The 56507-nt window shown below is 71.9% G+C and carries 52 protein-coding genes (2 of these 52 cut by a window edge); 17 read left to right on the plus strand and 35 right to left on the minus strand.

Annotated elements, in window-relative coordinates; genetic code table 11:
- From IE096_RS11815 to IE096_RS11825, 3 genes are all read left to right on the plus strand, one after another.
- Positions 1–619, plus strand: the 3' portion of a protein-coding gene (locus tag IE096_RS11815) for an AIM24 family protein (protein ID WP_189451383.1). The gene continues 32 nt to the left of window position 1, outside the view; 619 of the gene's 651 nt are visible here — the last part of the coding sequence; the start codon falls outside the window, past its left edge; its stop codon occupies positions 617–619.
- Entirely contained in the window at positions 616–1383 is a 768-nt protein-coding gene (locus IE096_RS11820; RefSeq protein ID WP_126916114.1) for an AIM24 family protein, read from the plus strand. Before IE096_RS11815 ends, IE096_RS11820 begins: the two co-directional genes overlap by 4 nt.
- A gap of 107 nt (positions 1384–1490) precedes the next feature.
- A complete protein-coding gene (locus tag IE096_RS11825; RefSeq protein WP_126916113.1) occupies positions 1491–1964 on the plus strand; it encodes a MarR family winged helix-turn-helix transcriptional regulator in 474 nt (157 codons plus the stop codon).
- A 103-nt stretch (positions 1965–2067) separates the two neighbouring features.
- Here IE096_RS11825 and meaB read toward each other — a convergent pair whose 3' ends face one another.
- Positions 2068–3030, minus strand: a complete 963-nt coding sequence (gene meaB, locus IE096_RS11830) for a methylmalonyl Co-A mutase-associated GTPase MeaB (protein ID WP_189451384.1) — start codon at positions 3028–3030, stop codon at positions 2068–2070.
- A gap of 38 nt (positions 3031–3068) precedes the next feature.
- Entirely contained in the window at positions 3069–4286 is a 1218-nt protein-coding gene (locus IE096_RS11835; RefSeq protein WP_189451385.1) for an acetyl-CoA C-acetyltransferase, read from the minus strand.
- A gap of 140 nt (positions 4287–4426) precedes the next feature.
- Between IE096_RS11835 and mce the strand changes: the two genes are divergently transcribed.
- From mce to IE096_RS11875, 8 genes are all read left to right on the plus strand, one after another.
- A complete protein-coding gene (mce, locus tag IE096_RS11840) occupies positions 4427–4867 on the plus strand; it encodes a methylmalonyl-CoA epimerase (RefSeq protein ID WP_189451386.1) in 441 nt (146 codons plus the stop codon).
- Positions 4868–5052: 185 nt separating this feature from the next.
- On the plus strand, positions 5053–10113 hold the full coding sequence (scy, locus tag IE096_RS11845) for a polarized growth protein Scy (RefSeq protein WP_189451763.1): 5061 nt from the start codon (positions 5053–5055) through the stop codon (positions 10111–10113).
- Positions 10114–10237: 124 nt separating this feature from the next.
- Entirely contained in the window at positions 10238–11176 is a 939-nt protein-coding gene (locus tag IE096_RS11850) for a coiled-coil domain-containing protein (RefSeq protein WP_189451387.1), read from the plus strand.
- A 167-nt stretch (positions 11177–11343) separates the two neighbouring features.
- Positions 11344–12333 (plus strand): ABC transporter ATP-binding protein, encoded by a 990-nt coding sequence (locus tag IE096_RS11855; RefSeq protein ID WP_189451388.1) that lies wholly within the window; start codon positions 11344–11346, stop codon positions 12331–12333.
- A gap of 3 nt (positions 12334–12336) precedes the next feature.
- Positions 12337–13107, plus strand: coding sequence for an ABC transporter permease (locus tag IE096_RS11860; protein ID WP_189451389.1), 771 nt, complete (start codon positions 12337–12339; stop codon positions 13105–13107).
- A 269-nt stretch (positions 13108–13376) separates the two neighbouring features.
- Positions 13377–14261, plus strand: coding sequence for a hypothetical protein (locus IE096_RS11865; RefSeq protein WP_229820113.1), 885 nt, complete (start codon positions 13377–13379; stop codon positions 14259–14261).
- A gap of 132 nt (positions 14262–14393) precedes the next feature.
- Positions 14394–15674, plus strand: a complete 1281-nt coding sequence (locus tag IE096_RS11870) for an ABC transporter ATP-binding protein (RefSeq protein WP_189451390.1) — start codon at positions 14394–14396, stop codon at positions 15672–15674.
- Complete coding sequence (locus IE096_RS11875) at positions 15671–16723, plus strand: ABC transporter permease (protein ID WP_189451391.1); 1053 nt, start codon at positions 15671–15673, stop codon at positions 16721–16723. Before IE096_RS11870 ends, IE096_RS11875 begins: the two co-directional genes overlap by 4 nt.
- Positions 16724–16744: 21 nt before the next feature.
- On the opposite strand, the gene IE096_RS11880 is transcribed toward IE096_RS11875, so the two are convergent.
- The gene (locus IE096_RS11880; protein WP_189451392.1) at positions 16745–17077 is read right to left on the minus strand and encodes an Rv1322 family protein; all 333 of its coding nucleotides are present in this window, start codon (positions 17075–17077) and stop codon (positions 16745–16747) included.
- A 203-nt stretch (positions 17078–17280) separates the two neighbouring features.
- Between IE096_RS11880 and IE096_RS11885 the strand changes: the two genes are divergently transcribed.
- Complete coding sequence (locus IE096_RS11885; protein ID WP_189451393.1) at positions 17281–18318, plus strand: LLM class flavin-dependent oxidoreductase; 1038 nt, start codon at positions 17281–17283, stop codon at positions 18316–18318.
- Positions 18319–18402: 84 nt separating this feature from the next.
- On the opposite strand, the gene IE096_RS11890 is transcribed toward IE096_RS11885, so the two are convergent.
- The gene (locus tag IE096_RS11890; protein ID WP_189451394.1) at positions 18403–18795 is read right to left on the minus strand and encodes an SCO5389 family protein; all 393 of its coding nucleotides are present in this window, start codon (positions 18793–18795) and stop codon (positions 18403–18405) included.
- A 209-nt stretch (positions 18796–19004) separates the two neighbouring features.
- Here IE096_RS11890 and nucS point away from each other — a divergent pair, with 209 nt between their 5' ends.
- Positions 19005–19676, plus strand: a complete 672-nt coding sequence (gene nucS / locus IE096_RS11895) for an endonuclease NucS (RefSeq protein WP_189451395.1) — start codon at positions 19005–19007, stop codon at positions 19674–19676.
- An 80-nt stretch (positions 19677–19756) separates the two neighbouring features.
- Here the strand turns inward: nucS and IE096_RS11900 are convergent, their stop codons facing one another.
- The 4 genes from IE096_RS11900 to IE096_RS11915 all read right to left on the minus strand — a co-directional run bounded on the left by IE096_RS11900 (position 19757) and on the right by IE096_RS11915 (position 24831).
- Positions 19757–22402 carry an ATP-binding protein gene (locus tag IE096_RS11900; protein ID WP_189451396.1) on the minus strand — a complete coding sequence of 882 codons (2646 nt, stop codon included), beginning with the start codon at positions 22400–22402 and terminating at the stop codon, positions 19757–19759.
- A 225-nt stretch (positions 22403–22627) separates the two neighbouring features.
- On the minus strand, positions 22628–22996 hold the full coding sequence (locus IE096_RS11905) for an STAS domain-containing protein (RefSeq protein WP_229820114.1): 369 nt from the start codon (positions 22994–22996) through the stop codon (positions 22628–22630).
- Between the two features lie 140 nt (positions 22997–23136).
- Complete coding sequence (locus IE096_RS11910; RefSeq protein ID WP_189451397.1) at positions 23137–23985, minus strand: 3-hydroxyacyl-CoA dehydrogenase family protein; 849 nt, start codon at positions 23983–23985, stop codon at positions 23137–23139.
- Between the two features lie 192 nt (positions 23986–24177).
- Positions 24178–24831 (minus strand): TetR/AcrR family transcriptional regulator, encoded by a 654-nt coding sequence (locus tag IE096_RS11915; protein ID WP_189451398.1) that lies wholly within the window; start codon positions 24829–24831, stop codon positions 24178–24180.
- A 96-nt stretch (positions 24832–24927) separates the two neighbouring features.
- Between IE096_RS11915 and IE096_RS11920 the strand changes: the two genes are divergently transcribed.
- Genes IE096_RS11920 through IE096_RS11930 form a run of 3 tightly spaced genes read left to right on the plus strand, consistent with a single transcriptional unit; the run spans position 24928 to position 27090 of the window.
- Positions 24928–25728, plus strand: a complete 801-nt coding sequence (locus IE096_RS11920; protein ID WP_189451399.1) for an ABC transporter ATP-binding protein — start codon at positions 24928–24930, stop codon at positions 25726–25728.
- Between the two features lie 20 nt (positions 25729–25748).
- Positions 25749–26504 (plus strand): ABC transporter permease, encoded by a 756-nt coding sequence (locus IE096_RS11925; RefSeq protein WP_189451400.1) that lies wholly within the window; start codon positions 25749–25751, stop codon positions 26502–26504.
- Between the two features lie 13 nt (positions 26505–26517).
- Positions 26518–27090, plus strand: a complete 573-nt coding sequence (locus IE096_RS11930) for a cob(I)yrinic acid a,c-diamide adenosyltransferase (protein ID WP_189451401.1) — start codon at positions 26518–26520, stop codon at positions 27088–27090.
- Between the two features lie 102 nt (positions 27091–27192).
- Here the strand turns inward: IE096_RS11930 and IE096_RS11935 are convergent, their stop codons facing one another.
- The 3 genes from IE096_RS11935 to IE096_RS11945 all read right to left on the minus strand — a co-directional run bounded on the left by IE096_RS11935 (position 27193) and on the right by IE096_RS11945 (position 31228).
- On the minus strand, positions 27193–29187 hold the full coding sequence (locus tag IE096_RS11935) for a glycoside hydrolase family 18 chitinase (protein WP_189451402.1): 1995 nt from the start codon (positions 29185–29187) through the stop codon (positions 27193–27195).
- A 149-nt stretch (positions 29188–29336) separates the two neighbouring features.
- Entirely contained in the window at positions 29337–30032 is a 696-nt protein-coding gene (locus IE096_RS11940; protein ID WP_229820115.1) for a response regulator, read from the minus strand.
- Entirely contained in the window at positions 30029–31228 is a 1200-nt protein-coding gene (locus IE096_RS11945; RefSeq protein ID WP_189451403.1) for a sensor histidine kinase, read from the minus strand. Before IE096_RS11945 ends, IE096_RS11940 begins: the two co-directional genes overlap by 4 nt.
- A 159-nt stretch (positions 31229–31387) precedes the next feature.
- Here IE096_RS11945 and IE096_RS11950 point away from each other — a divergent pair, with 159 nt between their 5' ends.
- Positions 31388–31933, plus strand: a complete 546-nt coding sequence (locus IE096_RS11950; RefSeq protein WP_189451404.1) for a hypothetical protein — start codon at positions 31388–31390, stop codon at positions 31931–31933.
- 1 nt (position 31934) lies between these two features.
- Here the strand turns inward: IE096_RS11950 and IE096_RS11955 are convergent, their stop codons facing one another.
- The 24 genes from IE096_RS11955 to nrtL form a co-directional block, all read right to left on the minus strand.
- A complete protein-coding gene (locus IE096_RS11955; RefSeq protein WP_189451405.1) occupies positions 31935–32384 on the minus strand; it encodes a DUF2550 domain-containing protein in 450 nt (149 codons plus the stop codon).
- Positions 32385–32507: 123 nt separating this feature from the next.
- Positions 32508–32882 carry a F0F1 ATP synthase subunit epsilon gene (locus tag IE096_RS11960; protein WP_126916091.1) on the minus strand — a complete coding sequence of 125 codons (375 nt, stop codon included), beginning with the start codon at positions 32880–32882 and terminating at the stop codon, positions 32508–32510.
- Between the two features lie 130 nt (positions 32883–33012).
- Positions 33013–34455 carry a F0F1 ATP synthase subunit beta gene (gene atpD, locus IE096_RS11965; protein WP_189451406.1) on the minus strand — a complete coding sequence of 481 codons (1443 nt, stop codon included), beginning with the start codon at positions 34453–34455 and terminating at the stop codon, positions 33013–33015.
- Positions 34456–35376, minus strand: coding sequence for a F0F1 ATP synthase subunit gamma (locus tag IE096_RS11970; RefSeq protein ID WP_189451407.1), 921 nt, complete (start codon positions 35374–35376; stop codon positions 34456–34458).
- 2 nt (positions 35377–35378) lie between these two features.
- Positions 35379–36950, minus strand: a complete 1572-nt coding sequence (gene atpA / locus IE096_RS11975) for a F0F1 ATP synthase subunit alpha (RefSeq protein WP_189451408.1) — start codon at positions 36948–36950, stop codon at positions 35379–35381.
- Positions 36951–37095: 145 nt separating this feature from the next.
- Positions 37096–37911 (minus strand): F0F1 ATP synthase subunit delta, encoded by an 816-nt coding sequence (locus tag IE096_RS11980; protein WP_189451409.1) that lies wholly within the window; start codon positions 37909–37911, stop codon positions 37096–37098.
- Positions 37908–38471: a F0F1 ATP synthase subunit B gene (locus IE096_RS11985; protein WP_189451410.1), complete on the minus strand. Its 564-nt coding sequence runs from the start codon at positions 38469–38471 to the stop codon at positions 37908–37910. Before IE096_RS11985 ends, IE096_RS11980 begins: the two co-directional genes overlap by 4 nt.
- A 40-nt stretch (positions 38472–38511) precedes the next feature.
- The gene (gene atpE, locus IE096_RS11990; RefSeq protein ID WP_030280712.1) at positions 38512–38754 is read right to left on the minus strand and encodes an ATP synthase F0 subunit C; all 243 of its coding nucleotides are present in this window, start codon (positions 38752–38754) and stop codon (positions 38512–38514) included.
- 84 nt (positions 38755–38838) lie between these two features.
- Positions 38839–39651 (minus strand): F0F1 ATP synthase subunit A, encoded by an 813-nt coding sequence (atpB, locus tag IE096_RS11995; RefSeq protein ID WP_229820116.1) that lies wholly within the window; start codon positions 39649–39651, stop codon positions 38839–38841.
- A 264-nt stretch (positions 39652–39915) separates the two neighbouring features.
- A complete protein-coding gene (locus tag IE096_RS12000) occupies positions 39916–40353 on the minus strand; it encodes a Cg1360 family ATP-synthase-associated protein (protein ID WP_189451411.1) in 438 nt (145 codons plus the stop codon).
- Positions 40354–40616: 263 nt separating this feature from the next.
- Entirely contained in the window at positions 40617–41924 is a 1308-nt protein-coding gene (locus IE096_RS12005; protein ID WP_229820117.1) for an MraY family glycosyltransferase, read from the minus strand.
- A gap of 171 nt (positions 41925–42095) precedes the next feature.
- Entirely contained in the window at positions 42096–43412 is a 1317-nt protein-coding gene (gene glyA, locus IE096_RS12010; protein ID WP_189451412.1) for a serine hydroxymethyltransferase, read from the minus strand.
- A gap of 123 nt (positions 43413–43535) precedes the next feature.
- Complete coding sequence (locus tag IE096_RS12015) at positions 43536–44189, minus strand: arsenate reductase/protein-tyrosine-phosphatase family protein (protein WP_189451413.1); 654 nt, start codon at positions 44187–44189, stop codon at positions 43536–43538.
- Positions 44186–44833, minus strand: coding sequence for an L-threonylcarbamoyladenylate synthase (locus IE096_RS12020; RefSeq protein ID WP_189451414.1), 648 nt, complete (start codon positions 44831–44833; stop codon positions 44186–44188). Before IE096_RS12020 ends, IE096_RS12015 begins: the two co-directional genes overlap by 4 nt.
- Positions 44834–44898: 65 nt before the next feature.
- Positions 44899–45744 carry a peptide chain release factor N(5)-glutamine methyltransferase gene (gene prmC, locus IE096_RS12025; protein ID WP_189451415.1) on the minus strand — a complete coding sequence of 282 codons (846 nt, stop codon included), beginning with the start codon at positions 45742–45744 and terminating at the stop codon, positions 44899–44901.
- Between the two features lie 60 nt (positions 45745–45804).
- A complete protein-coding gene (prfA, locus tag IE096_RS12030) occupies positions 45805–46884 on the minus strand; it encodes a peptide chain release factor 1 (protein ID WP_189451416.1) in 1080 nt (359 codons plus the stop codon).
- 104 nt (positions 46885–46988) lie between these two features.
- Positions 46989–47210: a 50S ribosomal protein L31 gene (gene rpmE / locus IE096_RS12035; protein WP_189451417.1), complete on the minus strand. Its 222-nt coding sequence runs from the start codon at positions 47208–47210 to the stop codon at positions 46989–46991.
- A 155-nt stretch (positions 47211–47365) separates the two neighbouring features.
- A complete protein-coding gene (locus IE096_RS12040) occupies positions 47366–48478 on the minus strand; it encodes an LCP family protein (protein ID WP_189451418.1) in 1113 nt (370 codons plus the stop codon).
- 317 nt (positions 48479–48795) lie between these two features.
- Positions 48796–50817 carry a transcription termination factor Rho gene (rho, locus tag IE096_RS12045; protein WP_189451419.1) on the minus strand — a complete coding sequence of 674 codons (2022 nt, stop codon included), beginning with the start codon at positions 50815–50817 and terminating at the stop codon, positions 48796–48798.
- A 439-nt stretch (positions 50818–51256) separates the two neighbouring features.
- Complete coding sequence (gene thrB, locus IE096_RS12050) at positions 51257–52171, minus strand: homoserine kinase (protein WP_189451420.1); 915 nt, start codon at positions 52169–52171, stop codon at positions 51257–51259.
- Between the two features lie 319 nt (positions 52172–52490).
- Entirely contained in the window at positions 52491–53582 is a 1092-nt protein-coding gene (thrC, locus tag IE096_RS12055) for a threonine synthase (protein WP_189451421.1), read from the minus strand.
- A 39-nt stretch (positions 53583–53621) separates the two neighbouring features.
- On the minus strand, positions 53622–54914 hold the full coding sequence (locus tag IE096_RS12060; RefSeq protein ID WP_189451422.1) for a homoserine dehydrogenase: 1293 nt from the start codon (positions 54912–54914) through the stop codon (positions 53622–53624).
- A 128-nt stretch (positions 54915–55042) separates the two neighbouring features.
- Positions 55043–56434, minus strand: coding sequence for a diaminopimelate decarboxylase (lysA, locus tag IE096_RS12065; protein WP_189451423.1), 1392 nt, complete (start codon positions 56432–56434; stop codon positions 55043–55045).
- A gap of 17 nt (positions 56435–56451) precedes the next feature.
- On the minus strand, positions 56452–56507 hold the final stretch of the coding sequence (gene nrtL, locus IE096_RS12070; protein WP_189451424.1) for an ArgS-related anticodon-binding protein NrtL. 769 nt of this gene lie beyond the right edge of the window; only the last 56 of its 825 coding nucleotides appear in the window; its start codon lies off the right edge, out of view; it ends in the stop codon at positions 56452–56454.

Here is a 56507-nt window from a genome sequence, read left to right on the forward strand (position 1 = left end):
CGAGGCCCAGGTGGTCCCCGGGCAGCGGCTGTTCAGCCAGCGCGGCGCGATGCTCGCCTACAAGGGCGACGTCTCCTTCACCCCCAGCATCACCGGCGGCCAGGGCGGCGTCATGGGGATGATCGGCCGCCGGATCGCCAACGAGGCCACGCCGCTGATGTCCGTGGAGGGCAGCGGCACGGTCATGTTCGGCCACGGCGGCCACCACGTCCACGTCATCGAGCTCACCGGCGACACCCTCTACGTCGAGGCCGACCGGCTGCTCGCCTTCGACGGCACGCTCCAGCAGGGCACGATGTTCATGGGGTCCCAGGGCGGTGTGATGGGCATGGTGCGCGGCCAGGTGACCGGCCAGGGCCTGTTCACCACCACCCTCAAGGGGCACGGCGCGGTCGCCGTGATGGCCCACGGCGGCTTCATCGAGCTGCCGATCACCGCCGGGCGCCCGGTCGTCGTCGACCCGCAGGCCTATGTCGCCCACCGGGGCGAGGTCCGCAACAAGCTGTCGGCCGCGATCGGCTGGCGCGAGGTCGTCGGCCGCGGCAGCGGCGAGGCCTTCCGGCTCGAGCTGTCGGGCCACGGCACGGTGTACGTCCAGGCGTCGGAGGAGAAGCTGTGACCGGCCCCGTCATCCACGACGCGTCGACGCTCCCGAGCAACGACAACGTCAACCCCTACACCTTCAGCGTCGACCTCAAGGGGCAGTGGTTCCTGCAGAAGGGGAAGATGATCGCCTACTACGGGCAGATCAACTTCCACGGCATCGGCCACGGCCCCCTCGACCGGCTGATCGCCGGCAGCTTCCACTCCCCCCTCCACGCGGCGGACTGGGTCGTCGCCGAGGGCCACGGCAAGATGCTGCTCGCGGACCGCTCCTTCGACGTCAACTCCTATGACCTCGAGGACGGCAACCTCACCGTTCGCTCCGGCAATCTGCTGGCCTTCGAGCCCTCGCTCTCGCTCAAGCAGTCGATCATTCCGGGCTTCCTCACCCTGATCGGCACGGGGAAGTTCGTGGCCGCGTCCAACGGCCCGGTCGTCTTCGTCGAGCCCCCGGTCCGCGTCGACCCGCAGGCCCTGGTGGGCTGGGCCGACTGCCCGTCCCCCTGTCACCACTACGACCACCAGTACCTCAAGGGCGTCATGGGCGGTGTCCGGCGGCTGACGGGACTGGGCGGCGCGTCCGGCGAGGAGCACCAGTTCGAGTTCGTCGGCGCGGGCACGGTGCTGCTGCAGTCCACCGAGCAGCTGATGGCCGACATCGCCACCGGCGAGGGCCCGCCGGACGAGGCGGGCGTGCCGCACGGAACCTCCGGGAATCAGTCAATGTCCCCGCGTTTGCCGGGCCAGCTGGGCGACCTCCAGCGCCGCTTCGGGCTGTGAGCGGTACCCTGCGGAGTGTGACGGGTCGAACACACGACCTGCCACCTCGCACGTGCGCACCGCACCTTCATTAGTTAATCTTTCAACTTCTTAGGTAGACTCCCTCTATGGACACCGAGAACGGCACCCGCTGGCTCAGCGACGAGGAGCAGGCCGCCTGGCGTGCCCACCTGTACGTGAGCCGGCTGCTGATGCACCAGCTCGAACGGGATCTCCAGCCGTTCGGCCTCACCAACAACGACTACGAGATCCTGGTCAACCTCTCGGAGTCGAAGGACCACCGGATGCGGATGAGCGATCTCGCGACCGCCACGCTCCAGTCGAAGAGCCGCCTCTCCCACCAGATCACCCGTATGGAGAACGCGGGCCTGGTCCGCCGCGTGAACTGCGAGTCCGACCGTCGTGGCCTCTTCGCGGTCCTCACCGACCACGGCTGGAAGACCATGCGCGAGGTCGCCCCGCACCATGTGGCCTCCGTGCGCGAGCACTTCATCGACCTGCTGTCGCCGGAGGAGCTCAAGGCGCTCCACGAGTCCCTGGCGCCGGTCGCGAAGCACCTGCGCACCACGCGCGCGAAGTAGCGAAGCAGCCGACAGGCGGGTCGGCAGCGCGGTCCTCACACTCTCCGGGCGGAGAGGGGAGGTCCGCGCTGTCAGCCCGCCGTCTCGTCAGCCCGCCGTTTCGTCAGCCCGCCGTCGCCGTCAGCCCCGCCACCAGTTCGTCCGCCGCCGCGTACGGGTCCAGCGTCCCGCCGACCACCCGTTCCGCGAGCGCGCCCAGGCGCCGGTCGCCCCGCAGGTCGCCGATGCGCTCGCGCAGCGCCGTGACGGCGATGGTCTCGATCTCGTGGGCGGCGCGCCGGAGCCGCCGCTCCGCGAGGACGCCCCGCTCCGCCATCCACGCGTGGTGCTTCTCCAGCGCCGCGACGAACTCGTCCGTGCCCTCGTTCCGCGCGGCGACGGTCTTCACGATCGGGGGCCGCCAGTCGCCCGGGGTGCGGGCCTCGCCCAGGCCCAGCATGTGGTTGAGCTCCCGGGCCGTGGCGTCGGCGCCGTCGCGGTCGGCCTTGTTGACCACGTAGACGTCGCCGATCTCCAGGATGCCCGCCTTGGCGGCCTGGATGCCGTCGCCCATCCCGGGGGCGAGGAGCACCACGGACGTGTCCGCCTGGGAGGCGATCTCCACCTCCGACTGGCCGACGCCCACCGTCTCCACCAGGATCACGTCGCACCCCGCCGCGTCCAGGACGCGGATGGCCTGCGGGGCGGCCCAGGCGAGGCCGCCCAGATGCCCCCGGGTGGCCATGGAGCGGATGTAGACGCCGGGATCGGACGCGTGCTCGGACATCCGGACCCGGTCGCCGAGCAGCGCGCCGCCGGAGAACGGCGAGGAGGGGTCCACCGCGAGGACGCCCACCCGCCTGCCCTGCCGGCGGTACGCGCTCACCAGCGCGGACGTCGACGTGGACTTGCCGACGCCCGGGGAGCCCGTCAGGCCCACCACGTACGCGCCGCCGGTCAGCGGGGCGAGGGCCGCCATGACCTCGCGGAGCTGCGGTGACGCCCCCTCCACCAGGGAGATCAGCCGGGCCACGGCGCGCGGCCGCCCTTCCCGGGCCTGCTCGACCAGTGCGGGGACGTCCACCATCAGGGCTTCCTCCTCGGGGGACCCGTCTCGGGCCTACCTCACTTGTTGTTGCCCGGCACGCGGAGGATCAGGGCGTCGCCCTGACCGCCGCCGCCGCACAGCGCGGCGGCGCCCACACCGCCGCCCCGGCGCTTGAGCTCCAGCGCGAGGTGGAGCACGATCCGGGCGCCGGACATGCCGATGGGGTGGCCGAGCGCGATCGCTCCGCCGTTGACGTTCACCTTTTCAGGGGATACGCCCAGATCCCTCATGGACTGCACGGAGACCGCCGCGAAGGCCTCGTTGATCTCGATCAGGTCGAGGTCGTCGACGCCGAGGCCCTCCTTGCGCAGGGCGTGCCGGATGGCGTTGGACGGCTGGGACTGGAGGGAGTTGTCGGGGCCGGCGACATTGCCGTGGGCGCCGATCTCGGCGATCCAGTGGAGGCCCAGCTCCTCGGCCTTGGCCTTGCTCATCACGACCACGGCGGCGGCGCCGTCGGAGATCTGCGAGGCCGAACCGGCCGTGATCGTGCCGTCCTTGGCGAACGCGGGGCGCAGCTTGCCCAGCGACTCGGCGGTGGTCTCGGCGCGGATGCCCTCGTCCTTGTTGAAGAGGACCGGGTCGCCCTTGCGCTGGGGGATCTCCACGGGGGTGATCTCGGCGTCGAAGAGGCCGTTCTTCTGGGCGGCGGCGGCGCGCTGGTGGGAGAGGGCGGAGATCTCGTCCTGCTCGGGGCGGCCGATTCCCAGGCGGGTGTTGTGCTTCTCGGTGGACTCGCCCATCGCGATGTTCTCGAAGGCGTCCGTGAGGCCGTCGTGGGCCATGGCGTCGAGCATCTCGATCGCCCCGTACTTGTAGCCCTCGCGGGACTTGGGGAGCAGGTGCGGCGCGTTGGTCATGGACTCCTGGCCGCCGGCCACGACGACGTCGAACTCGCCCGCGCGGATGAGCTGGTCGGCCAGGGCGATGGCGTCGAGCCCGGAGAGGCAGACCTTGTTGATGGTGAGCGCCGGGACGGACATGGGGATGCCGGCCTTGACGGCGGCCTGGCGGGCGGGGATCTGGCCCGCGCCGGCCTGGAGCACCTGGCCCATGATCACGTACTGGACCTGGTCACCCCCTATCCCGGCCCGGTCGAGGGCGGCCTTGATGGCGAAGGCGCCCAGCTCGGCGCCGGAGAAGCTGCGCAGCGAGCCCAGCAGGCGGCCCATGGGCGTACGGGCACCCGCCACGATGACCGAGGTCGTACCGGATTTTCCGTGCGTACCAGACATGGGCGCGGCCCCTTCGAGCGGAGAGGGATGTTAACGGTCGTTGCCGTCAATGTACTGAGCGGTACGCCGCCCGGTCACCGGGCGGAAGGTGTGATCGCGCGCACGTTGCGTAACCGGGCGCGCGGCGGTGCACTGGACGCATGCTGACGCGAATCGACCACATCGGGATCGCCTGCTTCGACCTCGACAAGACTGTCGAGTTCTACCGTGCCACGTACGGCTTCGAGGTGTTCCACACCGAGGTCAACGAGGAGCAGGGCGTGCGCGAGGCGATGCTGAGGATCAACGGGACGTCGGACGGCGGCGCCTCCTACCTCCAGCTCCTGGAGCCCACCCGGGAGGACTCCCCCGTCGGCAAGTGGCTCGCGAAGAACGGCGAGGGCGTCCACCACATCGCGTTCGGCACCGCCGACGTGGACGCCGACGCGGCCGCCGTCAAGGACAAGGGCGTGCGGGTCCTCTACGACGAGCCGCGCACCGGATCCATGGGTTCCCGCATCACGTTCCTCCACCCCAAGGACTGCCACGGTGTGCTGACAGAACTGGTCACCTCGGCACCTTCCGTGCACAAGGAGCACTGACCCTCCCCTGCCCCGGCCGGTAGAGTGCAGGTTCGGCCGGGGTACCACGGGTTCGCCCATGGGTCCCGGGCCGGGCTGTACCGATGATCTGACACCATTTCTTCGGAAGGGCGGGCTCCGGGTTCACCACCGACGCAGTACGGGGCCGGCCGCCGACGCGATACAGGGGACGGATGGACCGCGCTGTGCGGGGCTACGAGCGCCAGGAGAGTCAGCTGGAGGAAGCCGACCACCTCTCGCAGTTCGAGGCCGAGATGAAGCGGCTGAAGACGGAGCGGGAGAAGGCGGTCCAGCACGCCGACGACCTCGGCTACCAGGTCGAGGTTCTGCGCGCCAAGCTCCACGAGGCGCGCCGCAATCTCGCCCACCGTCCCGCCTATGACTCGGCGGACATCGGCTATCAGGCCGAACAGTTGCTCCGCAACGCCCAGATCCAGGCCGAGCAGCTGCGCAGCGACGCCGAGCGCGAGGTGCGCGAGGCCCGGGCGCAGACGCAGCGGCTGCTCCAGGAGCAGGCCGAGCGCCAGGCCCGGATGGAGGCGGAGCTCCACGCCGAGGCGGTGGCCCGCCGGCAGCGCCTGGACGAGGAGCTGAACGAGCGTCGGCGCACCGTCGAGTCGCACGTCAACGAGAACGTGGCCTGGGCCGAGCAGCTCCGGGCCCGTACCGAGGCGCAGGCCCGCCGGCTGCTGGACGAGTCCCGGGCGGAGGCGGAGGCCGCACTGGCCGCCGCGCGCGCCGAGGCCCAGCGGCTGACCGAGCAGGCCAGCGGCCGGCTCGGGGCGGCCGCCGAGGAGGCCCGCGCGGAGGCCGAGGCGATCCTGCGCCGGGCGCGCGCGGACGCCGAGCGGCTGTTGACGGCCGCCTCCACGCAGGCGCAGGAGGCCGCCACCCACGCCGAGCAGTTGCGGACGGCCACGACGGCCGAGGCCGACCAGGCCCGGAGCTCCGCGGCCGAGCTGACGCGTACCGCCGAGGCGCGGATCCAGGAGGCCGACACGGCCCTGCGCGAGGCGCGGGCCGAGGCGGAGAAGCTCGTCACGGAGGCGAAGGAGGCCGCGGCCCAGCGGCTGTCCGCCGCCGAGACGGACAACGAGCAGCGCACGCGCACGGCGCGGGCGGAGATCGCCCGGCTGGTGAGCGAGGCGACGAAGGAGTCGGAGGCGCTGCGGGCCGAGGCCGAGCAGCTGCGCGCCGACGCGATCGCCGAGGCGGAGCGGCTGCGTACGGAGGCGGCCGCGGAGGCGCGCAGCGCCGTCGCCGAGGACTCCGCCGCCGCGCTGGCCAAGGCCGCCCGGACGGCCGAGGAGGTGCTGGCCAAGGCCACCGAGGACGCCCAGGCGGCGACGAAGGCGGCGGCCGCCGAGGCCGAGCGCATCCGCAAGGAGGCGGAGGCCGAGGCCGAGCGGCTGCGGGCGCAGGCGGCCGACACGGCCGAGCAGCTCAAGGGCGAGGCGAAGGACGACACCGCCGAGTACCGCAAGAAGACCGCCGAGCTCCAGGAGGAGGCGCGCCGGCTGCGGGCCGAGGCCGAGCAGCTGCGGGCGGAGGCGGTCGCCGAGGGCGAGCGGATCCGCGGTGAGGCGCGCCGTGAGGCGCTGCAGCAGATCGAGGAGGCCGCGAAGACGGCCGAGGAGCTGCTGGGCAAGGCCAAGGCGGACGCCGAGGAGACCCGGAGCGGCGCGGCCGCCGAGAGCGAGAAGACGCGTGCGGAGGCGGCCGAGCGCGCCGCGACGCTGCGCAAGCAGGCCGAGGAGGCCCTGGAGCGGGCCCGTGCCGAGGCCGAGGAGATGGCCGAGGAGGCCGAGGACCACGCCGAGCGGGTCCGTTCCGAGGCCGCCGAGGCGGCGAAGGCGACGCGCGAGGAGGCCGAGCGCGCGGCCCGGGCGCGGGCCGAGGAGGCCGCGGCCGAGCTGGAGCGGCTGCGGAGCGAGGCCGAGCAGCGCGTGGAGGCGGCGGAGACCGCCCTGCGCGAGGCGCGCGCGGAGGCGGAGAAGCTGCGCCGGGAGGCCGCCGAGGAGGCCGAGCGGCAGCGTACGGAGGCCGCGGAGCGGGCCCGGACGATCGGCGGCCAGGCCGAGGCCGACGCCGAGCGGCTGCGCGCCGAGGCGGCGGCGGAGGCGGCGGAGACCCGCGCCGAGGGCGAGGCCGCGGGCGCGCGGCTGCGCGAGGAGGCCGAGGCCGAGGCCGAGCGGCTGCGCACGGAGGCACAGGAGACCGCCGACCGGCTGCGTGCCGAGGCGAACGCCGCGGCCGAGCGGACGGCCGCGGAGGCCGCCGAGGCGCTGGCCGCCGCGCAGGAGGAGGCCGCCCGGCGGCGCCGGGAGGCCGAGGAGCTGCTCGGTGACGCCCGTACGGAGGCGCGCACCGAGCGCGAGGCGGCGCACGAGCAGAGCGAGGAGCTGCTGGCCTCGGCGCGCAAGCGGGTCGCCGAGGCGCAGGAGGAGGGCCGGCGCCTGGTCGAGGAGGCGGAGGCGCGGGCGGCCGAGCTCGTGGCCGCCGCCGAGCAGACCGCCCAGCAGGTGCGGGAGTCCGTGGCCGGGCTGCACGAGCAGGCCGAGGAGGAGATCGCCGGGCTGCGTTCGGCGGCCGAGCACAACGCCGAACGGACCGTCACGGACGCCCAGATCGAGGCGGACCGGGTCCGTGCCGACGCCTACGCCGAGCGGGAGCGCGCGGACGAGGACGCGGCCCGGACGCGCGGCGAGGCCAAGGCCGCCGCGGACGAGATGCGGGCCGAGGCCGAGCGGCTGTCGGCCGAGGCGTCGCGGGCCCTGGACGAGGCCCGCCAGGACGCGAACAAGCGCCGTGCCGAGGCCGCCGAGCAGGCGGACGAGCTGATCGCCGAGGCCATCGCCGAGGCGGAGAAGATGGCCACGGAGGCCACGCGCGCGCTGGACGAGGCGCGCGAGGCGGCCAACGGCCGGCGTACCGAGGCGGCGCTGCAGGCCGACGAGCTGATCGCCGAGGCGACCGCCGAGGCGGAGAAGATCGTCGCCGAGGCCGCGGAGCTGACGGAGACGGCGAAGGCCGACGCCGCTCGCTTCGAGGAGCGGGCGCGGGAGGCGGCGGACGCCCACCGCGCGGAGGCCGAGGCGGACGCCGACCGGCTGCGCGCCGAGGCCGCCCGTACCGTCGACGAGGCCCGGGAGGCGGCCAACAAGCGCCGCGCCGAGGCGGCCGAGCAGGCGGACAAGCTGATCGCCGAGGCCACGGCCGAGGCGGAGAAGATGGCCGCCGAGGCCGCCCGTACGGTCGAGGAGGCCCGCAAGGCCGCGGAGGTCCACCGGGCCGAGGCGGCGGCGGACGCGGACCGGCTGATCGCCGAGGCGGCCGAGATGGTCGAGGCGGCGCGCGCGGAGGCGGCCCGGTTCGAGGAGCGGGCGCGGGAGGCGGCGGACGCCCACCGCGCGGAGGCCGAGGCGGACGCCGACCGGCTGCGCGCCGAGGCCGCCCGCACGGTCGACGAGGCCCGGGAGGCGGCGAACGCCCGTCGGGCGGAGGCCGCGCTCCAGGCCGACGAGCTGATCTCCGAGGCTGTCGCCGAGGCGGAGAAGCTGGCGGACGAGGCCACGCGCACGCTCGAGGAGGCCCGGGAGGCCGCCGACGCCGAGCGGGCCGAGGCGGCGGCGGAGGCGGAGCGGCTGCGGGCCGCCGCGGCCGAGACGAAGGCCAAGGCGGACGAGCGGGCGGAGGCCGTGGTCGCCAAGGCGACGGCGGAGGCCGAGCGGCTGGTCGCGGACGCCTCCGCGAAGGCGCAGCAGATGCGTACCGACGCCTCCGACGCCCTGGCGTCGGCGGAGCAGGACGCGGCCCGGACGCGCGCCGAGGCCCGCGAGGACGCCAACAAGATCCGTGGCGAGGGCCGGGCGGAGGCGGAGCGGATCGTCAACGAGGCGGCCGAGCTGACGTCCTCCGCGCAGGACGACGCCGACCGGATCGTGGACGAGGCCCGGGAGGCGGCCAACAAGCGCCGTGCCGAGGCGGCCGAGCAGGCGGACAAGCTGATCGCCGAGGCCACGGCCGAGGCGGAGAAGATGGCCGCCGAGGCCGCCCGTACGGTCGAGGAGGCCGAAAAGGCCGCCGACGCGCACATCAACGAGGCCGTCGAGCAGGCCGACCGTGTCGTCTCCGAGGCGAACGCGGAGGCCGACCGGCTGCGTGCCGACGCCGACGCGGCGCTGGAGAACGCCCGTGCCGAGGCGACCCGGACCACCGACGAGGCCCGCCAGGACGCGAACACCCGCCGCGCGGAGGCGGCCGAGCAGGCCGACGCGCTGATCGCCGAGGCGACGGCGGAGGCCGAGCGGATGGCCGCCGAGGCCGCCGAGGCGCTGGCGGCCGCCCAGGAGAACGCCAACAGCACCCGGGCGGACTCCGCGCGGATCAAGGCGGACGCGGTCCAGGAGGCCGAGCGGCTGCGCGCCGAGGCGCGGGCCGAGGGCGAGCGGACGGTGGACCAGGCGCGGGACGCGGGCGCCAAGCGGCTCGCGGAGGCCGCCGAGCAGGCGGACGCGCTGGTCGCCAAGGCCCAGGAGGAGGCCGTGCTGGCGGCCACCGCGGCCGAGGAGCAGGCCGACGCCATGGTCGGCGCGGCCCGCAAGGAGGCCGACCGGATCGTCCAGGAGGCCACCGCCGAGGGCAACACGCTGGTGGAGCAGGCCCGTACGGACGCCAACACGATGCTCGCCGAGGCCCGTGGCGACGCCACGGCCATAAGGGACCGCGCCGACGAGCTGCGCGGCCGGATCGAGAGCGAGGTCGAGAAGCTCCACGAGCGGGCGCGCCGGGAGGCCGCCGAGGCGATGCAGTCGGCGGGCGAGCGCTGCGACAAGCTCGTCGCGGCCGCGACCGAGCAGCTGGCGAACGCCGAGGAGAAGGCGGAGAAGCTGCTGTCGGACGCCCAGAGCGAGGCCAGCAAGGTGCGGATCACCGCCGTGAAGAAGGCGGACGCGCTGATCAAGGAGGCGGAGCAGAAGAAGACCGCCGCCGTACGCGACGCCGAGCGCCTGCGCACCGAGGCTCAGGAGGAGGCCGCGCGGCTTCTGGAGGAAGGAAAGCGGGAGTTGGAGGTGCTCGTCCGCCGACGCGAGGACATTCAGCAGGAGATTTCCCGTGTCCAGGACGTGTTGGAGGCGTTGGAATCATTTGAGTCCCCGGGGGCGGGCGGCTCCAAGGACGGTGGGGTGAAGGCGACGGCCGGTGCCGGAGCTACTCGATCGGGTGGCAAGCAGGACCGAAAGTAGCCACTCAATCGAGGGGTCATTTTCCGGATTCCCCAACTGTCTTAAACCATCTGCCGGATGACACGCCGCTCACGCCCCTAGGATTCCTCTATCACCTCACCGGTTCTCCAATGACAGGAACCCCATGAGCGACACTTCCTCCCCCTTCGGCTTCGAGTTGGTGCGGCGTGGATACGACCGCGGCCAGGTGGACGACCGCATTACGAAGCTCGTAGCGGACCGTGACAGCGCACTGGCCCGGATCACCTCTCTGGAAAAGCGCATCGAGGAGCTCCACCTCGAGACGCAGAACGCTCAGGCACAGATCAATGACGCGGAGCCCTCGTACGCGGGGCTCGGCGCTCGCGTCGAGAAGATCCTCCGGCTGGCCGAGGAGGAGGCCAAGGATCTGCGTGAGGAGGCCCGGCGCGCCGCCGAGCAGCACCGCGAGCTGGCCGAGTCGGCCGCCCAGCAGGTGCGCAACGACGCCGAGTCGTTCGCCGCGGACCGCAAGGCGAAGGCGGAGGACGAGGGCGCCCGGATCGTCGAGAAGGCGAAGGGCGACGCCGCCTCGCTGCGCGCCGAGGCGCAGAAGGACGCGCAGTCCAAGCGGGAGGAGGCCGACGCGCTCTTCGAGGAGACCCGCGCCAAGGCCGCCCAGGCCGCCGCCGACTTCGAGACCAACCTCGCCAAGCGCCGCGAGCAGTCCGAGCGCGACCTCGCCTCCCGCCAGGCCAAGGCGGAGAAGCGGCTGGCGGAGATCGAGCACCGCGCCGAGCAGCTGCGCCTGGAGGCGGAGAAGCTGCGCACGGACGCGGAGCGCCGGGCGCGCCAGACGGTGGAGACGGCCCAGCGCCAGGCCGAGGACATCGTGGCCGACGCCAACGCCAAGGCGGACCGTATCCGCAGCGAGTCCGAGCGGGAGCTGGCGGCGCTCACCAACCGCCGCGACAGCATCAACGCCCAGCTGACCAACGTCCGCGAGATGCTGGCCACGCTGACGGGCGCGGCGGTGGCCGCGGCCGGCGTCCCCGGCGACGACGAGCCGATCAGCCGGGGCGTGCCGGCGCAGCAGAGCCGCTGATCACGTACCGCTCCATCGCTTCGCCGCTCCACGCACGCTGTATGACGCACGCTGTCGGGGGACCCTGTGCTCAGCGCGCCCTGTGCCGCCCGCCGGTGGCACGGGGCGCGTCGTCCTGTGCGGCGCCACCGGTGGCGGGGCCCGCCGGGCGCCCTTACCGTGGCTGAATGATCGAGCTCGAGGGGCTGACCAAGCACTACAGCGACGTCCGTGCCGTCGACCACCTCACGTTCACGGTCCGGCCCGGCATCGTCACGGGCTTTCTGGGGCCCAACGGGGCGGGCAAGTCGACGACCATGCGGATGATGCTCGACCTGGACAATCCGTCGAGCGGGACGGTCCGCATCGACGGCCGGCACTACCGGGAACTGCGCGACCCGCTGCGGGTCGTGGGCGCCCTGCTGGACGCCAAGGCCATGCACGGCGGTCGCAGCGCCTACAACCACCTGCTGTGCCTGGCGCAGAGCAACGGCATCCCCAAGGCGCGGGTGCGGGAGGTCCTGGACACGGTCGGCCTCACCTCGGTGGCCAGGAAGCGGACCAAGGGGTTCTCCCTGGGCATGGGCCAGCGGCTGGGCATCGCGGCGGCGCTGCTGGGCGATCCGCGGATCCTGATGTTCGACGAGCCGGTCAACGGGCTGGACCCCGAGGGCATCCACTGGATCCGCAATCTGATGAAGAGCCTCGCCACCCAGGGCCGTACGGTCTTCGTCTCCTCCCACCTGATGAGCGAGATGGCGCTGACCGCCGATCACCTGGTCGTCATCGGCCAGGGCAAGCTGCTCGCCGACACGAGCATGACCGACTTCATCAAGGAGAACTCCCGCTCCTACGTCCGGATGCGCTCCCCCGAGCAGGAGCGGCTGCGGGAGATCCTGCGCGGCGCCGGGATCGACGTCACGCCCGGCGAGGAGGGCGCGCTGGAGGTCGAGGGCGAGGACGCGGCGCACCTGGGCGAGCTGGCGGCGCGGCACCGGATCACCCTCCACGAGCTGAGCCCGCGCTCGGCCTCGCTGGAGGAGGCGTTCATGCGGCTGACGGCCGGCTCGGTGGAGTACCACGCCCATGAGAACCACCGCCCGCCGGAATCCCCGGCGCAATCCCCGGCGGGGCCCGGTGCGGGCTGGGGAGCCGACTGGCGCAAGAAGGGATCCTGAACCATGGCCGTGGTGACGCAGGCCCTCCGGTCGGAATGGACGAAGATCAGATCCGTCCGGTCCACGGTGTGGACGCTCGGCCTCGCGATCGTGGTGACGGTCGCCCTCGGCGCGTTGATCAGCGCGCTCACCAAGAAGGACTTCGGCAATCTGCCGCCCAGAGACAAGATCGCTTTCGATCCGACGTTCATCAGCTTCGCCGGGATGGGCCTCGGTCAGCTCGCATTGATCGTTTTCGGGGTACTCGTGGTGGCGAATGAATACAGCACGGGAATGATCCGCACCTCGCTCGCCGCCGTTCCCCAGCGGGGCACGTTTCTCTTCAGCAAGATCACCATTGCGGCGCTGCTCGCATTCGTGGTCGGCATGGTCACGAGCTTCGCTGCGTTCTTCGTCGGCCAGGCGATGCTCGGCGACTACGGTGCCACGCTGGCCGATCCCGGAGTACCGCGCGCGGTGATCGGCGGCGGCCTCTATATGACGCTGATCGCCGTCTTCTCGATGGGCGTCGCGACGATGCTGCGCAGCCCGATGCTCTCGCTGGGCATCCTCATGCCGTTCTTCTTCCTGATCTCCGCGATCCTCGGCAATGTCTCGGCGACGAAGAAGGTCGGCCAGTACCTGCCGGACCAGGCCGGGCAGAAGGTGATGCAGGTGGTCACGGTGGGCAGCGACACGCCGTACGGGCCCTGGGGCGGCTTCGCGATCATGGTGTTGTGGGTGGTCGCGGCACTGATCGGCGGCTACGCGGTGCTGAGCCGGCGCGACGCGTAGTCCTCCGCCGGACGGGCACGTGGGGCTACGGCGGACGGGCACGTGGACCCGCGGCGCCGGGCCGGTGGGGGCCGGGCGCGTGAGGCGCCGGGCCCCTGCCGGGGGCTGGGACGGTTTCCGGCAGCGCTTTCCCGTACCGGGTCGGGGGCCGGGCGCGGATTCCGCCGGTTTCGGGGACGCACGGGACGGGGGAGCCTCTCCCCACCGCCGGGATGTTCTCCCGCCGGGGCGGGCCGGCGGACGCACGGGAACATGGAGGGCATCGGCCTATGACGCGGTGGACCCTGCGGGCCCTCGGGCTGGACGTCGTCCCCGCGCTGAGTCCGCTGACCTACCCCGGCCGTCCGGCCACCATCCCCGCCCTGCTCACCGGGCCGGAGCTGCTGCCGCTCACGCCCGGACCCGTGCCGCTGGGCGACTGGCGCCCGGGCGGCCCGTCCGGAGCGGAGGGGCCGGGCGGGCCGGAGGGGCCGTCGCTCGACCGTTTCATGGCCGCGCTCGGCCGGCCGCCCGCCGACCGCCGCCACCCGGTGCTGGCCGTCGGCTCCAACGCCTCCCCCGCCCAGCTGGCCCACAAGTTCGCCGTCGGCGGCCTGTCCGCCGTGGTGCCGCTGGTGCCGGTGCGGGTGGGCGGCGTCGCCGTCGGCTGCTCGGGGCACATCGGGCGGCACGGCTATGTGGCCGCCGCGCCCTACGCCGCCCCCGGGGCCCGGACCACGCTGGTCGCCGGCTGGCTGGACGGCCACCAGCTGGCGGCCGTCGACGCCACGGAGTTCAACTACCGGCGGGTCCTGCTGCCCGGCGACCGCTTCCCCGTGACCCTGCCGTCCGGGGAGCGGCTGCGGGGCGCGTATCTGTACGTCAGCAAATGGGGCGTCCTCACCGGCCCGCCCGGCGGCGGGCCGCCCCGGCCCGGCGGCGGCGACCAGGGCGCGCTGCTCGCCACGCTGCTCGCGGGCTCGGCCCGGCTCCGCGCGCTGCTGGGGCCCGGCCCCCGCGACTGGGTCGAGCGCGCGGCGGCGGACCCGGAACGTGGGAAGGAGGGCACCCGGATCCTCGCCGAGGAGGGCTGGGTGGAGCGGACGGTGGGCCTCCCGGCGTACGACCCCGCGGCACCGGGCGCCCTCACCTACGGCGACCTGCGCCCGCTGTAACGCCCGGCACACCGGGAACCGTCAACGTCTCGTCTATCCTCCTAACCTTTACGAGGGCTTTGCGCTTGTACAAAGTCGAACGAACCGAAGCACGCACGAACCGAAGCACGTCGAAGCGCCGAGGGGCGAAGAATGATCGAGGCAGTCGGCCTGACAAAGCGCTACGGCGCCAAGACGGCCGTGCACAACCTGACGTTCCAGGTGCGGCCGGGCGCCGTCACCGGGTTCCTCGGGCCCAACGGCTCCGGCAAGTCGACGACCATGCGCATGATCCTCGGCCTGGACCGGCCGACCGCCGGGCACGTCACGATCGCCGGGCACCCCTTCCACGAGCTGCCGAACGCCCCGCGACAGGTCGGCGCCCTCCTCGACGCGAAGGCCGTGCACGGCGGCCGCAGCGCCCGCCACCACCTGCTGTCCCTCGCCCAGCTCGCGGGCATCCCGGCCCGCCGCGTGGACGAGGTCCTCGGCGTCGTCGGCCTCCAGGACGTGGCGCGGAAGCGGTCCGGCGGCTTCTCCCTCGGCATGGGGCAGCGCCTCGGCATCGCCGCCGCGCTGCTCGGCGACCCGCAGGTACTGCTCTTCGACGAGCCGGTGAACGGCCTCGACCCGGAGGGCATCCTCTGGGTCCGCAACCTCATGAAGCGGCTGGCGGCGGAGGGCCGCACGGTCTTCGTCTCCTCGCACCTGATGAGCGAGATGGCGCTGACGGCCGACCACCTGATCGTCATCGGGCGCGGGCAGCTCATGGCGGACATGAGCGTCAAGGACTTCATCGCCGCGAACTCCGCCGACTTCGCGCGCGTCCGCACGCCCGACGACGACCGGGAGGCCCGCGACAGGCTGAAGGACGCGCTGGTCGCGGCGGGGGCGCAGGTCCTGCCGGAGCCGGACGGCGCCCTGCGCGTGACCGGTCTGCCGCTCCCCCGCGTCAGCGACGTCGCGCACGGCGCGGACGTCCGCCTCTGGGAGCTCTCCCCGCACCAGGCCTCCCTGGAGGAGGCGTACATGCGGATGACGCAGGGCGCGGTCGACTACCGCTCGACGGCGGACCAGCGCTCGGGCTTCCAGGCGCCGCAGCCACAGCCGCAGCCGCCCGCGCAGCGGCTCCACGAGGGCTGGGCGGAACAGGCCTACCCGGTCCTCCCGGGCGAACGCCCCAACCGGTACGCGACCCCGCCTGCGGCGAGCACGGCGGCCCCGGGCGCGACGCCGCCTGCGGCGAGCGAACCGGTCCTGGGCGCCGGGCAGGCCGTACCGGCCGTGCCGCCGACGCACGGGCCCACGGCCCCGGACCCGGCGGCCGGCACCACGCCGGCCCCCGCCACGGGCGCGCCGGCGGCTCCCGGCACCGGGCAGCCCGTACCGGCCCCCGCCGACCTGATCAAGCGCGACAGCGAGGACGCCCGATGAGCACCCCCCAGTCCCAGCCCACGCCCGCGCATTCCCAGACGCAGCCGCCGAACCAGCCCGCACCCGCCCAGGGCCTGCCCGCCCCGGGCAGCCCCGCGCCACAGGCCGCCGGCTCCGGCCCCGGGATCACCGGCCCCGCCCCGGCGGGGCACGGCGCGGCCGTTCCGGCCCGGCCCGTCCCCCAGCGCACCCCGCAGGGGCCTCCGCAGGGGGCCGCGCCCTGGCCCGGCCAGGCGCCCCTCGGGGGCTACGTGTCGCCGATCCCGATCCGGAAGGCCACCCTCGCCGACGCCGTCGCCGCCGAGTGGACGAAGATCCGGTCGATCCGGTCGACGGTGTGGACGCTCGGGTCCATGGTGCTGCTCATCGTGGGGATAGGGCTGCTCGCCGCCTTCGTCGTCAGCGCGACGGACTCCACGGGGGCCACGCAGACCGAGCGGGTGCCCGTCCTCATCCTCGGCATCTACGGCACGATGCTCTCCCTCATCTGCGTCATCACGCTCGGCGTGCTCACCATGTCGTCCGAGTACGGCACGGGCCTGATCCGCACCACGCTGACCGCCTGCCCGGACCGGGCGCGGGTGCTCACGGCCAAGGCGATCGTGTTCTTCCTGCTCACGTTCGTGACCACCACGGTCGCGACGACGCTGGTGGCCGTGGCCACCGAGGGGATCGCCGGCCGTCTCGGCGCCGTGCCGACCGCCGGGCAGTGGCTGAAGGCCACGGTCGGGGTGAGCGTGTTCATGTCGCTGGTCGGTGTGCTCGCGCTCGCCGTCGGCGCGATGCTGCGCCACTCCGCGGGGGCGATCGCCGTGATGCTCGCCGTGGTGATGATGCCGCTGGTGCTGGCGATGTTCCTGGGGGTGTCGGATCTGACCGAGCTGCGGTCGTGGCTGCTGCTCTACTCGATCCCCAACCAGCTGGGCGTCTTCTACGACGTCTCGGCCGGCGAGGGGCCGAGCGGCTGGGACCCGCTGTGGATCATGACGCTGGTGACCGGGGCCGCCCTCGGCGGCGCCTACCTCTCGCTGGCCAAGCGGGACGCGTAGCCCTCGGTACCGCGGTAGCCCTCAGTACCGCGGCGCGTTACGAGACCGCTGGAGCCGCGCGCTCCGGCGGTCTCTCGCGTTCCAGCACGCCTTGTGCCAGTGCCGCCGGTCGTCGACGCCGGCGCCGAAGCGCGGCCAGGCGACCAGGTGCGGCACCCCGGGCGGGATCTCCTGGTCGCAGCCCGGGCAGCGGTAGTGCTTGGCGGCCGCGCCGCCGCCGACGGCGCGGACCGCCCACTCCTCGCCCTGCCAGTTCTCCGTGCTCTCCAGCCCGTACCGCATGCCGCTCTCGTCGCGCGGGATCGGGCTCTGGCTGGCGGCGCCGCCTCGCGGGCGGTTTCGGCGCGGGGACACAGGGCACCTCGGCAGGTCGTGGGCTACGGGTCGTGACCAGCGTACGCGCCATGGTCACCGGCCCGGCCCGGAGTACCCCCGGCTCTATGGCGCTTGTGCTCCGATCATCATGAAAACTTCACGCGCAGCCGTACCTTCGGCACGTGTCAGCCGTTATTGCCACCAGGGGGATACCGCGTCGGTCGCTAGGAGGTACAAGAGCGATGCGCGTAGGAACGTTTGTCCTCGCCGCCCAGTTCCCGGGCCAGGGGCACGGCGAGGCGCTGTACCGGGCGGTCCGCTCGGCCGAGGTCGCCGAGGAGGCGGGGCTGGACGCGGTCTGGCTGGCGGAACACCACTTCGTGCCGTACGGGGTGTGCCCGTCGGCGGTCACCCTGGCCGCCCTGCTGCTCGGCCGCACCCGCTCGATCAAGGTCGGCACGGCCGTGAGCGTGCTGCCCACCACCCACCCCGTGGCGCTGGGCGAGCAGGCGGCGCTGCTCCACCTCACCTCGGGCGGCCGGTTCGTGCTGGGCGTCGGCCGAGGCGGCCCGTGGGTCGACCTGGAGGTGTTCAACTCAGGCCTGGGGGCGTACGAAGAGGGGTTCCCGGAATCGCTCGAATTGCTGATGCGGTGGCTGCGGGAGCCCCGGGTCGGCTCGACCGGGGAGCGGTTCTCCTTCCGTGAGGTCCCGGTCGTACCGCGCCCCGACGAACTCCTGGACACGGACGGGGACTCCACCGGTCCGGGGGTGATCGTCGCCTGCACCTCGCCCGCGAGCGTCCGGCTGGCGGCCGGGCACGGGCTGCCGATGCTGCTCGGGATGCACAGCACGGACGAGGAGAAGGCGGAGATGGTGACCCTGTGGCGCAAGTGCGCGCGGGAGGCGGGGCGTTCCCCGGAGGAGATCGCGGCGGCCGCTCATGTGGCGGCGGGCGTCGTCCAGGTCGGGGACCGGCGGGAGGAGGCGGCGGAGACGCTGCTGAAGGCGATGCCGGGCTGGTTCCACCACGGGCTCTCCGCGCATGTGACGGTCGACGGGCGGCAGCGCCGGATGCGGGACCCGCTGGCGTACACGGAACTGCTCTGCGCACTGCATCCGGTGGGCCCGCCCCGGCTGTGCGCCGACCGGCTGTCGGCCACGGCCGAGCGTACGGGCATCCGCCGCTTCGCGCTCCTGGCCGAGGGCTCCGGGGATCTCGCCGGCACCGAGGAGAACCTCCGCAGGCTGGGCTCGGACGTGCTGCCTCTGCTCGGCTGAGCCGCTCGCGGGGCCGCCCCGCCGGAGCTGCCGCTCCCCCTTCGTTCGCACCTCCCCGCGCCCGGAGCGGCAGCACGGAACGCGTCAGCAGTCGCGGAGCTCCGGAGACTGGTTCAGCAGCTGGCCCCTGATCGAGGTGAAGCGGGCCAGGCGCTCGTCCGCCGCGGGGCCCACCGGGAAGACCGCCACCCGGTGGCAGTTCTGGAACGCCAGGCGCACCCCGAAGTGGCGCTGCAGCGCACCGCGGATCGCGTCACTCGCCAGCGCGCGCAGCAGCTGGCCGCGCGCCTGCTCGTCCGGCGGGGGCGTACGGTTGTCGGCGAACTCGCCGCCTTCGGCCGAGAGCCGGTCCACCAGGGCGCTGATCATGTCCCACGCGTAGGGCAGGGACGTCCGGACGCAGTCGACGAACGCTGCTTCGTCGACCTCGCCTCGCTCGGCCTGCTCCAGGAGGGCCGGTGAGACGTCGAGCGACATGGGTTCTCCTCTCGCGACCCCCCGCGCGGGGGATCTCAGGGATGGGCGAGCGGACGACGACGCCCCGTGCCCGTACGGCGACCGCCCGGTTCAACGGTAATCCGGCCACTGCGGCCCCACCAGGAGAACACCGACAACTGGCCGAAGCCGTAGGGCCCCTTCCAGGGCGAATCGCGTGAAGTGGCGGGAGTCGAGTAGCGTGGCTCACCATGCGTCTCGTCATCGCCCGTTGCTCCGTGGACTACGCGGGCCGGCTCACCGCCCATCTGCCCTCCGCCCCCCGTCTGATCCTGGTCAAGGCGGACGGGAGCGTCAGCATCCACGCGGACGACCGGGCCTACAAGCCCCTGAACTGGATGTCGCCGCCGTGCACGATTAAGGAAGGCGTTCAAGAGGGCGTCAATGTGTGGACGGTGATCAACAAGGCGGGCGAGAAGCTCATCATCACCATGGAGGAGATCCTCCACGACTCCTCGCACGAGCTGGGCGTCGACCCGGGCCTGATCAAGGACGGTGTCGAGGCGCACCTCCAGGAGCTGCTGGCGGACCGCATCGAGACGCTCGGCGAGGGCTACACGCTGATCCGCCGCGAGTACCCGACGGCGATCGGCCCCGTGGACATCCTTTGCCGGGACGCCGACGGCGGGACGGTGGCCGTCGAGCTCAAGCGGCGCGGCGAGATCGACGGTGTGGAACAGCTCACCCGCTATCTGGAGCTGCTCAACCGCGACCCGCACCTGGCGCCCGTGCGCGGCGTGTTCGCCGCCCAGGAGATCAAGCCCCAGGCGCGGGTGCTGGCCACGGACCGCGGCATCGGCTGCGTCGTGCTGGACTACGACGCCCTGCGCGGCATCGAGGACGACAAGCTGCGGCTGTTCTGATCACCGCTGATCACGCTTGCGGGCTTGCGTGCGGAAACGGCGGACGGCCGGGGTGAAGACCCCGGCCGTCCGCCGTTCCGCTATGCCACCGGCGTCCCGTCCGCCGGTTTGCCCGTGGTCGGCTTGCCGCCCGGGGCGGGGCCGCTCGCCGAGTTGGTGCCGCCGGCCGGCGGCGTCTTCGTCTGGTCGCCACCGCCCTGCGTCTTCGACGGGGTCGGGTCGGCCGACGGCGTCTTCGTCTGATCACCGCCGCCCTGCGTCTTCGACGGGGTCGGATCGACCGGCGGCGTCTTCGTCTGATCACCGCCGCCCGGGGTCTTCGACGGGGTGGGCGAGGTGTTGCCGCCCGGGGACTTCGACGGCGTGCCGGGCGAGGCGCCGGTCTCCGAGCCCGAGGACGGTGTGGCGGAGCCGGACGGGCCGGGCGAGGCCGACTCGTCGCCCCAATTGCCCTTCTTCTCCCCTCGCCCGCCGCGCCGGGCGGGCACCTGCGGCGCCCCCGGCTCCCCGGCCGCCGGCTCGTCGGCGCTCAGCCCGCCGTCGCCGTCCTGCTGGGAGGCCGACTGGCCGGGCTTGACTGGGCCGGAACGCGGGGCGTCGCCGCCGGAGGCGGCCCCGAGGGTGACGACGGTGCCGAGGACGGCGGCGAGCAGGGCGCCCGCGCCGGCCGCGAGGAGGTTGCGGCGGTTGCCGCCGGACATCAGCCTCTGCGCCCACGAGCCCTTGCCCGCGCCCGCCGGGCGCGGGCCGGCCGGCGCAGCCTGCCGGCCCGGCGCCCCGGCGGCGGGGGCGGCGGTGGCACCGCCCGGGAGCCTGTTGATGACCGCCGTGGTGTCGTCGGTGACCCTGGCCTTGGCGGGCGGCGCGGCCGACTGCTCGCTGCGCGCGTCCGGGACCTCCTCACCGGCGGACGTGCGCCCGTCCACGCCGGTGCGCGGCGGCGGCAGCGGCGGGACCGCGCCCACGGCGCGCGGCGGGGTGCTCCCGGGCAGCGCGCGGGCACCCAGGGCCAGCCCGGAGCGGTCGGCGACCAGCGCGAGCGCCCGGCGGCCGGCGACCGTGCCGCGCTTGTCCGCGAGGACGCCGCGCAGCCCGATGGATGCCTCCAGCCCGGCCCGGGCCCGGTCGAGATTGCCGGTGCACAGGGCCAGTACGCCCAACTCGTGGTGGAAATACGCTTCTTCGCCGACCTCGCCGGCGATCCGCGCCACCTCCTGGCCGTGGCGCAGGCAGCGCTCCCAGGCGCCCCAGCGCAGCGCCGCCGCGAACGCGGGCGCCGCCGTACGGGCCAGCAGCACGGCGGCGGCCCGGTGCCCGGAGTCCTCCTCGCCGGTCAGCGCGGCCAGGGCGGCGAGGATCGCCTCGGCCTCGACGGCGATCCGCTCGGGCGAGACGGACGGGTGCCCGGCCCACCAGGCGTAGTGCTGGGCGGCCGTGTGGGCCGTGGCGGCCGACTGACGGGCCCACTCCTCGCCGTATCCGGCGATCAACTGGTCGGCGACGCCGGTCGCCAGCCGGTAGTGCGCGGCGACGGGCGTGATGAGGCCGCAGGCCAGGAGCTCGCCGACGGCCGCGTCGGCGTGGGTGTCCCCCACGAGGGCGGGCAGGTGCGCCTGGTGGGGCACCTCGCCGCCGAGGGCGACCGCGAAGCGCAGGGTCTCCCGCGCGGCCTCGCCGAGCGCGGCGGCCAGCAGCGTGGCGGGGGCCGCGGCCTGGGCGAGGGTGGGCAGCGGGACGGTGCGCTTCTCCTCGCCCTCCCCGTCCTCGGCGGCGGGCCGCTCGCCGAAGGCGTCGAACGCCTCGGAGCCGGCCGTACCGGCCGTCACGCCCAGCCGCAGCAGCGCACCGGCCTGGACGAACCGCAGGGGCAGCCCCTCGGACTCGAACCACAGGTCGGCGGCCCAGTCGGCCTCCTCGTCCGTCAGCGGCCGGTCCACGGCGCGCTCCAGCAGCTCCAGGCAGCCGGTGCGGCCGAGTCCGCCGAGGAAGACCTCCTCGACGTGCGAGTCGGCCGAGGGGGCGGGGACGTCGGGCGTCGCGGAGAACAGGAAGGCGCACTCGGGCGTGGCGTCGAGGAGTTCGTCGAGCGCGACGCCGCCGAACTCCAGGTCGTCCAGGATGACGACGGCGCCGATGCCCTGCACGGCGGCCATCAGCCCGGCCCGGTCGGGCCGGTGCAGCGGGGCGTGGTAGACGGCGGCGAACAGCTCGTGGAGCAGATCGCCGGCGGTGCGGCGGTAGCCGCTGAGCCGGACGACGCCGTCGGGCGCGAGGTCCGCGCAGTCCTCGGCGACGGCGTCGAGCAGGACGCTGCGCCCGGAGCCGGCGGGGCCGGTGAGCCGCACGGACCGGCCGCGCGACAGCAGCCGGCCCAGTCTCTCCCGCTCCTCCTCGCGGTGCAGCAGGGGCAGCTCGGGTCCGGCCCGGCGGGCGGGCGGCGGGGGCGCGGCGGCGCGGCGCAGTTCGGCGCGCGCCTCGGGGCCGTGCCGCTCGGGGCGGGCGGGGAGGGAGCCGGGCGGGCAGGGCTCTATCTCGCTGCCGTCGACCGGATTGACGGTCAGGAGGTAGTCACCGGAGACGAGCTGGACGACGCGTACCGGGCCCTGGCCGCCGGGCGTGGTGTCCGCCCGTTCGGGTTCTCGGGGCGTGCGGCGCTTCCGCGGGCCGCCCGTGGAGGACTGCTCGTCGTCGTGGAATGCCTCGGATCCCCGGTTCGTCGGGTCCATGGTTCTGAAGCCCCCAAGATGCGTGGCGTGCCGTCGTGCTCTCCGGCCTGTCCGCACTCCTTCGACCTTCGGCCCGGTGCCCGCCGAAGCCGGCGGGAAACCGAACAGACCTCGCCACAGTATCTACGACGCGGATGGTGCCGCGTCGTCGTGGGACGTCACAGTCTCGTGAGGATCGGGGTACTCACGCCCCGGGGGGCTCGTCCGGCTCGCCCGGCGCCCCTGTCACCCGCCGCGCTGCGGGTGCTGACGGGTCACCGGCCGGGCCGCCGCGTGGGCGGCGCCGGCCGGGGCGGCCGCGTCCTCCTCGATGGCGAGGATGCGGTGGAGCCGGGTGGCGACCAGGACGCGCTGCATCCGGTCGGGCACGCCGCGCAGGACCAGCCGTCGGCCGGTGCGCCCGGCCCGGCGGTGGGCGCCCATGATGACGCCGAGTCCGGTCGCGTCCCAGGAGTCGAGCTCGGTGAGGTCCAGGACCAGGTCGCCGCGCCCGGCGTCGAGGGCGGAGTGCAGGACCGTACGGGCGTCCGCCGCGCTGCGGACGTCGAGGCGTCCCCCGACGACCAGTTCGGCGTGGTCGCCCCTGATGTGCATATGCGCTCCCCGAGTGGTGCGTGGTGTGGGTGGGTCCTGGTTCTAAAGAACTGACTGCCTCTCACACGACAAAGTTGCCGTCTGTAAGCGAACCGATACTTATTTCACCCCACAGGGTGAAGAGGGCTGGCCGTACGGGCTCAGTACTGGTAGAAGCCCTGGCCGCTCTTACGGCCGAGGTCGCCGGCGTCGACCATGCGGCGCATCAGCTCGGGCGAGGCGAACTTCTCGTCCCGGCACTCGGTGTAGATGTTCTCGGTCGCGTGCATCAGGATGTCCACGCCCGTCAGGTCCGCCGTGGCCAGCGGGCCCATCGCGTGGCCGAAGCCGAGCTTGCAGGCGATGTCGATGTCCTCGGCGCTGGCCACGCCCGACTCGTAGAGCTTGGTCGCCTCGACGACGAGGGCCGCGATCAGGCGGGTGGTGACGAAGCCGGCGACATCGCGGTTGACGACGATGCAGGTCTTGCCGATGCCCTCGGCGAACTCGCGGGTCTTCGCCAGCGTCTCGTCGCTGGTCTTGTGACCGCGCACCAGCTCGCACAGCTGCATCATCGGCACCGGGGAGAAGAAGTGGGCGCCGACGACGCGCTCGGGGCGCTTCGTGGCGGCCGCGATCTTGGTGATCGGGATGGCGGAGGTGTTGGAGGCGAGCACGGTGTCGTCCCGCACCAGGCCGTCCAGGGTGCGGAAGATGCCCTGCTTGGTCTCGATGTCCTCGAAGACCGCCTCCACGACGATGTCGGCGTCGGCGGCCGCGTCCATGTCGGTGGTGGGGGTGATCCGGGCCAGCGCCTGCTCGGCGGCCGCGGCCTCCAGCTTGCCCTTGGAGACGAACTTGTCGTACGAGGCCTTGATGCCGTCCGTCCCGCGCTTCAGGGCCTCGTCGGTGACGTCCCGCAGCACGACGTCCCACCCCGCCTGGGCGGAGACCTGGGCGATTCCCGAGCCCATCAGTCCGGCACCGATGACGGCGAGCTTCTTGGCCACGGCTGTCCCCTTACTCCCTGTGCATGAATCTGTTCATTTACGGCTCTCCGCCCGGACCTTAGCGTTCATGGGCGCGCCGTTGGGCGGTAAGAGATGCGCGTCACGTCCCGGATGACGGACATCACACTGAGACGGCCACCGGCCGGACCACACCCCCCAGTTGGGCCACTCGGACCCCGGGAGTCCCTTGGGTCACACGGCGGCGGGGCGGGTGCCGTACTCCAGGAGACGGTCGCTCAGCATCCCCTCGATCTCGTCGAGAACGACGAGCGCCGAGCGGGACGCCTCGGCGGCGGTGCGTCCCGCCACCAGCTCGCGCTGGATGTGCTCGACGACGTACGCCTGGATCCAGCCCAGCTGACCGGCCACCAGGGCGGGGAGCAGGGCGGATTCCTCCCCGGCCGCCGTCGCCTCCTCGGTGAGCACGTCGGCCACCAGGTCGGTGGCGCGCCGCCGCATGTCGAAGACCCGGGACCGGAGGGCCTGCGACTCCTCGATGACGCGCATGAACCGCTCGTACCCGTCGATGAGGCCCACGCGCGGCGAGACGGCCACGACCTCCGCGCGCAGGGCGCGCAGCACGGCCACGACCGGGGACTCGCCCGCGCGGCGGCCCCGGACGGCGGAGGCGAGCCACTCGACGGCGTCGTCCTCGCGGTCGAGGAAGAGGTCCTCTTTCGACCCGAAGTAGTTGTAAACGGTATTGACGGACACGTCCGCGGCCGAGGCGATGTCCGCGATCGTCACCGTGACGAAGCCGTGCTCCAGGAACAGGCCGGTCGCGATGTCCGAGATGTGCTGCCTGGTCTGCCGCTTCTTCCGCTCCCTGAGCCCTTCTCCCGTCATGTCCACATCGTAGCTTCGCTGAGTCCACTGAAAACTTGCGTCCACAGAAAACTTGGAGGCATTGCAAACTTTCAGCGGCTCTGCTTTTCTTGGGGCATGGACAGCTCCGACAGCTCCGAGAGCATCTGCGCGTCCGGGCTCGCCCGGACCTTCCCGAGCCCGCGCGGCCCCGTCGAGGCCGTGCGCGGCGTCGACCTGACCGTCCGGCGCGGCGAGATACTCGGCCTCCTCGGCCCCAACGGCGCGGGCAAGACGACGACCCTGCGCATGCTCACCACGCTCCTCGCCCCCAGCGGCGGCACCGCGACGGTCGCCGGCCACGACCTCGCCCGCGACCCCGAGGGCGTGCGCCGCCGCATCGGCTACGTCGCCCAGTCCGGCGGGGTCGACCCGGCCGTCTCCGTCCGCGAGGAGCTCGTCACCCAGGGGCGGCTCTACGGGCTGCGCAAGAACCGGGCCGAGGAGCGCGCCGAGGAGCTGGCGCGGGAGCTCGGTCTCACCGAGCTCCTGGAGCGGCCGTGCGCCGCGCTCTCCGGCGGGCAGCGGCGCCGGCTCGACATCGCCATGGCCCTCACCCACCGGCCCGAGGTGCTCTTCCTCGACGAGCCCACCACCGGCCTCGACCCCGGCAGCCGCGCGGACCTCTGGGACCTCGTGCGCCGCCTCCGCGCCGAATGGGGCACGACGGTCGTCCTCACCACCCACTACCTCGACGAGGTCGACGCGCTCGCCGACCGGCTGGTCGTCATCGACAAGGGCACGGTCGTCGCCGAGGGCACCCCCGCCGAGCTGAAGACCCGCCACGCCGGCTCCCCCGACGCCACGCTGGAGGACGCCTTCCACGCCATCACCGGGCGCGGCCCGGCCGCCCAGGACACCATCCCCGTAGCCGTCTAGCCCACCAGGAGCCAGGCCCCGTGCGCACCCTCCTCTCCGACACCGCCCTGGTCTTCGGCCGGTACGCCCGCCAGACCCTGCGCTCGAAGGCCGCCATGACCTTCGGCGCCCTGATGCCCGCGCTCTACCTCGTCCTCTACGGCCCGCTGCTCACCGACATGCCGCTCGGCGGTACGGGCTCCTCCTGGCAGGTCCTCGTCCCGGGGCTGCTGCTGCAACTCGCCCTGTTCGGCGCGGCCTTCGCGGGCATGAGCCTGATCATCGAAAAGCAGCACGGCATCGTCGACCGGATGCGGGTGACCCCGGTCAGCCGGCTCGCCCTGCTGCTGGGGCGCGTCCTGCGGGACGCCGCGCTGCTCACCGCGCAGGCCGGCGTGATCGTCCTCGTCGCCGTGGCCATGGGGCTGCGGGCGCCGCTGCCCGGCGTCCTGCTGGGCTTCGCCTTCACGGCGGCGCTGGCCCTCTCGCTGGCGGCCCTGTCCTACGCGCTGGCCATGAAGGCCGCCGCGCCCATGTCCTTCGCCCCGCTCGTCAACACGGTCACCATGCCGACCATGCTGCTCTCCGGTCTGCTGCTGCCCATGTCCCTCGCGCCCGGCTGGCTCGACGCCCTCTCCCATGTGATGCCGTTGCGCTATCTGGTGGACGCGGTCCGCGCCGCGTTCGTCGGCCACTACGCCGACCCGGCACTGGCCCGCGGCGCCCTGGCGGCCCTCATACTGATGGCCGTCTCGGTGGCGGCCGGCACGCGGTACTTCCGCAGGGCGGGTGCGTAGCTACGCTCGTCCTATGGTCCATCTGACGCGCATCTACACCCGCACCGGCGACGACGGCACGACCGCCCTCGGCGACATGAGCCGCACCGTCAAGACCGACACCCGCATCGCGGCCTACGCCGACGCCAACGAGGCGAACGCCGCGATCGGGGTGGCCATCGCGCTCGGGCAGCTCCCCGAGGAGATCGTGAAGGTCCTCGTCCGGGTGCAGAACGACCTCTTCGACGTGGGCGCGGATCTGGCGACCCCGGTGGTGGAGGACCCCAAGTACCCGCCGCTGCGGGTCGAGCAGACCTACATCGACCGGCTGGAGGCGGACTGCGACCACTTCCTGGAGCCGCTGGAGAAGCTGCGCAGCTTCATCCTCCCGGGAGGCACACCGGGCGCGGCGCTGCTCCACCAGGCGTGCACGGTGGCACGACGGGCGGAGCGGTCGACGTGGGCGGCGCTGGAGATGCACGGCGACACGATGAACCATCTGACGGCGACGTATCTGAACCGGCTGTCGGACCTGCTGTTCATCCTGGCGCGGTCGGCGAACCAGGAGGTCGGCGACATCCTGTGGGTACCGGGCGAGAACCGGTAGGCCCCCGGGCCCGCCCCGGCCCCCCCGGCGAGGGGGTGCCAGGGGCGGAGCCCCCTGGGAAACGGTGAAAGGGTGGGTCCGGGGGTCAGCCCGCCGCAGGCGCTACCTCAGCCCACTGTCCACGGCATTCATCAGCGTCCCGCTGTCCCCCGACATCTCCCAGATCATCACCCCACCCAGCTTCTTCCCCTTCAGCCACGCCGTCTTCTTCCCGATCGACCACGCGTCGTCGAACGTCCACCACTGCCCACCGTCCCCGGTGTACCCGTACGTCGCCACCGACGCCTCGTCGTGGTAGACGGTCAGATTCGGCACGGACGCCAGCAGGTTGTCGTAGCCGCGCGTCCCGGACTCCTCCGGGAACTGCCCCGGCGCCGCGCCCCCGGCGGCCTGCCACACCCCGTGCGCGCCGCCGTCCGCGACCTGCTGCCAGCCCCGGCCGTAGAAGGCCAGCCCCACGACGACCTTGCGGGGGTCGACGCCCGCGTCGAGGTAGGTCTGGACGGTCTTGTCCACGCTGAACTTCGTGCTGTACGGGTCCTTCGCGTCGGCGTACAGGTTCCCCTGGTGGCCGGTCCGGTTGGGCTCCCAGCTGTTGTCGCTGCCGGAGCCGTGGAAGTCGTAGCCCTGGACGTTGGCGAAGTCCATGTAGTCGAAGACGCTGGGCGTGCCGTCCTTGGTGGTGATGTCCCAGCCCGCGTCGATCTTCGCGGGGTCGGCCGGGGTGAAGGCGGTCAGCAGGTACTTCTTCCCCGTCGCCTGGCTCAGCGCGTCCAGCTGCTTGCGGAACTCCGCGAAGAGCAGCAGGTTGTCGGCCTTGTCGTCCTTGGAGACGTGGTTGCCGGCGTGGCCGTCCGAGCCCGGCCACTCCCAGTCGATGTCGAAGCCGTCGAAGATCCCGGCCGCCGTGCCGGGGCCGCCACGGCCGTTCGACACGGGCAGATCACCCTTGATGTACATGTCGATACAGGACTTGACGAACTTCTGCCGCGACGCGTCCGTCTTCGCGACGTCCGAGAAGTACTTGCTGTAGGTCCAGCCGCCGATGGAGATATTGATCTTCAGCTTGGGGTACTTGGCCTTGAGCTTCCTCAGCTGGTTGTAGTTGCCGGCCAGCTTCTGGTCCCAGGTGTCGCCCACGCCGTCGACGGACTCGCCCGCGCCGAAGCCCTTCTCGTAATCGGCCCAGGAGTCACCCGCGCCGTCGCCCTGGTTGGGGTCCTGGGGGCCGGGGGTGGTGGCCTTGGTGACGCCGTTGAGGCAGGTCAGATTGACGGGGTCGATGTTGGAGAAGGCGTAGTTGAGATGGGTGAGCTTCGCGGCGGCGCCCGTGGCGTCCAGGGACTTCACGGTGTAGCCGCGCCCGTAGATCCCCCACTGCACGAAGTAGCCGACCCTGGCGTAATCGCCGTCCGGCTGGGGGTCGCCGCCGCCCCCGCCCGTGGTCCGTACGGTCAGCGGGGCGCTGGCCGGGCCGGTGCGGTCGGCGGTGTCCCGGGCGACGACGGTGTAGGTGTACTGGGTGCCCGCGCTCAGCCCGGAGTCGGTGTACGCGAGCTTGGCGACCGTCGCGACCTTCGCGCCCGAGCGGTAGACGTCGTAGTTCTTGATGCCCTTGCCGCTCGTCGCGGCCGTCCACTTCAGCGCGACGCTGTTCGCGGTGACGGACGAGGCCGTCGGGGTGCCCGGCGCGCCCGGCGGTTCGTCGCCGGGTGAGGAGCCGTCACAGCCGCCGCCGTTGACCTTGCAGCCGGTGGGGCTGCCGTCGCCCGCGGCGACGAAGCCGAAGGTGACGCTCGCGCCGGGTGCGATCGTGCCGTTGTACTCGCGGTTCTTGCCGGTGAAGTGCGTTCCGGAGCTGCTGACCAGGGCGTCCCAGTAGGAGCCGACCGTCGTCGTGGCGGGGAAGTCCCACTCGACGGTCCAGGAGTCGATGCCGGTCGTGCCGGTGTTCTTGATGGTCCAGGCGCCCTGGAAGCCCGTCCCCCAGTCGGAGGTCTTGACGAATGTCGCCGTCGCGGAGGCGGCGGCATGGGCCGGGGCGGCCAGGCCGACGATCAGGCCGATGGGAAGCAGCAGGGCGGCGACGGCCGCCATGACGGCCCGTAAGCGGGGGCGTCTGTGGAGAGAGGGAAGGTGTGCGTGTCCCGGGATTCCTGTGATCAAGGCGTGCTCCTCGGGTGAGGGCCAGAACAGGGTGGGGGGTGCGCGTTGTGAGGGGAGCGTAAGAAGGTCCGTACCAATGGTCAAGAGGTCTGGACCAGACCCCATTCCCGGGCCAGTACGGCCGCCTGCACCCGGCTGCGCAGCTCCAGCTTCGCCAGCAGCCTGCTCACATGCGTCTTCACCGTCGCCTCGGCCATTCCCAGCCGCCCCGCGACCTCCGCGTTCGACAGCCCCTCCCCCAGGCACACCAGCACCTCCCGTTCCCGCCGGGTGAGCGTCTCCAGCGCGGCCGCGCCGTCCCCGGGCTCCGGGCGGACGGGCGCGGGGCGCGCGAACTCCGCGATGAGCCGGCGGGTGACGGCCGGTGAGATCAGCCCCTCGCCCCGGGCCACCGTCCGCACGGCCGCCACCAGGTCCGCCGCCTCGCTGTCCTTCAGCAGGAAGCCGGCCGCGCCCGCCCGCAGCGCGCCGAAGACGTACTCGTCGAGGTCGAAGGTGGTCAGCACCAGCACATCGGCGACCCCCTCGGCGGTGAGCAGCCGGGTGGCGGACACCCCGTCGAGCCTGGGCATCTGGATGTCCATCAGCACCACGTCGGGGCGCAGCTCCCGGGCGAGCCGCACGGCCTCCTCGCCGTCGGCCGCCTCCCCGACGACCTCGACGCCGGGCGCCGAGCGCAGGATGAGCACCAGCCCGGACCGCACCGCGGCCTGGTCCTCGGCGACGACGACCCGTACCGACCCCGTCACGCCCGTCATGTCCGTCACGCCCGTCATGACTTCTCCGACCTCTCCTCGTCCACGGGCAGCACCGCCCGGATCGTCCACGTCCCGTCCACCGGTCCCGCCTCGAACTCCCCGTTCAGCAGCGCGACGCGCTCCCGCATGCCGACGAGCCCGGCGCCCGCGCCCGGCGCCCTCGGCCCGGGACGGGTCCCGCCCAGGGGGCTCGTCACCCGGACGGTCAACGGACCGCCGCCGTCCCCCCGGTCCAGCTCCACCCGCACCTCGCCGGAGGCGGCGTGCTTCACGGCGTTCGTCAGCGACTCCTGGACGATCCGGTACGCCGCGAGCTCCACCGGGACGGGCAGCGCGCCCGCTCCCCGGCCGTCGCGCAGCACGAAGGAGAAACGGTCGTCCCGGACGCTGGTGCGGGCCCGTTCCAGCAGGGCGTCGAGGCCGTCGAGCCGAGGGGTGGGCGTGGGACCGTCCGCGCCGGCCGTCTCCCTCAGCAGGCCGATCAGCCGGCGCATCTCCGCCAGGCCCTGGACGCTGTTCTCCCGGATCACCCCGAGCGCCTCCCGGGAGGCCGTCGGCTCGTCGATCGAGAGCGCGGCCGAGGAGTGGATGGCGATGGCGGACAGATGGCCCGCGACCATGTCGTGGAGCTCCCGTGCCATCCGGGCCCGTTCGGCGGCCACGGCCTCGCGCCGGTCCAGCTCCGCCAGGAGCGCCGTCCGCTCCGCCGTCAGCCGGGCGGCCTCGGCGGCGTCGCGGTGCACCCGTACGCCCACCCCGGTCCAGGCGGGGGCGATGGTGAGGACGCCCAGCGCGATGCCGACCAGCAGCGCGGCGGGCTGGCGCATCACCGCCAGGGCCAGCAGCGTGCCGAGCACGGTGAGCACTTCGGTGGCCCGGGGGATGAACCGGTAGGCGGCGGGCGGGCCGTAGAGCACGGCCGCGTAGACGAGGTCGGTGAACATCCCGACGTTGGCGACGAGGCTGCCCGCGCAGACGTCCAGCGCCAGGGCGGCCGTCCCGACGCCCAGCCCCACCAGCGGCGCCCTGCGCCGCAGCAGCTCCGCCCCGGCCATCGCGACGAGGGCGAGCAGCGCGAACCGCCGCGGCACCGCCGGCAGGGCGGGGCTGCTGATCAGCCCCAGCGCGTACAGCAGGAGCCCGCCCAGCAGTCCGGTGACGGCGACGGCCACGTCGGCACGCTCGGGCGGACGGAACGGGAGGCTGCGGGGCATGGACCCATCTCAGCACGTCACCCGGGGTGCGGTCGTCCCCTGCCGAGCCCGGCCGACGGGCGCGCGCTACATCGAAGGATGCAGTCCCTTCTCCTCACACCGGGTGAAGAAACCGCAGGTCGTGGCCGTCAGGCTGGAGGTGAGAGAAGGGAGAGGACTGTGATCGTCACGCTGATCGTCGCCTGTGAGATCGGCTTCTGGATCCTGCTCGTGGCCGGGCTCAGCCTGCGCTACCTGGCCCGCATGCCGCGTACGGGGGTCGCGGTACTGCTGCTGGAGCCGGTGCTGGAGCTGGTGCTGCTGATCGCCACCGCGATCGATCTCAAGAACGGCGCGACCGCCGACTGGAAGCACGGGCTGGCCGCCGTCTACCTGGGATTCTCGGTGGGGCTCGGCCACTCCACGATCAAGTGGGTCGACCAGCGCTTCGCCCACCGCTTCGCGGGCGGGCCGCCGCCGGTGAAGCCGCCGAAGTACGGCAAGGAGCGCACGGTGCACGAGTGGAAGACCGCCGGCCGCTGGATCCTCGCGGCGGTCGTGGCGCTCGGCCTGCTGCAGTGCGCCGTCTGGTACGTACAGGGCTCGGGCGACATCAGTTCGCTGCGGAACTGGCAGTCGAAGATGCTGTGGGTCATCGGCATCAACCTGGTGATCGCCGTGAGCTACACGATCTGGCCCAAGCAGCCGGAGAAGTCAACGGACTGAGCTAGGCGACGTTGACTCTCTGCCCCGGAGGCGCCGCCTCCAGCCAGGCCAGGAATCCGGTCAGCGCGTCCTCGCTCATGGCCAGTTCCAGCCGCGTCCCCCGGTGGAGACAGAGGAGCACCACGGCGTCCGACAGGAGCGCCAGCTCCTCCTCGCCCTGGGGGGTGCGGCGCTCGACGACCTCGATGGAGTCCCGCTCCAGCATCCGGCGCGGCCGGGGTGCGTAGGAGAAGACGCGGAACCATTCGACGCGGTCGCCGTTGTAGCGGGCGACGCCGTAGACCCAGCCCTTGCCGGCGGGCTCCGGGTCGTGCTCCGGAACGTTCCAGCGCAGGCTGCAGTCGAAAGTGCCGCCGGAGCGCTGGATCAGCCGTCTCCGCAGCCCGAAGACGAAGAGCCCAACCAGCACCAGCAGGACGACGACGCCGCTCACGAGCAGAGCGAGGACCATCTCCACCGACCTCCTCGCATCATCTAGAGCAACCGCACCTGCGTTATGGCCTCAGCCGCGGACCGCCCTGGAGTTATTCCAGGCCGGCCCGCGGCTGAGGGTCGTACTCGAAGCGGATCGGGGCTAGTGAACGCCCGTGACCGCCTTCAGCCGGACATCGGCACGCCGCTCGGCGGCCGCGTCGGCCTCCGCCTTCGCCCGCTCCAGCGCCCGCTCGGCGCGCTCGACGTCGATCTCGTCGGCGAGCTCCGCGATCTCGGCGAGCAGCGAGAGCTTGTCGTCGGCGAAGGAGATGAAGCCACCGTGGACCGCGGCGACGACGACGCCGTCCTTGGTCTTGATGGTGACCGGGCCGGACTGCAGCACACCGAGCAGCGGCTGGTGGCCGGGCATGACGCCGATGTCACCCGACGGTGTACGCGCGATGACCAGAGTGGCCTCGCCGGACCAGACGCTTCGGTCCGCCGCGACCAGCTCGACGTGCAACTCAGCAGCCAACGTGGCTCCTCGGGTCTCCACCCGCCGGGTACGGCGGGTGTTGGGTCAAAGAATAGGGGACGTACGGTCCGGCGGCGGGAGTGCCCCGCCCCCGGACCGTCGATCGCGGGGGCTCCGAAGAGCCCTCGGATCAGGAGACGCCCAGCTCCTTGGCGTTCTTCTTGAGGTCCTCGAGACCACCGCACATGAAGAAGGCCTGCTCCGGGAAGTGGTCGAACTCACCGTCGCAGATCGCGTTGAACGCGGCGATGGACTCGTCCAGCGGAACGTCCGAACCGTCGACACCGGTGAACTGCTTCGCCGCGTGGGTGTTCTGCGACAGGAAGCGCTCGACGCGACGGGCGCGGTGGACGACCAGCTTGTCCTCTTCGCCCAGCTCGTCGATACCGAGGATCGCGATGATGTCCTGGAGGTCCTTGTACTTCTGGAGGATCCCCTTGACGCGGGAGGCCGCGGCGTAGTGGTCCGCCGAGATGTAGCGCGGGTCCAGGATGCGGGACGTCGAGTCCAGCGGGTCGACCGCCGGGTAGATGCCCTTCTCCGAGATCGGACGCGACAGAACGGTCGTGGCGTCCAGGTGGGCGAAGGTCGTCGCCGGGGCCGGGTCGGTCAGGTCGTCCGCGGGGACGTAGATCGCCTGCATCGAGGTGATCGAGTGACCACGGGTCGAGGTGATGCGCTCCTGGAGGAGGCCCATCTCGTCCGCGAGGTTCGGCTGGTAACCCACGGCGGACGGCATGCGGCCGAGCAGCGTGGAGACCTCGGAACCGGCCTGGGTGAAGCGGAAGATGTTGTCGATGAAGAACAGCACGTCCTGCTTCTGCACATCGCGGAAGTACTCCGCCATGGTCAGACCGGCCAGGGCGACGCGCAGACGGGTGCCCGGGGGCTCGTCCATCTGGCCGAAGACCAGCGCGGTCTTGTCCAGAACGCCGGAGTCCGCCATCTCGTGGATGAGGTCGTTGCCCTCACGGGTGCGCTCACCCACGCCGGCGAACACGGAAACACCCTCGTGCAGCTTCGCCACACGCATGATCATTTCCTGGATCAGAACGGTCTTGCCGACACCGGCGCCACCGAACAGACCGATCTTGCCGCCCTTGACGTACGGGGTCAGCAGGTCGACGACCTTCAGGCCGGTCTCGAACATCTCGGTCTTCGACTCGAGCTGGTCGAACGCCGGGGCCTTGCGGTGGATGGACCAGCGCTCGGTGACCTCGGACTCGGCCTCGGGGTCGTTCAGGATCTTGCCGAGGGTGTTGAACACCCGGCCCTTGGTGACGTCGCCGACGGGCACGGTGATGCCGTCGCCGGTGTCGGTCACCGGGGCCTGGCGGACCAGGCCGTCGGTGGGCTCCATGGCGATGGCGCGCACGACGCCCTCGCCCAGGTGCTGCGCGACCTCGAGCGTCAGGGTCTTCTTCTTGCCGGCCTCGGCCGGGTCGGAGACCTCGACGGTCAGGGCGTTGTAGATCTCCGGCATCGCGTCGACGGGGAACTCCACGTCGACGACCGGGCCGATGACCCGGGCGACGCGGCCCGTCGCGGCGGCCGTCTCAACAGTGGTGGTCATTTATCGGTCACTCCCCGCGGTCGCGTCGGCCAGAGCACTGGCGCCACCGACGATCTCGCTGATTTCCTGGGTGATGTCGGCCTGTCGGGCCGCGTTGGCAAGCCGCGTGAGCGACTTGATGAGCTCTTCGGCGTTGTCGGTCGCCGACTTCATCGCCCGGCGGCGGGCCGCGTGCTCGGAGGCGGCGGCCTGCAGCAGGGCGTTGTAGATCCGGGACTCGACGTACCGCGGCAGCAGTGCGTCGAGCACGGCCTCGTCCGAGGGCTCGAAGTCGAACAGCGGCAGGATCTTGTCCTTGGCCGTCTCCGACTCCTCCTCGGTGACCTCGAGGCTCAGCGGCAGCAGCCGCTTCTCGACCGGCGTCTGCGTCATCATCGACACGAATTCCGTGAAGACGATGTGCAGCTCGTCCACGCCGCCCTCGGCCGTGTCCCGCTGGACCGCCTCGATGAGCGGACCGGCGACACGCTTGGCGTCGGCGTAGGTCGGGCTGTCGGTGAAGCCCGTCCACGAATCGACGACCGGGAGCTCGCGGAAGCCGTAGTACGCGACGCCCTTGCGGCCGACGATGTACGTCTCGACGTCCTTGCCCTCGGCCTTGAGGCGGTCGGTCAGCTGCCCGGCGGCCTTGATCGCGTTGGACGAGTAGCCACCGGCCAGACCGCGGTCGCTCGTGACGAGCAGGACCGCGACCCGGGCCGGGTTCTCGACCTCGGTGGTCAGGGCGTGCTTGGTGTTGGAGCCGGTGGCAACCGCGGTCACTGCCCGGGTGAGCTCACTGGCGTACGGAGTGGACGCGGCCACCTGGCGCTGTGCCTTGACGATGCGCGAGGCGGCGATCATCTCCATCGCCTTGGTGATCTTCTTGGTCGCAGTGACGGACTTGATCCGTCGCTTGTAGACCCGGAGCTGGGCACCCATGCTCAGCCCTCGCCCAGCAGCTTGCCGTCCGAGGTCTCGAACTGCTGCTTGAAGGACGCGATCGCGTCGCCGACGGCCTGCAGGGTGTCGTCGGACATCTTGCCGCCCTCGCGGATCGAGGTCATCAGACCCTTGTTCTCGCGGTGGAGGTGGTCCAGCAGCTCGCGCTCGAAGCGACGGATGTCCTCGACCGGGACGTCGTCCATCTTGCCGGTGGTGCCGGCCCAGATGGAGACGACCTGGTCCTCGGTGGCGTACGGCGCGTACTGGCCCTGCTTCAGCAGCTCGACCATGCGCTTGCCGCGCTCCAGGGCGGCCTTGGAGGCCGCGTCCAGGTCGGAACCGAAGGCGGCGAACGCCTCCAGCTCACGGAACTGGGCGAGGTCCACACGGAGGCGGCCGGAGACCTGCTTCATGGCCTTGTGCTGGGCGGAGCCACCGACACGGGAGACCGAGATACCGACGTTCAGCGCGGGGCGCTGACCGGCGTTGAACAGGTCCGACTCCAGGAAGCACTGGCCGTCGGTGATGGAGATGACGTTGGTCGGGATGAACGCCGACACGTCGTTCGCCTTGGTCTCGACGATCGGCAGACCGGTCATCGAACCGGCGCCCATCTCGTCGGAGAGCTTGGCGCAGCGCTCCAGCAGACGCGAGTGGAGGTAGAAGACGTCACCCGGGTAGGCCTCACGGCCCGGCGGGCGGCGCAGCAGCAGGGAGACGGCACGGTAGGCGTCGGCCTGCTTCGACAGGTCGTCGAAGACGATCAGGACGTGCTTGCCCTGGTACATCCAGTGCTGGCCGATGGCCGAGCCGGTGTACGGCGCGAGGTACTTGAAGCCGGCCGGGTCGGACGCCGGAGCCGCGACGATCGTCGTGTACTCCAGGGCGCCGGCCTCCTCCAGGGCACCGCGCACGGACGCGATGGTGGAGCCCTTCTGGCCGATGGCGACGTAGATGCAGCGGACCTGCTTGTTCGGGTCGCCCGAACGCCAGTTGTCGCGCTGGTTGATGATCGTGTCGATGGCCAGCGCGGTCTTGCCGGTCTGGCGGTCACCGATGATCAGCTGACGCTGACCGCGGCCGACCGGGGTCATCGCGTCGACGGCCTTGTAGCCGGTCTCCATCGGCTCGTGGACCGACTTGCGGACCATGACGCCGGGGGCCTGCAGTTCGAGGGCGCGGCGGCCCTCGGTCGCGATCTCGCCGAGGCCGTCGATCGGGTTGCCCAGCGGGTCGACGACGCGGCCGAGGTAACCCTCGCCGACCGCGACGGAGAGCACCTCACCGGTGCGCTGCACCGGCTGGCCCTCCTCGATGCCGCTGAACTCGCCGAGGACGACCGCACCGATCTCGCGCTCCTCGAGGTTGAGGGCGAGACCGAGGGTGCCGTCCTCGAACCGCAGCAGCTCGTTCGCCATGGCCGAGGGAAGACCCTCGACCTTCGCGATGCCGTCGCCGGCAAGGCTGACCGTACCGACCTCCTCGCGCGAGGCCGCGTCCGGCTTGTACGCCTGGACAAAGTTCTCCAGTGCGTCCCGGATCTCCTCCGGCCGGATCGTGAGCTCCGCCATTTGGGTTCCCTGCTCTCCTTGTTGGGCCCGAAGTAATTCTGGGGGTCTGGGGACGTTCTCCCACAGCAGCCGCGCTGCTCTGGGCCCCCAGAGGACACCGTCGACCCAACTCGGGCCGTCAGTTTGCTCTTGAGTTGGTGGCTGGTCAGCCGGCCATGCGGCGGCTCGCGTCGGCGAGCCGGTCCGCGATGGTGCCGTTGATGACCTCGTCGCCGATCCGCACCTGGACACCACCGAGGACCTCGGGGTCGATGTCCAGGTTCAGGTGGACGCGTCGCCCGTACAGCTTGGCGAGCGCGTCACCGAGGCGCTGCTTCTGCTGGTCGGTCAGCGGCACCGCGGAGACGACCTCCGCGACCATCCGGTCACGGCGGTCGGCGGCCAGCTTGGAGAGGGCGTTGAGCCCGCCTTCCAGGCTACGGCCACGCGGCACGGTCACCAGACGGACGACCAGGCGCTCGGTGACCGGGTTGGCCCGGCCGCCCAGCAGCTCGCGCAGCAGGGTCGCCTTGGCGGCCTTGTCCGCGACCTTGTCGGTCAGTGCGGCGCGCAGATCCGGGTTCGACGCGACGATCCGGCCGAAGCGGAACAGCTCGTCCTCGACGTCGTCCAGGTCACCGGCGCGCTCGGCGGCGATGAGCTCGGCACCGCTGGCCAGCTCCTCGACCGCGTCCACCAGGTCGCGCGAGCGCGACCAGCGGGAGCGGACCATGCCGGCCACCAGGTCGGCGCACTCGCCGCCCACCTGGCCGCCCAGCAGGCGCCGGGCCAGCTCGGCCTTGGCCTCGCCGGTCTGCGCCGGGTCGGTGAGGACACGACGCAGCGAGACCTCGCGGTCGAGCAGCGCGGTGACGGCCGCCAGCTCGTCGGCGAGCTTGGCCGCGTCCACGGCGGTGTTGTCCGCCAGCGCGTCGAGGCGCTCCCGTGCGGAGGCCAGGGCCTCCCGGCTCGCAAGGCTCATCGGCGGGCCTCGGCCTTCGTCTCGTCGGCCGCCTTGGCCTCGAGCGAATCGAGGAAGCGGTCGATGGTGCGGCTCTGGCGCCCGGCGTCGGTGAGGGACTCGCCGACGACCCGGCCGGCCAGGTCGATGGCCAGCTGGCCGACGTCCTGGCGCAGCGCGGCGGCCGCGGACTTGCGGTCGGCCTCGACCTGGGCGTGGCCGGCGGCGATGATCTCCTCACGCTGCCGCTGACCCTCGGACCGCATCTCGGCGATCAGCGCGACGCCCTGCTCCTGCGCCTCCTGGCGCAGACGCGCGGCCTCGTGGCGGGCGTCGGCGAGCTGGGCCCGGTAGTCCTCGAGAACCTGCTGAGCCTCGGCCTGGGCGGCCTCGGCCTTCTCCATGCCGCCCTCGATGGCCGCCCGGCGCTCCTCCAGAACCTTGTTGATGTTCGGGAGGAGCTTCTTGCCGAGGAACCCGAAGACGATGAGGAAGGCGATCAGGCCGATGATGAGCTCTGGCATCGGCGGGAGGAGAGGGTTCTCCATCTCCTCGGACGCCAGCTGCGTCAGGGCGTACACATCAGTGCCTTTCGTCGAAAAGGGGTTGTCGCGGGTCGGTTTACTTGAACACGAAGCCCATGACGATGCCGATCAGGGCGAGCGCCTCACAGAAGGCGAAACCCATGATCTGGTTGGTGCGGATCAGGCCGGCCGCCTCGGGCTGACGGGCCAGGGCCTGGGTGCCGTTACCGAAGATGATGCCGACGCCGACGCCCGGGCCGATGGCGGCCAGGCCGTAGCCGATCGCGCTGGCGCTGCCGGTGAAGGCGTCGGCGGAGGCGAGGGTCTGGAGAGCGGACATGCCGGTTCTTCCTTCTCTTTCACGGACCGGTGGGGGTTGGCCACCGGACGTCTGTGTGGATGGGGGGGGCGGGAGCGGGCTGGCTCAGTGGTGCTCGGAGAGCGCGCCCTGGATGTAGCTGGTGGCCAGGAGGACGAAGATGTACGCCTGGACTGCCTGGATGAAGACCTCGAAGGCGGTCATCGCGACCGTCATCAGGAAGGACGCGCCGGCGTAGGCGATGCCGATGCCGTTCAGCAGGTACCAGCTGGCGATCGTGAACATCACGATGAGCAGGTGACCGGCGAACATGTTGGCGAAGAGCCGGACCGCGTGGGTGAAGGGCCGGATGATCAGGTTCGAGAGGCCCTCGATCACCACGATCAGCGGGAGGACCCAGCCCAGCTCCTTGTTGTAGCCGGTGATGTTCTTCCAGCCGCCCGTGAAACCGTGCTTCTTGAAGGTCAGGAAGACCCACATCACGTAGACGACCAGGGCCAGGCCGGCCGGGTAGGCGATGATCGACGTCACCGGGAACGAGGCCACCGGGATGATCGACCAGAGGTTCATGATCCAGACGAAGAAGAACAGCGAGACCATGAAGGGGACGTACTTGTCGCCCTGCTTCTTTCCGAGCGCCTCGTAGACGATTCCCCGGCGGACGAAGTCGTAGCCCGTCTCACCGATCATCTGCAGCTTGCCCGGGACCACCTTGGCCTTGCCGAACGCCGCCCAGAAGAACCCCACGACGACGAGCGAGCCGAGGATGGCCAGCAGCATCGGCTTGTTGAACTCGATACCGCCGATCTTGAAAAGCGGCTCGAAGACGAACGAGTGGAGGCCCGGGGCCGGGAAGCCGCACCCTTCGAAGATGTGGCAATCGGTCTCGAAGGCGAGCAGCGTCTGGTCAGCACTCACCGCGAGCTCCTTCAGCGTGGCGCATAGGTACGGCAACCTCGTTGTGTCGGCGCGGCGTGCAGCCACGGAACGGCACTGGACTGGACTTACGGATAGGGGTGCGGCAGGCCGGCCACGAGCCGGCGGTCATCGCAGGCGCCAGCTGCACGGGAAGCCGATTCGAACCCGTGGGACCCGGGGATTCGGCTGCCTGCGTCCGCTGCACCTCAGATGGCACCGGACGATAGCAGGTGAGCACACGAGCGTTTATCCCGGCCCTACCGGTCATGACGTCGACCCGGCCGGAGCGGACTTCTTGGCGTCTCCGGACTCGGGATCGACGTAAAGGATCTTCGCCTTCATGTAGGCGCGCGCCTGGGCCCCGATCCACACGAGGGTCGCGGCGAGCAGCGAGAAGGCGAAACTCTTGGTGTTGAAGAGCGTCGTGTCCTTGAACACCAGAAGGAAAACGGCCACGAGCAGGATCTGTGTCGTGTAAAGCAGCAGACCCATGGCCTGGAACAGGTGAGGCAGAAGCCGCGCGGTGCGGTTCAGGATGATCAGCCCCGTCCCCATGACGGCACCGGTGAGGAGCACGCCGATGGCAGCGCCGAGCCCACCCTTGCCGCCGGCGACCACGGCGCTGACGGCGACGGCGACCACGCCGACAACGGCGGTGGGGACGGCGCACTGAAGAAGCGTTCGGGCGTCGTTGGACTGCATGAAGGGTTTCTCCGGCGAAGGGTTGGAAGCAACGATTCGTCGTGAACGAGCGTATCCCCGGGAATGAGACGCGCAGCGCGACTGAAGGGCCGTCGCACTACGGTCCTTCGGCTCTACCAAGGGTTTCGTGAACGGTATCACAAACTATTTGATGAGGTCTTTACCTACATCGTGTGCCGCATGTCACACGCAGGGGTCAAGCACCTGGTCATGGGGCTGACGGAGCCAGTGGATCTCTGCTAATGCGGCGCCCTCGCGGGACCTCAGTGGTTGCTGCCGATCTTCCGGGCGTGGGCGAAACGCGACCGGTCGCCGATGGCCGTCGCCCCGTGCAGCCCGGCGGGCACCGGCTCCTCCTCGCCGCGGTCCTCCACCGTCGCCACGGGCACCGCAGCGACGGTCTTGCGCCGCCGGTAGCGCGGCGGAACGAACCGCTCCGCCCACCTGGGCGCCCGCGGCGTGAAGCGCGGCATCAGCAGCAGCACCAGGCCCATCGCGCTCAGGGCGACGATCAGCAGCAGCACCCAGACGCTCGCCGAGTTCACCGAGTAGGCCACCGTGCCGAAGGCGATCAGCGCCGACCAGAAGTACATGATGAACACGGCCCGGCTGTGCGAGTGGCCGAGCTCCAGCAGCCGGTGGTGGAGGTGCCCCCGGTCGGCGGCGAAGGGCGACTGCCCCTTCCAGGTACGCCGCACGATCGCCAGCAGCAGGTCGGCCACCGGCACCGCGATCACCGTCAGCGGCAGCAGCAGGGGGATGTAGACCGGCACCATCGCCTGGATGGCGGCCCGCTCCGAGCCCGCCCACAGTTTGAGGGCGTCGGGGTCGACCTGGCCCGTGATGGAGATGGCGCCGGCGGCCATGACCAGGCCGATGAGCATCGAGCCCGAGTCGCCCATGAAGATCCGCGCGGGGTGCATGTTGTGCGGCAGGAAGCCCAGGCACATGCCCATCAGCACGGCGGCGAAGAGCGTCGCGGGGGCGGCGGCCTCCAGGCCGTGGCCGAACCAGAGCCGGTAGGCGTACATGAAGAACGCGGCCGCGGCGATGCACACCATGCCCGAGGCCAGGCCGTCGAGGCCGTCGACGAAGTTCACGGCGTTGATGGTGATCACCACCAGCGCGACCGTCAGCAGCGTGCCCTGCATCGGCGTCAGCGAGACGGAGCCCACCCCGGGCACCGGGATCCACAGGATCGTCAGGCCCTGGAGCACCATGACGCCCGCGGCGATCATCTGACCGCCCAGCTTCACCAGGGCGTCCACGCCCCACTTGTCGTCCAGCACGCCGAGGATCCAGATGAGCCCGGCGCCGGAGAGCAGGGCCCGTGGCTCGTTGGAGAGCTCGAAGACGGACTTGAGGTTGGACAGGTGGGCGGCCATGAGCAGGCCCGCGCACAGTCCGCCGAACATCGCGATACCGCCGAGGCGGGGCGTCGGTTCCCGGTGGACGTCGCGCGCGCGGATCTCCGGCATGGCGCCGGCCACGATCGCGAACTTCCGCACCGGGCCCGTCAGCAGGTAGGTGACCGCCGCGGTGACGCACAACGTCAGCAGGTATTCACGCACGGGCTGCCCCAGGGATAGCGCTGGACATCACAGCCTCACACCATATTCGGGTCCGCCCCCGAACCGTGAACGGAGGGGAAGACGTAAGGTGCCCGGCCCCGGTTGCAAATGATCACAACTGGGCATGTTGTGGATCACCTCGGCCGGGCGGTGGCCTCTTGGGCGCCGGCCTCATCCTCCCGCGCGGTACGGCGGGAAGCCGGCGACCAGCTCGGCCACCTCCACCCGCAGCCGGCCCTCGGGGCGGTCGCCGCGCAGGGCGGCCCCCAGGAGGGCCGCCACGCGCTCCATCTCGGCCTCGCCCATCCCCTGGGTGGTGACGGCCGCCGTGCCCATCCGCAGGCCGCGTGCGGGCCCGGGAGAGAGCCCGCAGACATCCAGCACGATCCCGGCCGCCGCGAGCCTCCTGCGGGCCGTGGCGGCCTCCAGGGCCAGCGGGGAGACGTCCGCGACGACCAGGTGGGTGTCGGTGCCCCCGGTGACCACGCGCGGCCCCTCGGCGGCCAGTGCCCCGGCCAGGACCCGGGCGTTGGCCGTGACCCGGTGGACGTAGTCGGTGAAGGCCGGCGCCATGGCCTCGCCGAAGGCGACGGCCTTCGCCGCGACGGTGTTCATCTGGGCGCCGCCCTGGCTGAACGGGAAGACCGCCCGGTCCACCCGGTCCGCGAGCCGGGCGCCGCACAGCAGCAGCCCGCCGCGCGGCCCGCGCAGCACCTTGTGGGTGGTGCCGCAGACGATGTCGGCGTACGGGACGGGGTTGGGGGCCGCTCCCCCGGCGATCAGCCCCATGGGGTGCGCGGCGTCGACGATCAGATACGCGCCCACCTCGTCGGCGATCTCGCGGAACGCCGCGTAGTCCGGGTGGCGGGGGTAGGACGTCGAGCCGCAGACGATGGCGCGGGGCCGCCGCTCGCGCGCCAGGGCGCGCAGCTCCGCGTAGTCGATGAGGCCGGTGTCCGGGTCGGTGCCGTAGCCGGCGAAGTCGAACCAGCGGCCGGAGAAGTTGGCGGGCGAGCCGTGGGTGAGGTGGCCGCCCTCCCGCAGGGCCAGGGCCAGGACCGTGTCGCCGGGGCGCAGCAGGGCCGCGTAGGCGGCGAGGACGGCGGCGGTGCCGGAGTGCGGCTGGACGTTGGCGTGCTCGGCGCCGAAGAGGGCCCTGGCGCGTTCGACGGCGGTGCGCTCGGCGAGGTCGACGAGCTCGCAGCCGCCGTGGTGGCGGGCGCCGGGGTAGCCCTCGGCGTACTTGTTGCTCAGCGGGGAGCCGAGGGCGGCGAGGACGGCCGGGGAGGTGAAGTTCTCCGCGGCGATGAGCTGGAGCCCGGTCGCCTGGCGCTCGGCCTCGGCGAGGAGGAGCCCGGCGAGTTCGGGGTCGGTGCGGGTGAGCGCGGCGAAACCGCGTCCCCAGGCGGGGAGCGCCGGGGGCCGGGTCCCGGTCGCGGTGGCACGGGACGTGCCGGCGTCCCTGGTGGGCGTGGGGCTGATGGTCATCGCTGGCTCCGGGCTGTGCGGCGCGACGGTCTCAGGACCCACTGTAGGCCCGCGATCGGGCGATTTGTCCGATTGTGGGGTGGTATATCGCGCGGCGGCGGACCACCCGGCGCGAGGCGGGGCTCAGGCCCGGGTGGAGACTCCCGTGAGCGCGGTGACGACCGGGTCGAGCGCCTGGTTGATCTCGTCGCCGATGGAGCGGAAGAAGGTGATCGGGGCGCCGTAGGGGTCGTGGACCTCGTCGGCCTCCGCGTTGGGCGCCAGCAGCCAGCCGCGCAGGGCGGCGGCGGCCTGCACCAGGGCGCGGGCGCGCTCGACCACCCCGCCGGCCCGCTCGGGGTCCGGGAGGGTCGTGGGGTCTATGGCCCGCACCAGCCGGGTGAACTCCTTCAGCGTGAAGGTGCGCAGGCCCGCCGAGTGCCCCATGGAGATGACCTGGGCGCGGTGGTCGCGGGTGGCGGTCAGGACCAGGTCGGCGCGGATGACGTGCTCGTCGAGGAGCTCACGGCCGATGAAGCCGTGGGGATCCGCGCCGAGGTCGGCCAGGACGGTGGCCGCGTGGGCCTCCATGGGCGCGCCCTCGTGGCCCCAGGTGCCCGCGCTCTCCACCACCAGGCCGCCCGCGTAGGGGTCGCCGAGCCGGCGGGTGAGGGCATGGCGGGTCAGCCGCTCGGTGATGGGCGAGCGGCAGACGTTGCCGGTGCTGACGTGGAGGATGCGGAAGGTGTCGGTGGAGGTGTCCGGTCCCGCTATGCCACGCCCCTGCGGGGCGATCAATTGGCCACCTCGAGATCGGGTACCACCTCGCGGAGCTGCTCGGCGCTGATGGCGCCGGCGCGCAGCAGGACGGGCACCTTGCCGGTGACGTCCACGATGGAGGACGGCACGTCGGCGGGGGTCGGGCCGCCGTCGAGGTAGACGGAGACCGAGTCGCCCAGCATGTCCTGCGCGGCGTCGCAGCTCTGCGGCGCGGGGTGGCCGGTGAGGTTGGCGCTGGAGACGGCCATGGGCCCGAACTCGCTCAGCAGCTCGATGGCCACCGGGTGCAGCGGCATCCGGATCGCGACGGTGCCGCGGGTCTCGCCGAGGTCCCAGGTCAGCGACGGCTGGTGCTTGGCGACGAGGGTGAGGGCGCCGGGCCAGAAGGCGTCGACGAGCTCCCACGCCTGCTCGGAGAAGTCGGTGACCAGGCCGTGGAGGGTGTTCGGGGAGCCGACGAGGACGGGCGAGGGCATGCCCCGGCCCCGGCCCTTGGCGTGCAGGAGGTCGCCGACGGCCTCGCGGCTGAAGGCGTCCGCACCGATGCCGTAGACGGTGTCGGTGGGCAGCACGACCAGCTCGCCGCGGCGGACCGCGGCGGCCGCTTCGCGCAGGCCGGTCTTGCGGTCGGTCGCGTCGCTGCAGTCGTATCGCCGTGCCATCTAACGGACCTCCTCGTACGGAATCTCTGTCTGGTGTCGTTCGCCGGTGACGGCCGCCGGGACCATCAGGGCATCGCCTTGCGGGCGGTCGCGAAGCGGGGGCGGTTGTTGAGGTCGGGGTGGTCGGCCGCGTCGGCCCAGCCCCGCTCCTCGGTGAAGATCCACGGCACCTGGCCGCCCTGGGTGTCGGCGTGCTCGATGACGACGACGCCGCCGGGACGCAGCAGCCGGTGCGCGGTGCGCTCCAGGCCGCGGATGGTGTCCAGGCCGTCCTCGCCGGAGAACAGGGCGAGTTCGGGGTCGTAGTCGCGGGCTTCGGGGGCGACGTACTCCCACTCGGTGAGCGGGATGTACGGCGGGTTGGAGATGACCAGGTCGACCTGGCCGTCCAGCTCGGGCAGGGCCGTCAGGGCGTTGCCCTGGTGGAGCCGGACCCGGGTGCCCTCGGTGTTCTTGCGGGCCCAGGAGTGGGCGGTCTCGTCCAGCTCCACGGCGTGCACGCGCGAGCGCGGCACCTCCTGGGCGAGGGCGAGCGCGATGGCGCCGGAGCCCGTGCACAGATCGACGATCAGGGGCTCGACGACGTCCATGGCCCGTACGGCGTCTATGGCCCAGCCGACGACCGACTCGGTCTCCGGGCGGGGCACGAAGACGCCGGGGCCGACCTGGAGCTCCAGATAGCGGAAGAAGGCCCGCCCGGTGATGTGCTGGAGCGGCTCACGGGCCTCACGGCGCGCGACGACCTCCCAGTACCGGGCGTCGAAGTCGGCGTCCTTGACGTTGTGGAGCTCCCCCCGCTTGACGCCGTGGACGAACGCGGCGAGTTCCTCCGCGTCGAAGCGGGGGGAAGGTACGCCGGCGTCGGCCAGCCGCTGGGTGGCCTGGGCCACCTCGGCGAGCAGCAGGTTCACTGGGCCTTCCTCACTTCTTGTCGGGCGCCGGGTCGGCGGGGCGTGCGGTCGGGGCGGAGATTACTGGTTGTCGGCGAGCTTCGCCGCCGAGTCCGCGTCGACGCACGCCTGGATGACCGCGTCCAGCTCGCCGTCGAGCACCTGGTCCAAGTTGTACGCCTTGAAACCGACACGGTGGTCCGAAATGCGGTTTTCCGGGAAGTTGTAGGTGCGGATCTTCTCGGAACGGTCGACGGTGCGCACCTGGCTGCGGCGCGCGTCCGCGGCCTCGGCCTCGGCCTTCTCCTGGGCGGCGGCCAGCAGCCGGGAGCGCAGGATGCGCAGGGCCTGCTCCTTGTTCTGGAGCTGGCTCTTCTCGTTCTGGCAGGAGGCGACCACACCGGTGGGCAGGTGGGTGATGCGCACGGCGGAGTCGGTGGTGTTCACGGACTGGCCGCCGGGGCCGGAGGAGCGGTAGACGTCGATGCGGAGATCGTTCATGTTGATCTCGACGTCGACCTCCTCGGCCTCGGGCGTGACGAGCACGCCGGCCGCGGAGGTGTGGATCCGGCCCTGGGACTCGGTGGCGGGCACGCGCTGGACGCGGTGGACGCCGCCCTCGTACTTCAGCCGGGCCCAGACGCCCTGGCCGGGCTCGGTGGCGCCGTTGCCGCCCTTGGTCTTGATGGCGACCTGGACGTCCTTGTAGCCGCCGAGCTCGGACTCGGTGGAGTCGATGATCTCGGTCTTCCAGCCCACGCGCTCGGCGTAGCGCAGGTACATCCGCAGCAGGTCGCCCGCGAAGAGCGCGGACTCGTCGCCGCCGGCGCCGGCCTTGACCTCGAGGATGACGTCCTTGTCGTCGCTGGGGTCGCGCGGGACCAGCAGCAGGCGGAGCTTCTCGGTGAGCTCCTCGCGGCCGCGCTCCAGCTCCTTCACCTCGGCGGCGAAGTCGGGGTCCTCGGCGGCGAGCTCGCGCGCCGTGGCGATGTCCTCGCCGGCCTGCTTCCAGGCGCGGTAGGTCCCGACGATCGGGGTCAGCTCGGCGTAGCGCTTGTTGAGCTTGCGGGCGTTGGCCTGGTCCGCGAACACGGCGGGGTCGGCGAGCCGCTTCTCGAGGTCGGCGTGCTCGCCGATCAGTTCCTCGACTGCCTCGAACATCAAGTTTCCCTAGCTGCTGGAAGTGACGGGCCTGCTGGACGACAAAGCGCCGGTCCGGGCGCCCAGGGTGAACTGGGCGCCCGAGGACCGGCGCCTGCGGGTCGCTACTTCTTGGCCGCGGCCTGCTTGCCGAAGCGGGCCTCGAACCGCGCCACACGGCCACCGGTGTCGAGGATCTTCTGCTTGCCCGTGTAGAACGGGTGGCACTCGGAGCAGACCTCGGCGCGGATGTTGCCGGCGGCGATGGTGCTACGAGTGGTGAAGGAGGCGCCACAGGTGCAGCTGACCTGGGTCTCCACGTACTCCGGGTGGATGTCGCGCTTCAAGGGTTCTCCTAGGTTCGGGAGGGCTCCGGGTCGCACAGGCGGGATTGCCGTACGTGAACCGGGGCCGACGTACCAGTCTGCCAGTACTGGCCGTATCCCCCAAAACGGGGGGTGGCCGCCGGATATTCCCGCAGCTCGGACGGGGGACGCCGGGGCTACTTGACGACGCCGTCGGCCTGGGTCTTCGCCCCGTCGCCGTCCTTGACGGCCGCCTCGGGGATCTGCTGGTCGTTCTTCAGCGCCTGCCACAGGAGCGTGGACTGCTCCGTGAGCGGGACCACGCGGTCCTGGTCGCGGGGGTCGGGGCCCACGGGGAGGGTCACCATGTGCATGTTCTCCGAGCTGATGCCCTTGAGGCTGTTCGCGAAGCCGTAGAGCTTGTCGACGGAGGCCAGGTCCTTGTCGGTGGTCAGCGACTTGGTGGCGGCGTCGGCGATGCCGTAGAGCTTGGTGGGGCTGGTGAACAGGCCGATGGACTTCACCTGGTTGATCAGCGCCTTGATGAAGGCCTGCTGGAGCTTGATCCGGCCGAGGTCGCTGCCGTCGCCCACGCCGTGGCGGGTGCGGACCAGGCCGAGGGACTGCTCGCCGTTGAGCTTGTGGGTGCCCGCGTCCAGCTTGAGGTGGCTCCACTTGTCGTTGATGGGCTTGGTGGTGGTGACCTCCACGCCGCCCAGGTTGTCGATCAGCTTCTGGAAGCCGGCGAAGTCGACCTCCATGTAGTGGTCCATGCGGATGTCGGTCATCGCCTCGACGGTCTTGACCGCGCAGACGGCGCCGCCGATCGAGTACGCCTCGTTGAACTGCTCGCGCTTGACCGCCGGGGCCGTCTTGCCGCTCGGGGTCACGCACTCGGGACGGGAGACGATGGTGTCGCGCGGGATGGAGACGACGCTGGCCTTCTGGTGACCCGCGTAGACGTGGACGATCATCGCCGTGTCGGAGCGGGAGCTGCCCTCGTCCCGGCCGTACTTGTTGTTCGCGCCGGCCCGGGAGTCGGAGCCGAGGACCAGGATGTCCATCGAGCCGTTGTCGATGTTCTGGGGCCGGTTCTTGCCCAGCGCGCCGTTGATGTCGACGCTGCTGAGGTTGCCGTTGAGCTTGAAGTAGAGGAACCCCGCGCCGGTGCCGCCGAGCAGCACCAGGGCGCCGGCGCTCCAGGCGGCTATTCGGCGGCCCTTGCGGCGCACGGGAGGCTTGCGGCGGCGACCGCGCCCCCCGGCACGGCGGCGGTGCGAAGCCCGCGAACCCCTGCTGTCGTCGGCCATGCGCTCCTCAGTCCTTCGCTGTACGTTCGCCCCCTGCTGGTTGACGGGGAAGTCTGCGTCAGGGTTGCACAGCGGATTCTGAGGACCGTCTTAGAAAACCTGTGGCGAAAGTGCGCCGTGTGATCGCGTTCCGCCCACTGCCACCTGCGATTTCGGTCATTCCGGGGGCACCGGTTCCGGCCATTTCGGCGGCGTCCCGCTGTGGCGGATATCTCAAAAGGTCACGGGAAGATCACAAAAAACGGAACCTCCCCCGTCATGGAGGTGACGGGGGAGGTTCCGCGGGCCCGTGAGGCCCTGACGGCGGTCGCCGGGGATCAGTCGTTGCCGTTGGCCGGCGACGGCGTGGTCTTGGCGATCTGCATCAGGAACTCGGCGTTGGACTTCGTCTGCTTCATCTTGTCGAGGAGCAGCTCGATGGCCTGCTGCGAGTCCAGCGCGTGGAGCACCCGGCGGAGCTTCCAGACGATGGACAGCTCCTCGCCGCCCAGCAGGATCTCCTCCTTGCGGGTGCTGGAGGCGTCCACGTCCACGGCCGGGAAGATGCGCTTGTCCGAGAGCTTCCGGTCGAGCTTGAGCTCCATGTTGCCGGTGCCCTTGAACTCCTCGAAGATCACCTCGTCCATCCGCGAGCCGGTCTCGACCAGCGCGGTGGCCAGGATGGTCAGCGAGCCGCCGTCCTCGATGTTGCGCGCGGCACCGAAGAACTTCTTCGGCGGGTAGAGCGCCGTGGAGTCGACACCACCGGACAGGATGCGGCCCGAGGCCGGGGCGGCCAGGTTGTACGCGCGGCCCAGACGGGTGATCGAGTCCAGCAGGACGACCACGTCGTGACCCAGCTCCACGAGGCGCTTGGCGCGCTCGATGGCCAGCTCGGCGACCGTGGTGTGGTCCTCGGCGGGGCGGTCGAAGGTCGAGGAGATGACCTCGCCCTTGACCGACCGCTGCATGTCGGTGACCTCTTCCGGACGCTCGTCGACCAGGACGACCATCAGGTGGCACTCGGGGTTGTTGGTGGTGATCGCGTTGGCGATCGCCTGCATGATCATGGTCTTGCCGGTCTTCGGCGGGGCCACGATCAGACCGCGCTGGCCCTTGCCGATGGGGGCGACCAGGTCGATGATGCGGGTCGTCAGCACGCCCGGGTCCGTCTCCAGCCGCATGCGGTCCTGCGGGTAGAGCGGGGTGAGCTTGCCGAACTCGGGACGGCCGCGGCCGGTCTCGGGCGCCATGCCGTTGACCGAGTCCAGACGGACGAGCGCGTTGAACTTCTCGCGGCGCTCGCCGTCCTTCGGCTGCCGGACCGCGCCGGTGACGTGGTCGCCCTTGCGCAGGCCGTTCTTGCGGACCTGGGCCAGGGAGACGTAGACGTCGTTCGGGCCCGGCAGGTAGCCGGAGGTCCGGATGAAGGCGTAGTTGTCGAGGATGTCGAGGATGCCCGCGACGGGGATCAGCACGTCGTCGTCGGCGAGCTGCGGCTCACCGGCGCCGAACTCCTCGCGGCCACGACGGCCACGACGGTCGCGGTAGCGGCCGCGACGGCCACGACGGCCACCGTCGAAGTCGTCCTCGTCCTGCGGGCCGCCCTGGGGGCCGCGGTCGCGCTGCTGCTGACGGTCGCCACGCTGCTGCTGACCGGCCTCGCCGTCGCGGCCGCCACGGCGGTCGCGCTCACGGCGCTCGCCGCGCTCGCCACGCTCACGGCGCTCGCCCTTCTGGCCGCGCTCGGCACGGTCCTGGCGCTCGCCCTTGGCCTTGCCCTCGGCGGTGTCGACAGCGGCCTCGGCCTTGGCCTCGGCGCGCTCCTCGACGCGGACCTCGGCCTTGGCCTCGGTACGGGCCTCGGCGGCGGCCTGCTCGGGGCTGCCCGCGGGGGCGGTGGCGCGCCGGCGACGGCGCTCACCGGCCGGCGCCTCGTCCCCGGCCGGCTGGCCCGGGATCTCGATCTGCTGCTGGGCAGCCTTCTCGGCGGGCTTCTCGGCCGCGGCCTCGCCCGTACGGGCCCGGGAGGTCGCACGGCGCTTCGGCTTGGCCTCGGCCGCCGCCGCGGCGGCCTCGGTCTTGGCGGGCGCGGCGGCGCCGCCACCGGCCTGCTTCTCCTTGATGACCTCGATCAGCTGGCCTTTGCGCATCCGCGCGGTGCCCTTGATGCCGAGGCCGGAAGCGAGCTGCTGGAGCTCGGCCAGGACCATGGCGTCGAGGCCGGTGCCCGAGCGGCGCCGCTTGGGGGCGGTGGCAGCACCGGTGGCGGGCGCGGCGGGAGCGTCCGTGGCGGGCGCGGAGGCATTGCCGACGGAGCTGTCGGCGTTCACGCCCATCAGATCGGTGGTGTCGCTCACGAAGGGGTCCTTCCCTGGAGCGGGCGTCGGCCTGTCTGGCTCGGCGACCGGTTGTGCTGTCCGGCTGCGGTCCTTCGTCGCGGACCGGGCCGGGGCGGTGGTCCGCCGGTTGTCACGGCGGAAGAAATCAGTGCGTTGCTACCGGCGTGAAGAATGAGGGAAGGGCACGACATAACGCTTCACTCATGTCGCCCACGCCGATTCCGGAGCGTGCTCGAAACTGCTCAGGCAGGCTGCTCAGGCAGTTGGGGAGGCTCCCGGAAGAAAAGCGGTCCCTGATCGGGACACAGAGCACCGAGCCGATGTGGCTTCGGGTGCAGACTTGAGGTTAACACTACCGGATCCCACGAACATTCCCCCTCTCCAAGACCGGCAATCGTGTTTTTTCCTGGCCCGGGACACCCCCTGGACGCCCCGGGCACCGCTGTCTCGCCGCTGGTCAGGCGAGCGGCAGCACGCTCGTCCCCCCGGAGTCGAGGGCCAGGCGGTTCGCCGCCCATCCCTCGCCCGCCAGCCGTGCGACCTTGTCGGCCGCACCGTCCTCGACCAGCGCGAGCACCGTGGGGCCCGCGCCGGAGATGACCGCGGGGACGCCGTCCGCCCGCAGTCGGTTGACCAGGGCCACGCTCTCCGGCATCGCCGGAGCGCGGTACTCCTGGTGGAGCCGGTCCTCGGTGGCCGGCAGCAGCAGCTCGGGACGCCTGGTCAGGGCCTCGACGAGGAGTGCGGCACGCCCGGCGTTGGCGGCCGCGTCCACATGGGGGACGCTGCGCGGCAACAGGCCCCGCGCGGTCTCCGTGAGCACGGCGGCCGACGGTACGAAGACCACCGGAACGATGGAATCCGCCGGGTCCATCCGAATGGCCCGCGCCACCCCGGACTCCATCCAGGCGAGGGTGAACCCGCCCAGCAGACAGGCCGCGACGTTGTCCGGGTGGCCCTCGATCTCGGTGGCCAGCTCCAGCATGGCCGCCTCGTCGAGCTTCTCGGCCCCGCCTATGGTCACCGCGCGGGCGGCGACGATGCCCGCGCAGATGGCGGCGGAGGAGGAGCCGAGACCCCGGCCGTGCGGAATGCGGTTGGCGCAGACGACCTCCAGGCCGCGCGGCTGGCCGCCGAGCAGGTCGAAGGTCGTGCGCAGGGACCGTACGAGCAGGTGACTCTCGTCGCGCGGGAGGGTTTCGGCGCCCTCACCGGCGATGTCGATGTGGAGCCCCGATTCCGCCACCCGGACCACGACATCGTCGTAGAGACCCAGGGACAGGCCGAGGGCGTCGAAGCCGGGACCGAGATTGGCGCTGGTGGCGGGGGTGCGCACTCGGACGGCAGCGGCGCGGAAGGCGGGACCGGCCATCGCTCGATGACTCTCCTTGGTGTGGCCGTGGTTGATGGCATGCGACATCCGCAAGGGCCGCGACGGCGATACCGCGTGGGGACGGCACGATCAGCGACGGGGCGGAGTGAACACAGCCTATCGAAGGAAGGTTCAGTGGCGACATAGGGCGCACAGGAGGCGCACGATGCGTGTCGCACTGCTACCTGTGCATCTGTCGGCTTTGCCGCAGGTGTGGGCAATCGTTCCGCAGGGCTGGGGGCACCTCCCAGCGGTAGCTGGGGGAGGGTGGGCACACCGGAACACCGGCCCGCACCACCCCGCTCCGCCCCACCGGGCGTCAGACGAGCCCGAGCTCCCGCGCAGCGACCCCGGCATCCACCGGAACGGTAAGCGGCTGCGGCGCCCCCGCCACCGCCCAATCAGGATCCTTGAGCCCATTGCCCGTGACCGTGCACACGATCTTCTGCCCGGGATCGACGAGCCCCAGCTCGGCGGCCTTCAGCAGCCCGGCGACCGACGCCGCCGAAGCCGGCTCGACGAAAACACCCTCCCGCGACGCCAACATCCGGTAGGCCGCGAGAATCTGTCGGTCGGTCACCTCATCGATCAGCCCACCGGACTCGTCCCGCGCGGCCTCCGCGAACTCCCAGGAAGCCGGATTCCCGATCCGGATCGCGGTGGCGATGGTGTGCGGCTCCTTCACCGGCTCCCCCCGCACGATCGGCGCGGAACCGGAAGCCTGGAATCCCCACATCCGCGGGTTGTGGGTCGAGACCTTGTCGGCCGCGTACTCGCGGTATCCACGCCAGTAGGCCGTGATGTTCCCCGCGTTACCCACGGGAAGCACGTGAATGTCCGGGGCATCGCCCAGCGCGTCCACGATCTCGAACGCGGCCGTCTTCTGCCCCTCGATGCGCACCGGGTTGACCGAATTCACCAGCGCCACGGGGTAGTTCTCGGAGAGCCCGCGCGCCAGCGTCAGGCAGTCGTCGAAGTTGCCGTCGACCTGGAGGATGCGGGCGCCGTGGACGAGCGCCTGCCCCATCTTCCCCAGGGCGATCTTGCCCTGGGGCACCAGGACGGCGCAGACCATGCCGGCGCGTACGGCGTAGGCGGCGGCGGAGGCGGAGGTGTTGCCCGTGGAGGCGCAGATGACCGCGCGCGCTCCCTCTTCCTTCGCCCGGGTGATGGCCATGGTCATGCCGCGGTCCTTGAAGGACCCGGTGGGGTTGGCGCCCTCGACCTTGAGGTGGACCTCGCAGCCCGTGAGCTCGGAGAGCACCTGGGCGGGGACGAGCGGGGTGCCGCCCTCCCGCAGGGTGACGACGGGGGTGTCGGCGGTGACCGGAAGACGGTCGCGGTATTCCTCGATGATGCCGCGCCACTGGTGGGTGCCGGAAGCGGCGGGACGGCTGTTGTTGGCAGACATTGCTCTCGTTATCCCTTGTTCCCTGCTTCGCCTGACGCCTTACTCACCCTCGACCCGCATGATGCTGGCCACGTCGCGCACCGTGTCCAGCTTGCGGAGGGCCTCGACCGTGGCCGACAGGGCCGCGTCGGTGGCCCGGTGGGTGACGACGACGAGGGATGCCTCGCCGTCCTTGCCCTGCTGGCGGACCGTGTCGATGGAGACGCCGTGCTCGGCGAAGACCGTGGCGACCTGGGCCAGCACACCCGGCTTGTCGGCCACGTCGAGGCTGATGTGGTAGCGGGTGACCACCTCGCCCATGGCGGAGACCGGCAGGCGCGTGTAGGCGGACTCGCCGGGGCCGGTGGCCTCGGCGACCTTGTTGCGGCAGACGGCGACGAGGTCGCCGAGGACGGCGGAGGCGGTCGGCGCGCCGCCCGCGCCCGGGCCGTAGAACATCAGCTGGCCGGCCGCGTCCGCCTCGATGAAGACGGCGTTGTACGCCTCGCGCACCGACGCCAGCGGGTGGGTCAGCGGGATCATCGCGGGGTGGACGCGGGCGGAGACGGACTTCCCGTCGGCGGCCCGCTCGCAGATGGCGAGGAGCTTGATGGTGCAGCCCATCTGCTTCGCGGAGGCGAAGTCCGCGGCGGTGACCTCCGTCATGCCCTCGCGATGGACGTCGTCCAGCCGCACCCGGGTGTGGAAGGCGATGCCGGCGAGGATCGCGGCCTTCGCGGCGGCGTCGAAGCCCTCGACGTCGGCGGTCGGGTCGGCCTCGGCGTAGCCGAGTGCGGTGGCCTCGTCGAGCGCCTCGGAGTAGCCCGCGCCGCTCGAGTCCATCTTGTCGAGGATGAAGTTGGTGGTGCCGTTGACGATGCCGAGCACCCGGTTGACCCGGTCGCCGGCGAGGGACTCGCGCAGCGGCCGGACCAGCGGGATGGCACCGGCGACGGCGGCCTCGTAGTAGAGGTCCACGCCGTGCTGCTCGGCGGCGGCGTGGAGGGCCGCGCCGTCCTGCGCGAGGAGCGCCTTGTTGGCGGAGACGACGCTGGCGCCGTGCTCGAAGGCGGTGGTGATGAGGGAGCGCGCGGGCTCGATGCCGCCGATGACCTCGATGACGACGTCGATGTCGCCGCGTTTGACGAGGGCGGTGGCGTCGGTGGTGATCAGCTCCTGCGGCACCCCCTCGCGCACCCGGTCGGGGCGGCGCACGGCGATGCCGACGAGCTCGACGGGCGCCCCGATGCGCTGCGTGAGGTCGTCCGCGTGCGTCGTCATGATGCGCGTCACCTCAGAGCCGACGACTCCACAGCCCAGCAGCGCCACCTTCAGCGGACGCGTACGCATCATCCGACCTCGTTTCTCAATACACCTTCGGTTGACCCACAGTCTCACCCACTGGACGGGGAATTCCTCCCCGTCCAGTATCCGAGACCGCTGTCACCCAGGATTTTTTCTTCTGTTTCCGGTTTTTTTCGTCAGCCGACGTCGAGACGGAGGAGGTCCTCCTCCGTCTCCCGCCGGACGATCACTCGCGCCCCGCCGTCCCGGACGGCGACGACCGGGGGGCGCAGCGCGTGGTTGTAGTTGCTCGCCATGGAGCGGCAGTAGGCGCCGGTGGCGGGGACGGCGAGGAGGTCGCCGGGGGCCACGTCGGCGGGGAGGAAGGCGTCCCGTACGACGATGTCGCCGCTCTCGCAGTGCTTGCCGACGACGCGGGAGAGCATCGGTTCGGCGGTGGAGGCGCGGGAGACGAGGGCGACGGAGTAGTCGGCGTCGTAGAGCGCGGTGCGGATGTTGTCGGACATGCCGCCGTCGACGCTGACGTACGTCCGCAGTCCGGGTAGCTCCTTGGTGGTGCCGACCTCGTAGAGCGTGAAGGCGGTGGGGCCGACGATGGCGCGCCCCGGCTCGACGGAGATCCGGGGCACGGCGAGCCCGGCGGCGCCGCACTCGCGGGTGACGATCTCGCGCAGGGCGACGGCGATCTCGTGCGGCTCGCGCGGGTCGTCGTCGGCGGTGTAGGCGATGCCGAGGCCGCCGCCGAGGTCGATCTCGGGGAGCTCGACGCCGTGCTCGTCGCGGACCTGCCGCAGGAGCCCGACGACGCGGTGGGCGGCGACCTCGAAGCCGGAGGTGTCGAAGATCTGCGAGCCGATGTGGGAGTGGATGCCGAGGAGCTCGAGCCCGTCGAGCTTGAGCGCCCTGCGGACGGCCTCGGCGGCCTGCCCGCCGGCCAGCGGGAGCCCGAACTTCTGGTCCTCGTGGGCGGTGGCGATGAACTCGTGGGTGTGCGCCTCGACGCCGACCGTCACCCGGATCAGTACGCCCTGGCGCTTGCCGAGCCGCTCGGCGATGTGCGCGACGCGCACGATCTCCTGGAAGGAGTCGACGACGATCCGGCCCACGCCGGCCTCGACGGCGCGGGTGATCTCGTCGGTGGACTTGTTGTTGCCGTGGAGGGCGATGCGCTCGGCGGGCATCCCGGCGTCGAGGGCGGTGGCGAGCTCGCCGCCGGAGCAGACGTCGAGGTTGAGGTTCTCCTCGTGCAGCCAGCGGACGACGGCGCGGGAGAGGAACGCCTTCCCGGCGTAGAAGACATCGGCGTCGGGCCCGAAGGCGTCCCGCCAGGCGCGGCACCGCGCCCGGAAGTCGTCCTCGTCGAGGACGTAGGCGGGCGTGCCGAACTCCTCGGCGAGCCGCTTGACGTCCATCCCGCCGACGGTGACGACGCCGTCGTCGCCACGGGCGACGGTCCGGGACCAGACACGGGGGTCGAGCTCGTTGAGGTCGGTGGGCGGCGCGACGTAGTGGCCCTCGGGAAGGACGTCGGCGTAGCGGGGCCCGGCGGGGTGGGCGGAACGGCTCATGACTGGCGATCCCCTTGTTACAGGTGTGCGGGTGCGGTGATGCCGAGCTGGGTCAGGCCGTTGGCCAGCACCT

It is taken from the genome of Streptomyces abikoensis, from assembly GCF_014648775.1.
Lineage (GTDB): Bacteria > Actinomycetota > Actinomycetes > Streptomycetales > Streptomycetaceae > Streptomyces > Streptomyces abikoensis.

What these genes read in the sequence shown, in the direction of transcription:
- IE096_RS11825 (WP_126916113.1), top strand. Translation starts at nt 1,491, where the DNA reads ATGGACACCGAGAACGGCACCCGCTGGCTCAGCGACGAGGAGCAGGCC.
- meaB (WP_189451384.1), bottom strand. Translation starts at nt 3,030, where the DNA reads ATGGTGGACGTCCCCGCACTGGTCGAGCAGGCCCGGGAAGGGCGGCCG.
- IE096_RS11835 (WP_189451385.1), bottom strand. Translation starts at nt 4,286, where the DNA reads ATGTCTGGTACGCACGGAAAATCCGGTACGACCTCGGTCATCGTGGCG.
- mce (WP_189451386.1), top strand. Translation starts at nt 4,427, where the DNA reads ATGCTGACGCGAATCGACCACATCGGGATCGCCTGCTTCGACCTCGAC.
- IE096_RS11850 (WP_189451387.1), top strand. Translation starts at nt 10,238, where the DNA reads ATGAGCGACACTTCCTCCCCCTTCGGCTTCGAGTTGGTGCGGCGTGGA.
- IE096_RS11855 (WP_189451388.1), top strand. Translation starts at nt 11,344, where the DNA reads ATGATCGAGCTCGAGGGGCTGACCAAGCACTACAGCGACGTCCGTGCC.
- IE096_RS11860 (WP_189451389.1), top strand. Translation starts at nt 12,337, where the DNA reads ATGGCCGTGGTGACGCAGGCCCTCCGGTCGGAATGGACGAAGATCAGA.
- IE096_RS11865 (WP_229820113.1), top strand. Translation starts at nt 13,377, where the DNA reads ATGACGCGGTGGACCCTGCGGGCCCTCGGGCTGGACGTCGTCCCCGCG.
- IE096_RS11870 (WP_189451390.1), top strand. Translation starts at nt 14,394, where the DNA reads ATGATCGAGGCAGTCGGCCTGACAAAGCGCTACGGCGCCAAGACGGCC.
- IE096_RS11875 (WP_189451391.1), top strand. Translation starts at nt 15,671, where the DNA reads ATGAGCACCCCCCAGTCCCAGCCCACGCCCGCGCATTCCCAGACGCAG.
- IE096_RS11885 (WP_189451393.1), top strand. Translation starts at nt 17,281, where the DNA reads ATGCGCGTAGGAACGTTTGTCCTCGCCGCCCAGTTCCCGGGCCAGGGG.
- IE096_RS11890 (WP_189451394.1), bottom strand. Translation starts at nt 18,795, where the DNA reads ATGTCGCTCGACGTCTCACCGGCCCTCCTGGAGCAGGCCGAGCGAGGC.
- nucS (WP_189451395.1), top strand. Translation starts at nt 19,005, where the DNA reads ATGCGTCTCGTCATCGCCCGTTGCTCCGTGGACTACGCGGGCCGGCTC.
- IE096_RS11900 (WP_189451396.1), bottom strand. Translation starts at nt 22,402, where the DNA reads ATGGACCCGACGAACCGGGGATCCGAGGCATTCCACGACGACGAGCAG.
- IE096_RS11905 (WP_229820114.1), bottom strand. Translation starts at nt 22,996, where the DNA reads ATGCACATCAGGGGCGACCACGCCGAACTGGTCGTCGGGGGACGCCTC.
- IE096_RS11915 (WP_189451398.1), bottom strand. Translation starts at nt 24,831, where the DNA reads ATGACGGGAGAAGGGCTCAGGGAGCGGAAGAAGCGGCAGACCAGGCAG.
- IE096_RS11920 (WP_189451399.1), top strand. Translation starts at nt 24,928, where the DNA reads ATGGACAGCTCCGACAGCTCCGAGAGCATCTGCGCGTCCGGGCTCGCC.
- IE096_RS11930 (WP_189451401.1), top strand. Translation starts at nt 26,518, where the DNA reads ATGGTCCATCTGACGCGCATCTACACCCGCACCGGCGACGACGGCACG.
- IE096_RS11935 (WP_189451402.1), bottom strand. Translation starts at nt 29,187, where the DNA reads ATGGCGGCCGTCGCCGCCCTGCTGCTTCCCATCGGCCTGATCGTCGGC.
- IE096_RS11940 (WP_229820115.1), bottom strand. Translation starts at nt 30,032, where the DNA reads ATGACGGGCGTGACGGACATGACGGGCGTGACGGGGTCGGTACGGGTC.
- IE096_RS11945 (WP_189451403.1), bottom strand. Translation starts at nt 31,228, where the DNA reads ATGCCCCGCAGCCTCCCGTTCCGTCCGCCCGAGCGTGCCGACGTGGCC.
- IE096_RS11955 (WP_189451405.1), bottom strand. Translation starts at nt 32,384, where the DNA reads ATGGTCCTCGCTCTGCTCGTGAGCGGCGTCGTCGTCCTGCTGGTGCTG.
- atpD (WP_189451406.1), bottom strand. Translation starts at nt 34,455, where the DNA reads ATGACCACCACTGTTGAGACGGCCGCCGCGACGGGCCGCGTCGCCCGG.
- IE096_RS11970 (WP_189451407.1), bottom strand. Translation starts at nt 35,376, where the DNA reads ATGGGTGCCCAGCTCCGGGTCTACAAGCGACGGATCAAGTCCGTCACT.
- atpA (WP_189451408.1), bottom strand. Translation starts at nt 36,950, where the DNA reads ATGGCGGAGCTCACGATCCGGCCGGAGGAGATCCGGGACGCACTGGAG.
- IE096_RS11980 (WP_189451409.1), bottom strand. Translation starts at nt 37,911, where the DNA reads ATGAGCCTTGCGAGCCGGGAGGCCCTGGCCTCCGCACGGGAGCGCCTC.
- atpE (WP_030280712.1), bottom strand. Translation starts at nt 38,754, where the DNA reads ATGTCCGCTCTCCAGACCCTCGCCTCCGCCGACGCCTTCACCGGCAGC.
- IE096_RS12000 (WP_189451411.1), bottom strand. Translation starts at nt 40,353, where the DNA reads ATGCAGTCCAACGACGCCCGAACGCTTCTTCAGTGCGCCGTCCCCACC.
- glyA (WP_189451412.1), bottom strand. Translation starts at nt 43,412, where the DNA reads ATGACCATCAGCCCCACGCCCACCAGGGACGCCGGCACGTCCCGTGCC.
- IE096_RS12020 (WP_189451414.1), bottom strand. Translation starts at nt 44,833, where the DNA reads ATGGCACGGCGATACGACTGCAGCGACGCGACCGACCGCAAGACCGGC.
- prfA (WP_189451416.1), bottom strand. Translation starts at nt 46,884, where the DNA reads ATGTTCGAGGCAGTCGAGGAACTGATCGGCGAGCACGCCGACCTCGAG.
- IE096_RS12040 (WP_189451418.1), bottom strand. Translation starts at nt 48,478, where the DNA reads ATGGCCGACGACAGCAGGGGTTCGCGGGCTTCGCACCGCCGCCGTGCC.
- thrB (WP_189451420.1), bottom strand. Translation starts at nt 52,171, where the DNA reads ATGGCCGGTCCCGCCTTCCGCGCCGCTGCCGTCCGAGTGCGCACCCCC.
- thrC (WP_189451421.1), bottom strand. Translation starts at nt 53,582, where the DNA reads ATGTCTGCCAACAACAGCCGTCCCGCCGCTTCCGGCACCCACCAGTGG.
- IE096_RS12060 (WP_189451422.1), bottom strand. Translation starts at nt 54,914, where the DNA reads ATGATGCGTACGCGTCCGCTGAAGGTGGCGCTGCTGGGCTGTGGAGTC.
- lysA (WP_189451423.1), bottom strand. Translation starts at nt 56,434, where the DNA reads ATGAGCCGTTCCGCCCACCCCGCCGGGCCCCGCTACGCCGACGTCCTT.